The following is a 55,468-nucleotide window of genomic DNA, read 5'->3' on the forward strand; positions in this document are numbered from 1 at the left end:
CGGCAGGACCAGCATCAGACCGGTGATGCCGGCCAGGGCGCCGCCCGCAAACAGCATCAGCACGCTGAGTAGCGGGTGCATGTGCAGGCTACGGCCGATCGTTTGCGGCATGAAGATGAAGTCGTCGAGCAGGCGGACGGCAATGAAGAGGATCACCGCGCCGTAGGCAATGCCGGGCTGGCCGGCGAAGTCGGTGGCGGCGACCATCAGCACCAGGGCACAGCCGGCGATCGAACCGACATAGGGAATCCAGGCCAGCACCGCTGCGACCAGCGCCAGCATCAGCGCATGGTCGAAGCCGATCAGCCAGAGGCCGCCACCGAGGACGACGGTGTCGATGACGGTGAGCTGAATCAGGCCGACGAAATATTGGCGGGCAGTCTGGTCGAGCTGGTCGATCAGGTCGAGGCCGCGTTCGAAGAAGGCGTTGGGAATGGCGCCGACGAGGAAGCGTTTGAAATGCCAGCCGTCGCGCAGCATGAAATAGGTGATGAATGGTGCCAGCAGCACTGACGGCGCCCAGGCAGCGACGCCCATCAGGAAGCCGGGCAGGTGGCGGGCGGCAAAGCCTTCGACCAGGAGGTCGATGTGATGGGTCATGGCCTGGGCGCCGCCGATCCGGGCAAACAGGGTGGAGCGTTGCTCCAGGTGGGCCAGGGTGTCGATGATCAGGCGCAGGCCGCCCTCGACGTAGCGCAAGGCATTGTCGGTCCAGTTGCTGTCGCCGGCCGATAGCCAGGCGACCAGCGCAACACCGGCGAGCAGCATGGTCAGCAGGGCGGCCATGCCGACCAGCAGGGCAGCCAGCGCATGACTGAAGCCGCGCAGGACGAGCAGCGATTTGAGCGGCGTCAGCAGGTAATACATCATCAGCGCCAGCAGCAGCGGCACGATCAGCCACAAGGCCTTCTGCAGCAGCAGGAGCAGCCCGCAGCTGGCGGCGATGATCGCCAGCCAGGCCAGCGGGCCGGGACGGTAGTCAGTCATGGTGCGCTACGTCACTACGCTTGCCGCCATCTTCCAGCATGCCGCGCAGGCGGGCGCCCAACTGGCGGGCGAGCTGCAGGGCCAGTCGGCTGGCGATCCGCGAATGGGCTTCAAGCAGGCGCTCGAAGTCGCCGCGGTACAAGGCGCTCAGCGTACTCTCGGTCTGCGCCCTGGCCTGCGCCGAACGCAGCGACTGGTCGAGCAAGGCCATTTCGCCAAAGAAATTGCCGGGGCCGAGGACGGCAACCGGCGTATCCCAGGCGGTTACGGTACGGATGGCGATATTGCCGAGCCGCACGATGTAGAGTGCCTGGCCGTCGTCGCCCTCGTCGAAGACGATTTCGCCGGCCTGGTATTGCCGGGTATGGAGCATGCTCTCGACGATGCCGAGTTCGCTATTGCTCAGCCCGGCAAAAAGGATGCTGCGGGCCAGCGGATAGAGGTCCGAAGCGGGCGTCTTGCGGCGAATGAATCCGGTCATCGCGGTGCGCTGAAAGGTTTGACGCCGCGGATTATCACATTCTTCGCCCCACTTGGGGGAATGCATCGATTTCGTTGCGTTGGACGGGAAATGGCGGGCAGCGAGGATTCCACAAGGGGAAATTTGTTAACTTTTCTTAACCTCCCTCTGTTAGTATTTTTATCTGCAGGGTAAATCATAAAGCATTGATATTGCACCAGTTCCGGGCATGACGATGCGTTAATCAAATGGCATTGGATGGGTATGTCATATAAATACACGGTGGCCGGGATTCTCCTCGCCTGCGCGTTTTCGGCGCAGGCGGGAGATACATTTCCGATCAGGGAATTTCAGGTCGAGGGAAATTCCCTGTTGTCGGCAGGGGAACTGGAAAGCTTGTTGGCGCCTTATGTCGGCGAACAAGCGGATTTTGGTCAGATCCAGCGGGCGCTGGAAGCACTTGAAATGGCTTACCGGCAACGCGGTTATGCCGCGGTCCAGGTCAGGGCGCCGGAACAGGAACTGACCGCAGGCACGGTCCGCTTCGAGGTGCTTGAACCCCTGGTCGGCCAGGTCCGCTTGCCGGAAACATCCACCCATTTCGACGCAGCCAACCTGCGCCGGGCGCTCCCCGGCCTGCGCGAGGGAAAGGTGCCCAACACCCGGGAAATCTCGCAGCAGGTTGAGCTGAGCAACGAAAATCCCGCCCGGCAGATGGAGGTGATCCTTGGCCTCGGGCAGCAGGAAGGCTTCGTCGATGCCCGCGTCAAGGTCGAGGAAAGCAATCCCTTGCGTTTCTTCGGCAGCCTGGACAATACCGGCACCCGGCAGACCGGCCGCACCCGACTGAGCGTCGGCGTGCAGCATGCCAACCTGTTCAATCTGGATCACGTACTGACGGCGGCGCTGGCGATTTCGCCGGAAAAGGTGCAGCAGGTGGCGGTTGGTTCGCTCAGCTATCGTGTGCCGTTCTACCAGCGGAATGCGGTGGTCGATGTTTTCTACGCCCATTCGGACGTCGATGCGGGTACTCTGAATGCAGGGCTTCCAATCGCCTTCAGTGGTCGAGGAAATATTTTTGGGGCTCGCTACACGCACATTCTCCCAAGAGTTGGGGAGTGGTCATCGCGTGTTTCCGTAGGCTGGGATTATCGAAGCTATGACAACAGTTGCACAATTGGTGGGGTTAGTTGTCCCAAATCAGGTGAAGACATCGTTCTCAAGCCTCTGACGATTGGTTATTCAACGCAGCGGGTAATACCTGGCGACGTCATGGATTTTGGCGTTTCGCTGAGTGCCAATCTTCCCGGCGGGAACAAGGGCGACCGGAAGGCTTTCGAGAAGGCTGGCGGTGGGGACGTTCCTCCAGGCTATTTCATTTTGAGAGGGAACTTTTCAAAATTGCACGCCCTGGCCGGTGACTGGCAGGTACGCGGCGCATTGACCGCACAGTTCAGCGATCAGCCCCTTCTCACTTATGAGCAATTGGGATTTGTCGGTAATCAGGCCGTGCGGGGTTTTCTTGAGCGCGAGGTGACGAGAGACAAAGGTGCGTTCGTCAATCTCGAATTGTTTACCCCTGATCTTTCGCGCAATCCAGATGGGGAAAGTTTGCGTGCATTGGCTTTCGTAGATGCGGGGTATGGTCGGAACAACGGCGTTAACGACAAGCCGAATGGCAAGCAACTCGATAAAACGGTCAGCAGCTTTGGGGTCGGCCTGCGCTTTACCTTGGGCAAGAACCTGAGCGCCAGGTTTGACGTGGCGCGTGTCATCAAGGGGGCCGAGGCGCGCGATGCCGGCGACGTACGTGGCCATTTCAGCCTGATGGCATCGTTCTGAGGAGACGACGATCATGACTCGCAGTTTCAGGTTCAATCTGCTGGCGCTGGCGATCGCTTCCTGCTTCGGTGCCGCCCAGGCCAACCCGACCGGGGGGCAAGTGGTTTCGGGACAGGCAACACTGGTCAATAGCGGCAATGTGCTGACGGTGACCAATTCGGCCAACGCCATCATCAACTGGCAGACCTTTTCGATCGGTCGCAACGAGACGACCCGTTTCGTCCAGCCCTCGGCGAGCAGCGCCGTACTCAACCGGGTGCTCGGCAACAATCCTTCCGAACTGCTCGGCCAGTTGCAGTCGAACGGTCGCGTCTTCCTGATCAACCCGGCCGGCATCCTGGTCGGCAGGGATGCGGTGATCGATGTCGCCGGACTGGTGGCGTCGACGCTGAATCTGAGCGACAGCAACTTCCTCGCCGGCAAGCTGAAGTTCGACCCGACCCCGGGCGCTGCAGCCCTGAACAACGCCGGGACGATTCGCACCGCCGATGGCGGGCAGGTCTATCTGGTCGCGCCCCAGGTCAACAACAGCGGCAGCATCGCTGCAGCCGGTGGCACGGTGCTGCTGGCGGCCGGCGAACGCGTGGAAATTGGCGACACCGCCTTGCCCGGCCTCAAGGTCGAAGTCATTGGCCAAGGCGAGGCGAGCAATGTCGGCGACCTGCTGGCAGCTTCCGGCAAGGTAGGCATCGTCGGCGCCCTGGTGCGCAACAGCGGCAAGGTCGACGTGTCGGCGATCGAGCGTGAAGGCGGGCGCATCTTCCTGCGCGCTGCCCGCAAGGCGACGGTCGATGGCGGCGAGTTGCTGGCTCGTGGTACGCGTGGCGGGCGGATCAGCGTCGAGGGCGAGGAAGTGGATGTTGCCGCCGGTCTGCTCGATGCCTCCGGCAAGCAGGCGGGCGGTCAGGTGCTGGTCGGCGGCGGCTTCCAGGGACGCAATGCCGAAGTTAGGAATGCTACCCGGACACGCTTTGCCAGCGCTGCCGAAATCCGCGCCGATGCCACCGAAAACGGCAAGGGTGGTGAAGTCGTCGTCTGGTCGGACGACACCACGCTGGCCGCCGGGCGGATTTCCGCGCGGGGTGGCGAGCAGGGCGGCGACGGCGGGCTGGTCGAGGTGTCCGGCAAATCGCACCTGGCTTTCCAGGCGCGGGTCGATACCCGCGCTCCGGCCGGCAAGACCGGTACGTTGCTGCTCGACCCGAGCGACGTCACCATCGCCAGCCGCGGCGACCGGGCGGCGCTGGCGGTCGATGGCCAGTTCGACGTCGCCTATGCCGTTGCCGGGGCGAGCGAGAGTTCGGCCTACACGCTGTACTGGGAGGATCTGGTCAGCCAGTTGGCTCAGAACAATGTGGTCGTCGAGACCAGCTCTGGTGCTAGCGGCGCCGGCAACATTGATGTCGTCGACGGCCAGACCTTCGCCAGCGGCAACCAGCTCAGCCTGCTGGCCGAGAACAACCTGACCGTTCAGGCCGGGGCCGACGTCGTGAATACGGGCAATGGCGCTTTCCAGTTCGTCGCCGGCTGGGATCCGGCTTCGGGAACCACCGCCCCGCTCGCCAACAACGCAGCGACTACCGGCACGATGCTGATCAACGGCAGTTTGCAGACGCAAGGTCAGATCAGTCTGAGCTCAAAGGGCGACACGACGCTCAATGGGCTGGTGAAATCGACGGCCGGGCCGGTGGTGCTGACGGTTGGCGGCAATCTGGCGATCAACCTGCCGGCCGGCGCGCCTGAGCAGTATGTCGATGACTCCTATTTTGAATATCGCTTTCCGAGCGGTTACCAGTTCAGTTTTTATGGCACCAGCTACGACAAGGCCTATATTTCGAGCAACGGGCTGATCACCTTCGCCAGTGGTACCGGTGCCTACAGGGATTCGCAGAGCGGATTGGCGGCGTTTCGGATGCCAGTGATCGCTGCAGCGTGGAATGACTGGGAAATCAATGCCTCACAGGGCGAGTCGATTCAGATTACCCGCCCCAGCGGTAACGAGCTTGCCGTCAAGTGGGATGTCGGGCGTTATTACCGTTCCGGCAACAAGGCGCTGTTCGAAACCGTTCTGAACCAGCAGAACGGCAACATCACCTTCAACTACGGGGCAACCACTACCGAAACCGATGCCACCGTCCATCCGAGCTTCGCCGGCGATGTCACCATCGGTCTCGCCCGTGGCGACGGGACGGCGCAGATATCCGGCCTGATGGGGCTGGAGGGGTTCTCGATGCACAACCTGAATTCGACGACCTTCAGTCCGGGCGCCAACGGCTACACGGAAACCATCGCCACTAGTGGCGGCCAACTCGCCAGCAAGGGCGCGGTCATCTATTCGTCGGATATTGGTTTTGCCTTCGGCAATACCAATATTGCGGCCTACACCACGCTGCAGGCCGCAACCCAACTGCTACTGAATGTTGGCGGGAGGATCAGTGGCTTTGGTGGCATCAGCACGCCGTCGCTGGCCATCGATGCCGGCCAGGGGGTGACGCTCGAGGGCGCCTACAACCAGGTTGGCATGCTGACGGCGGATGTTCGCAGCGGCGGCCTTTCCTTCCAGAACCACAATTTCGCGGCGCCGGGCGATTTCGAATTCCGCTCGGCCGATGTCGTTGGTGACATTGCTGCCAGCAATTTCGGCGCCACCGTCATCGGCACCGCGGCGCCCGGCATCCGGGCGAGTGGCGGGATCAATGTGGCGGCAAACAGTCCGCTGACGGTTGGCACATTTGGTGTGACCAGTACCGGTACTGGCAACATTTCGCTGGCGGCGAACAACAACGGTGCGCTGACCCTGACCGGGCCGGTTCGTACCGGCGGCACGATCAACCTGTTTGGCGGCACGGTGACCGGCGCCGATGTTTTCGCCCCTGGCGCCTGCATCAACGGCCAGGCTTGCCAGACCGGCCCGGATCCTGCTGCGGTCAGTCATGCCCAGGACCAGCAACAGACCCTGATCAGCGCGATCGGCAATGGCGCCCCGGCGCTGCCGCCGGCGGTTGGCGGCAGCGCTGCCATCGGCAGTTTCGTGCCGGCCAGCTATTTCAATCCCATGCCCGGGCTGCAACCCGGGCTGACCCTGCCGGGTGGCACGATAGGCGGTGGCAGCAATGAATTTGGCGGCCCCCTCGGTAATACCGGCGATTTCCTTTTCCTGGATGAAAACTATGGTCAGAACGCATTTGCTGCACGGCGCGTTGCGCAGTGCAATTAAGGTACTGTTCGCGCTCTGTCTGACGGTGGGCGCCCAGTGGGTGGCTGCTGCGGAACTGGCGGCGCATGTGACACACCTGGCCGGCACCCTGGTGCTGAAGCCGGTGCAGGGCAATACGCGTTTACTGGCAGTGCGTTCGGAAGTCCATGAAGGGGATACCCTGCAGACGGAAGATCGCTCCTATGCGCGGATCAAGTTCGTCGATGGCGGAGAAATGGTGATCAAACCGAACACGACGGTGATGATCGAGCGTTATCGCTACAAGGCGAACAGCCCGGCCGAGGATTCGTCGGCGGTTTCGCTGATCAAGGGCGGTTTGCGCTCGGTCAGCGGCATGTTGGGCAAACGTAGTCCGGAGAAGGTCATCCTGAAGACCAAGGTGGCGACCATCGGCATCCGCGGGACGCACTACGGCGTACTGGACTGTGCCGAGGAAGAAGGACGCAACAGTTGTGCCGACATCCGTACCGCCGACGGCTCGACGCCGCCGCCTGGGGTTCATGTCGATGTGGTGGACGGTCGCATCCGGGTGACGAACACGGCGGGCGAACAGGAGTTCGAAGCCGGTCAGTTCGGTTACGTGCGTGATGCGGCGAGCGCGCCGGAAGCGGTACCGGCCGAGCGCGGGGTGCGCGTCTCGATGCCGGACAGCATCTGCCGCAACAACACCTCGGGCAATACGGTCGGCACTTCGCGCAATACCGCGGCCTGTTCGATGTGATGCAGCGCGCCGGGAGGTGCCCGCCCGTTCAGGGGTGGCGCCTCCCGATGCTCAGTCCTGTTGCTCGGGAGTGAGGAAGAGTTCAGCGTAGCGTTTGTGCACCTGTTGGCGCACGAAGCTGTCGAAGATGTCCGGGTCGATGTGGCCGCGCTGCTTGAACTTCTCCAGAATGGCCAGCGCTTCGCTGACCTTCATCGGTGTCTTGTAGGGGCGGTCGGAAGCGGTCAGCGCTTCGAAAATGTCGGCAATCGCCAGGATGCGTGCCTGGACGCTGAGTTCGCCGGCGCGCACGCCACGCGGATACCCCTGGCCGTCCATTCGCTCGTGGTGGTTGCCGGCGATCTCCGGCACGTTCGTCAGGTGCTTCGGCCAGGGCAGTTCTTCCAGCATGTTGATGGTGGCGACAATGTGATCGTTGATGATCTGCCGCTCCGGCGCTGTCAGGGTGCCGGCAATGATGGTCAGGTTGATGATCTCGTCTTCATCGAGGAAGGGATGGCTGACCCCGTCGGCACTCGACCAGCGGTACTTTTGGGCGATTTCCTTGATGCGTGCGACGTCGCTGTCGCTCATCCGTTCACTGCCCAGGTTGGAACGCTTTAGCAAGGCCTGGTCGTCAGCGATTTCCGCCAGTTGTTGCGCGTGTTCGGCGGCGGCTGCCGCTGCGTCGGCGCCGCCAGCGATCGCTTCCAGCATGCGGATTCGGGCGTCCCGCCGGACGATCTCGAAGCGGGTATCGATCAGGGCGATGCGGTCGAAGATGGTTTCCAGTTTGCGTGACTTGTCGATCACGTGTACCGGCGTGGTGATCTTGCCGCAATCGTGCATCAGGGCGGCGATGCGCAACTCATGCTGTTCGGTTTCGTTGAGTGTCCAGCCGGCGAGCGGGCCTTCGGTATCGGCGCAGACGGCTTCGGCGATCAGCATGGTCAGTTCCGGGACCCGGACGCAGTGGCTGTTGGTAAAGGCCGATTTCTTGGCGATTGCCGTGTTGATCATGCGGATGGTCGCTTCGAACAGCGATTCCATCTGGTGCATCAACTGCCGGTTGGACAGCGCAACCGCCGCCTGTGACGCCAGTGACTCGACCAGACGCTGGTCGGTTTCGCGGAAAACGGTGGTCTTTCCTGTTTCGGGGTCGATGGCGTTGATCAACTGGAGAACGCCGATCAATTCGTTCTCATGGTTCTTCATCGGCACCGTCAGGAAGGAGCGCGAGCGATAGCCCATGCGGGCGTCGAAAGCCCGCGGGCCGGTGAAGTCGAAATCCTTGACGGCATAAGCGTCGGCGATGTTGACGGTACTGGCGCTGAGGGCGGCGTAGGCGGCGACGATGGCGTCGTTGTTGGAGCCGTCCGGGCGATACAGGGGCAGGTCGGCAAAAATTCCGGAGGCGGGGAGGGGGGCGCTGCCACCATAGGCCAGATCCAGCGAATCGGTACGAACGATTTCGTAGCGCAGGCTGCGGCCGTCTTCGGAAAGCAGGTAAAGCGTTCCGCCGTCGGCGTTGGTGATACATTTTGCCGCCTGGATGATTTTCTCGAGCAGTTTCGGCAGATGTTTTTCACTGCTCAGAGAAATACCTACGTCATACAGGAGTTCCAGTCTGTGGCGGGATTTTTCGAGGTCATTCATGGCATTCTCCGCGCGGTATATTCCAGCCTCCTTGCAGTTATTGTTCTTATTGTTTTCCATGGGGAAACTTCGTGGGTTGATCACGGATTTTTTCCGGCTTGTCGATAAAACAAGCGGATTGAATATGTGAAAGTGTATTGGCGCCTGCAGAATAACAAGCTGCATCAATTACTTGCTGGCGCATTGCGCTTGCATTCAATATAAAAGGCATATCAGCGCTTTCGCTGTTTATTCAAAATCATCAAGAGTGTTTTGTGGGTCGTCGGACACAATTGCGATGCGATGGATTTCGGGTCCAGTGTATCGCGAAGCGGCTCGTGTTAGTGTATCCCCCTGCGATGCTTGCGCAATACCGCGAGCCAGGCCATTTTTCCTGGAAAGCCCGATATCTCGATGAAACGACTGCTACCCCGGCTGATATTCGGAATGCTTTGCACCTTCTGGATTCTCGGGCATGTCGTCCAGTCCTGGCACATTCCGCTGGTCGCGCTGTTCGATCACTATTTCTACGATGTCCGCGTCCGCGCCTTCATGCCTGATACCCGGGACGAGCGGATCATCATCGTCGACATCGACGAGAAAAGCCTCGGTGAACTCGGCCGCTGGCCCTGGAAGCGTAGTGTCCTTTCCGAACTGGTGCGCCGTCTGGCCGATGACTACGCAGCGTCGGTGATCGGTTTCGATATCGTCTTTGCCGAACCAGACGACAGTTCCGGGCTGCCCGTCCTTGATGCCATGGCGCAGGGTCCGCTGCGCGGCAACGCCGATTATCGGCGCGTACTTGCCGGACAACGGGCCGAGTTGGACTATGACCGGATGTTCGCCGAGTCATTGCGCGAACGGCCAGTCGTGCTCGGATTTTATTTTTCCAGTCAGCCAGGGGCCTCTCCCGGCAGCCGATTGCCCCCACCGCTGGCGCTTGAAGGCCGGCCACCGCCCGGGCAGTTTCCGGAGTGGCCGGGGTTCGGAGGCAATCTGTCAGCTTTTCAGGAAGCGGCAGCCAGCGGCGGGCATTTCAATCCGCTGATGGATGGCGACGGCATTACTCGCCGCGTTCCCCTGCTCGGGGGGCATGCGGGTTCATTCCAGCCGACATTGGCGCTGGCGATGGCGATGATGCTGGCCGAGGCAGATAAGGTCAGACTTTTTGCGCCGGCAGCCGGAGCAGCGGTGGAATGGGTCGATATCCTCGGCGGGCAGCAGACCTTGCGCATTCCGGTCGATGCCGATGGCGCGGCGCTGGTGCCGTATCGCGGCCAGGAGGGAAGTTTTGCCTATGTATCGGCAGCCGATGTGATTGCCGGGCGGGCTGATCCGGCGCTGCTCTTCGGCAAGATTGTCCTGGTTGGCACGACCGCGCCCGGACTCAAGGATCTGCGGGCAACGCCGGTGGGCGGCAGCTATCCCGGTGTCGAGATCCACGCCAATCTGCTTGCCGGAGTGCTCGACGGCACGATCAAGGAGAGGCCGGTCTATACGCCGGTTGTTGAGCTGCTGTTGCTGATTGTTGCCGGTGGCGGCCTGGCTGTCGCGCTGCCCTTCCTGAATCCGTTACGGGGGAGCGTGCTGACCCTGGTAGTGCTGGGTGTGTTGCTGGTCGCCAATCTTGCCCTTTGGCAGGGCGGGGTGGTCATGCCTTTCGCTTCAGTGGCGCTGGTCATCCTGCTGACCTACGGTTTCAACGCTGCCTGGGGCTACTTCTGGGAGTCGCGGACGAAACGGCAACTCACCGAGCGCTTTGGCCAGTATGTCCCGCCCGAGCTGGTCGTCGAAATGGCGCGCAATCCGGAGGGCTACAGCATGGCCGGGCGCAATGCCGAGATGACGGTGCTGTTTTCCGATGTGCGCAATTTCACCAACATCTCGGAGGGGCTGGATCCGAAGGAGTTGGCCGCGCTGATGAACGAATATCTCGGGGCGATGACCGAGGTCATCCGGCGCCATCGGGGCACCCTCGACAAGTACATCGGTGACGCGATCATGGCCTTCTGGGGGGCGCCGCTCGCCGACCCGCAGCATGCCCGGCACGCGGTCATCGTCGCGCTCGAGATGCAGCAGGCGGTGGCGGCGCTGGCCGCCCCTTTCCAGGCGCGCGGCTGGCCGGTGCTGAGGATCGGTATCGGCATCAACAGCGGCACGATGACGGTCGGCGACATGGGCTCGCCGGTTCGCCAGTCCTATACGGTGATGGGGGATGCGGTCAACCTCGGGGCGCGTCTCGAAGGCATCACCAAGGAGTACGGGGTCGGTATCGCGGTCGGCGAGCAGACACAGGCGCTGTGCCCGGATATCGTGTTCCGTGAGCTCGACAAGGTGCGGGTCAAAGGCAAGGCAACCGCGGTCTCGATCCATCAGCCCCTGTGTCTGGCCAACGAGCTGGACGAAGAATTGCGCGCCGAGCTTGCCTCCTGGCAGGCGGCGCTCGAGGCTTATCGGCAGCAGCAATGGCGGGAAGCGGCGCGCATACTCGAGCATCTGCTGCAAAAAAAACCGGACGAAGCGCTTTATCGGCTGTATCGGGAACGCGTCGCTCATTTGCTGCTGGCGCCTCCCGGCGATGGTCAATGGGATGGCGTGACCAACTTCAAAACCAAGTAATCCGGCAAAAACTTGCATGGATATTGGATCAAGGGATGCTGCGACGCAGCATGGGGTGCTAGAATCACGCCTTTGATTTTTCTGACTATTCCTATATCCATGTCCGCACGCCCCATCCGCAACATCGCCATCATCGCCCACGTCGACCATGGCAAGACCACGCTGGTTGATCAGCTCCTCCGCCAATCCGGTACTTTTGCCGCCCACCAGCAACTGGTAGAGTGCGTGATGGACTCGAACGACCTGGAAAAGGAACGCGGCATCACCATCCTGTCCAAGAACACTGCCGTCGAATACGAAGGCATCCACATCAACATCGTCGATACCCCGGGCCACGCGGACTTCGGCGGTGAAGTCGAGCGCGTGCTCGGCATGGTCGATGGTGTCGTGCTGCTGGTTGACGCCGCGGAAGGCCCGATGCCGCAGACCCGGTTCGTGACCAAGAAGGCGCTGGCCCAGGGCCTGCGTCCGATCGTCCTGGTCAACAAGGTCGACCGTGACGGTGCCGATCCCGACAACGCCGTCAACCTGACTTTCGACCTGTTCGACAAGCTCGGTGCCACCGACGAGCAACTCGATTTCCCGATCGTCTACGCCTCCGGCCTGAACGGCTGGGCGGCGATGGAACTCGACCAGCCGCGCGAGAACATGAAGCCGCTGTTCGACACCATCCTGCGCCACGTGCCGGCGCCGGACGCCGATGTTGAGGCGCCGCTGCAGCTGCAGATCTCCGCGCTGGATTATTCTTCCTACGTCGGCCGCATCGGCGTCGGCAAGATCATCCGCGGTCGCGTCAAGACCGGCCAGAACGTGATGGTCATGTTCGGCACCGAAGAAGAAGCCGCGGAGCACGATCGCCAGCCGATCAAGGCCAAGATTGGTCAGGTTTTCGGCTACAAGGGCCTGAACAAGGTCGAGATGGACGAAGGCCAGGCCGGCGACATCGTCCAGATCACCGGTATTGAAGACCTGGTGCTCGGTTGCACGGTGACCGATCCGGAAAGCCCGGAAGCGCTGCCGCTGCTGAAGATCGACGAGCCGACCCTGTCCATGCAGTTCATGGTCAACACCAGCCCGCTCGCCGGCACAGAAGGCAAGTTCGTCACCAGCCGCCAGATCCGCGACCGCCTGCACAAGGAACTGCTGACCAACATGGCGCTGCGCGTGCATGACACGCCGAACGGCGACGTCTTCGACGTGGCTGGTCGCGGCGAACTGCACCTCGGCATCCTGCTTGAGAACATGCGTCGTGAAGGCTACGAGCTGGCTGTCGGCCGTCCGCGCGTGGTCAAGAAAATCATCGACGGCGTCGAGTGCGAGCCCTACGAGCAACTCACCGTCGACGTCGAGGAAGATACCCAGGGCGGCGTCATGGAAAGCCTCGGCCTGCGCAAGGGCGAACTGCAGGACATGGTGCCGGACGGTCGCGGTCGCGTCCGTATCGAATACCGCATCCCGGCCCGCGGCCTGATCGGCTTCCAGGGCGAATTCATGAACCTGACCCGCGGTAACGGTCTGATGAGCCACGTCTTCGACGACTACGCGCCGGTCAAGGAAGGCAGCGTCGCCGAGCGCCGCAACGGCGTGCTGATCTCCCAGGACAACGGCGAAGCCGTCGCCTACGCGCTGTGGAAGCTGCAGGATCGCGGTCGCATGTTCGTCAGTCCGGGCGAGAAGCTGTACGAAGGCATGATCATCGGCATCCACAGCCGTGAGAACGATCTGGTTGTGAACCCGATCAAGGGCAAGCAGCTGACCAACGTGCGCGCTTCCGGAACCGACGAAGCCGTGCGCCTGGTGCCGCCAGTCCAGCTCAGCCTGGAAGCTGCGGTGGAGTTCATCGCCGAGGACGAACTGGTTGAACTGACGCCGAAATCGATTCGCCTGCGCAAGCGCTACCTGACCGAAATCGAGCGCAAGCGGTCGTTGCGCGGCCTGTAAGGGCAGCGGCACATGGCATTCTGCCAACCCTGCCGGGCGTTGGTCAGTCGTCACCCGAAGGCGGCCCGCTGGGCCGCCTTCATCATTGGCATGTCGATTTTCTTTACGCTGCTGGGCCTGGTCAGCGAGCCGGTCAACGGGATCGGCTTCTGCAAGATTTATCCCTAGGGATTTTCAACCGCCGGTCATCGACATGAAGCGGACAACCTTCGGGTTCTGCATCTGCTCGGCAAACTCATGACCGAAAGGCTTGATTCCCATGCTGTCGATGATGGCCTGGCGTAAAGCCCTGTCGTCCTGGCCGTTGCGCAGTGCCGGCAGCAGGTTGAGCGCATCGTTCTGGCCGAGGCAGGGATAAAGCTCTCCCTTGGCAGTGACCCGTACACGATTGCAGCTGTCGCAGAAATTGTGACTGTGCGGGGAGATGAAGCCGACCCGGGTATCGCTGCCGGCAACGCGCCAGTAGCGCGCCGGGCCGCCGCTGTTTTCGCTGCTGGGAACGAGGCTGAAATGCTCGCCGAGTCGTGAGCGGGTTTCCTCGGACGAAACATGGGTCTGACTGCGGCCCTGGATGTCTCCGAGTGGCATTTCCTCGATGAATGAAATGTCGAGTCCGTTATCAACAGCGAAGCGGACAAGATCGACGAACTCGTCGTCGTTGATGCCGCGCATCATCACGGTGTTCAGCTTGGTGCGCCGGAATCCGCTCGCCGTCGCAGCGGCGATGCCGCGCAGTACCTTGTCCAGATCGCCGATCCGGGTGATCTTCCGGAAACGTTCGTGGTTCAGACTGTCGAGGCTGATGTTCAGGCGCTTGACGCCGGCCGACTTGAGCGCAGCGGCATGGCTTTCCAGTTGCGAACCGTTGGTCGTCATCACCAGGTTGTCGAGTCCCGGCAGCGCCCCGAGTCGCTCGATCAGCCACATCACGTTCTTCCGCACCAGCGGTTCGCCGCCGGTCAGGCGCAGCTTGCTGACGCCGAGCCCGACGAAGGTCTCGGCAACCTTCAGCGCTTCTTCCAGCGACATCACCTCGCTGCGCGGCAGAAAGGTCATTTCTTCCGCCATGCAATAGGTGCAGCGGAAATCGCAGCGATCGGTGATCGACAGTCGCAGGTAGGTCACATGCCGTCCGTAGCGATCGATGAGGGTGCCGGGCGGATGTTGGGCGGCGGAGATGGTGGATTCCATGCCGCGATTATCAGTGTGGAAATCGCTGTCGGCAAGCGCCAAAGCGCGCGCCGGGAGCTGAAAAAACCGGGCAATATCCAAGGCTTATGCTATTATCGTGGCCGTTGTCCGGGCGTAATAAGACCGGATAACAAAAAGCCCAGCAAAAATGCTGGGCTTTTCGATGAAGCTTGGCTCCCCGACCTGGGCTCGAACCAGGGACCTACGGATTAACAGTCCGGCGCTCTACCGACTGAGCTATCGGGGAAGTGAAGCGCGCATTATAGGAGTCGAAGCATGATGGGTCAAGTCGCCGAGGTCGTTTCTGGATTGAAAGCATGGTCATGAATGTCGGACAGGTCTACGCAAAAACCCCGATCGGCGATGAAGCCGTCCGGCAAAGTACGCGCGTCGTTCAGCGCAATCTGCGGATGGTGTTGGTGCAGGTCGATGGCAAGCTGACGGTTGCCGAACTTTCCGAGAAGATCGGCAATGCCCGTCTGGTCGAAAACGCCATCCGGGAACTGGAGAGTGGCGGCTACATCGTGCCTCTGGAGGGCGCTGCCGCCGCCTGGGAAAGACCGGTGGAAGCGCCGCGCCGCGAACAGGTTTCAGCCATCTCCCAGTTTTCCACGTTTGGCACCAGTAAAAGCCCGTCGGCCAAGGACATGCCGAGCCGTGCCAGCCAGTTTTCGACTTTCGGCAAACCAATCCTGCCGGTGTCGCCGCCAGCGAACGAAGCAAGCATGGTGGCGCCGTCGCCAGATCACCGGGAAAAACCGGCACGTAACCCCATCCCCCTTTCCCGTTGGCTGTATGGCGGGCTGGGCATCGTTTTCTTCGTCATCCTGCTGGTTCTCGTTTATCCCTATGACCGGCATCGCGAGGATATCGCCAAGGTCGCCAGCGAGGTGCTCAAACAACCGGTCAGCGTCGGCAAAGTGTCGCTGCAGTGGCTGCCCCGGCCGCAACTGTTGCTCAGTGGTCTGGAAATCGGCGAGGGGCGGGTTGCCAGCGTTGCGATCGATCAGCCCTGGCAACTACTGTTTGGCGATGTACGGCAGATCGAGCGTCTGACCGCCAATGGAGCGGAGTTGCCGCTGGCGCCACTGCTGACTTCACCCTTGCTGCAACAGACCGGCATGCCCGACCTGCAGCGGATTACGCTCGAGAATCTTTCGGTGAAAGCCAGTCATGGCTTGCTGTTTTCACCGCTGAACGGGCATCTTGAATTTTCCCAGGGCAGCTTCGTGCAGGCTGCTTTGGAGAATCCGGAGCGCAGCCTGCTGCTCAAGGTGACGCCGGCACCGACCGGACTGGCGCTGGCCATGGAAGGGCGCGCCTGGCCCTTGCCCGGGCTGAAGGGTGAATTCTCCGCCATGCAGGCCAAGGGGATATTGACCACCGATCGCCTGCAGGTCAGCGAGATCGAAACGAATTTCCTTGGCGGCCTGTTGCGTGGCCAGTGGGAACTGGCCTGGAGCAATGGACTGGTCATGACGGGGAGTGGACGCTTGGAGCGCATCGATCTGGCGCTGCTTTCTTCGAGCCTGCTGCCGATCACCCGCCTGGAGGGTGAGCTTTCCGGCGAGCTGGCGGTTAGCGGGCGGGGTGATTCGTGGACCGGGCTCTGGCAGGCGGCGAGTGCGCAGATGAAATTCAAGGCCGTGCGCGGCAACCTGCACGGCCTGGACATCGGTGAAGCGGGCCGGCGTGGCGCCGGCGCCACGGTTCGCGCCGGGACAACGCGCTTCGACGCACTGGAGGGCAATCTGCAGCTTGTTCCCGGGAGCATCCAGCTCCGGGATATGCGTCTGGAAGCCGGCGCGATTTCCGCTAGCGGCCAGGTGACGGCAGGACGCGATGGCCTTATCGACGGGCGTCTGATGATGGCGGCACAGACATCGGCGGCAACGATCCGGGTGCCGCTGGCACTTTCCGGGCGTTTGCCGGAGCTGACCTTAACTGCCGGAAGGTGATCCGGAAAAGACAAGCCCCCTTCAGTAAAGGGGGCTTGTCAGAACGATGGCGGGCTAATTGCCCGCCATTTGTTTGGCTCAGCGCGTAACGGCCGCGATGGCCCTGGCAACGTAGTCGATGTTCTTGCTGTTCAGCGCAGCCAGGCAGATGCGGCCGGTCGACACGGCGTAGATGCCGAATTCTTCCTTCATTCGCTCGACCTGGGCGGCGCTCAGGCCGGTGTAGGAGAACATGCCGCGCTGCTGGGCGACGAAGGAAAAGTCCTGGGCACAGCCGGTCGCCTTGATCGCGTCGACCAGGCCGCTGCGCATGGCGCGGATGCGGTCGCGCATGCCGGCCAGTTCGCCTTCCCACTGGGCACGCAGTTCGCCGGAAGCGAGCACTGCGGCAACCAGCGCGCCGCCGTGGGTCGGCGGGTTGGAGTAGTTGGTGCGGATGACGCGCTTGACCTGCGACATGACGCGGGCCGACTCTTCCTTGCTGGCGGTGACCACCGACAGGGCGCCGACGCGCTCGCCGTACAGCGAGAAGTTCTTGGAGAACGAGCTGGAAGCGAAGAACTGCAGGCCGGAAGCCGAGAAGGCGCGGATCGCCACGGCATCGGCGTCGATACCGTCGGCAAAGCCCTGGTAGGCCATGTCGAGGAAGGGCACCAGACCGCGTTCCTTGCAGATGCCGACGACTTCGGCCCACTGGGCGTCGCTCATGTCGGCGCCGGTCGGGTTATGGCAGCAGGCGTGCAGCAGGACGACCGAGCCCGGAGCCATCTTGTTCAGGTCGGCCTTCATTCCGGCAAAGTTCACCCCGCGGGTGGCAGCATCGTAGTAGGCGTAGTCCTCGACGACGAAGCCAGCGGCCTCGAACAGCGCGCGATGGTTTTCCCAGGACGGGTTGCTGATGTAGACCTTGGCGTCCGGGTTCAGGCGCTTCAGGTAGTCGGCGCCGATCTTCAGGGCGCCGGTACCGCCGATGGCCTGGGCGGTGAGCACGCGGCCGGCGGCGAGCAGTTCGGAATCCTTGCCGAAGAGCAGGTTCTGGACGGCGGTGTTGTAGGCGGCCGGGCCTTCGATCGGCTGGTAGCCGCGCGGCGGGGCTGCCTTCAGACGAACCTCTTCGGCAGCCTTGACGGCGGCCAGCAGGGGGATCTTGCCGTTGTCGTCGAAGTACACACCGACGCCAAGGTTGACCTTGGTGTCACGCGCATCGGCGTTGAAAGCTTCGTTAAGACCGAGGATCGGGTCGCGCGGGGCCATTTCCACCGCAGCGAAGATCGAAGAGGACATCAGCGACTCCGTGGAATAATAGAAGGATGAAACAACAATAACGCGCGATGCGAGCATCGCGACGACAAGCGCAGAATTTTATCATGAGCGAATCCAACAGCAGCACGCCCGTCGTCTGTTTCGACGGCAGCCCGTACCGTTTGCACCAACCTTTTCCGCCGGCCGGCGATCAGCCGGAGGCAATCCGCCTGCTGGTCGAGGGGATCGAGGACGGCCTGTCCTTTCAGACCCTGCTCGGCGTCACCGGCTCGGGCAAGACCTACACGATGGCCAACGTCATCGCCCGCACTGGCCGTCCGGCGCTGGTGCTGGCGCCGAACAAGACGCTGGCGGCGCAGTTGTACTCCGAGTTCAAGGAGTTCTTTCCAGAGAACGCCGTCGAGTACTTCGTTTCCTACTACGACTACTACCAGCCGGAAGCTTATGTGCCGTCGCGCGACCTGTTCATCGAAAAGGACAGCTCGATCAACGACCACATCGAGCAGATGCGCCTCTCCGCGACCAAGAGCCTGATCGAGCGGCGCGACGTGGTGATCGTCGCCACCGTGTCGTGCATCTACGGTATTGGCGACCGCGACGAGTACCACAACATGATCCTGACCATGCGCGTCGGCGACCGCATGGACCAGCGCGACATCGTCAAGCGCTTGACCGACATGCAGTACGAGCGCAACGAGATGGACTTCCATCGCGGCACTTTCCGCGTGCGCGGCGACGTCATCGACATCTTCCCCGCCGAACACGCCGAGCATGCAATCCGCGTCTCGCTGTTCGACGACGAGATCGAGAACCTGCAGTTCTTCGATCCGCTGACCGGCCAGCTTTTCCACAAGGCCCTGCGCTTCACCGTCTTCCCGGCGTCGCACTACGTGACGCCGCGGGCCACCGTGGTGCGGGCGATCCAGGCGATCAAGGCGGAACTGCGCGAGCGCATCGAGTTCTTCAACCAGCACCAGAAACTGGTCGAGGCGCAGCGAATCGAGCAGCGCACCCGCTTCGACATCGAGATGCTCGACCAGATCGGCTTCTGCAAGGGCATCGAAAACTACTCGCGGCATTTTTCCGGGCGTCAGGCCGGGGAGGCACCGCCGACGCTGATCGACTACCTCGAACGCGATGCGCTCATGTTCATCGACGAATCGCACGTCACCATCGGCCAGGTCGGTGGCATGTACAAGGGCGACCGCTCGCGCAAGGAAAACCTGGTCGATTACGGCTTCCGTCTGCCTTCCGCGCTCGACAACCGGCCGCTGCAGTTCAACGAGTTCGAAGCACAGATGCGGCAGACGATTTTCGTTTCGGCGACCCCGGCCGACTACGAGCAGCAGCATGCTGGCCAGGTGGTCGAGCAGGTGGTGCGGCCGACCGGTCTGATCGATCCCGAGGTGCTGGTACGCCCGGCGAGCACCCAGGTCGATGACCTGCTTGGCGAAATCAACAAGCGGATCGCTGTCACCGAGCGGGTGCTGGTAACGACGCTGACCAAGCGCATGGCCGAGGATCTTACCGATTTTCTCGCCGACAACGGGATCAAGGTACGCTACCTGCACTCGGATATCGATACCGTCGAGCGCGTGGAAATCATCCGCGACCTGCGCCTCGGCGAGTTCGACGTGCTGGTCGGCATCAATCTGCTACGCGAAGGCCTGGATATTCCCGAGGTATCGCTGGTGGCGATTCTCGATGCCGACAAGGAAGGTTTCCTGCGCTCGGAGCGCTCGCTGATCCAGACGATAGGCCGTGCCGCACGTCATATTCATGGCACAGCGATCCTTTACGCTGATAGGATTACGCAATCCATGCAAAAAGCCATCGCCGAGACGGAGCGGCGGCGGGAAAAGCAGATCGCATTCAATGAGCAGCACGGCATCGTGCCGCGCGGGGTGTCGAAGAAGATCAAGGACATCATCGACGGCGTATACGATGCGGAGTCGGCACAGACCGAACTGAAGGCGGCGCAGCAGCGTGCGGTCTACGAAGCCATGGATGAAAAAACCGTCGCCAGGGAAATCAAGCGGCTCGAAAAGCAGATGCTCGAGTGCGCGAAGAACCTGGAATTCGAAAAAGCGGCGGCTGCGCGCGACGAACTCTTCCGGCTGAGGGAGCGGGTTTTCGGTGCCGCGCAGCACGACCCTGGTGGAGAAAACAAGCAATGAACTTTCGCGTGCTGCTCGTCTGCATGGGCAACATCTGCCGTTCGCCGACCGCGGAGGCGGTGTTGCGGCATTACATCCGGCACTATCGGCTGGGCGACAAGGTTGAGGTCGATTCGGCTGGCACCCACGGCTATCACGTCGGCGAAGCGCCCGACGCCAGAACCCAGCGGGCGGCACTGGCGCGGGGTTACGATCTGTCGCAACTGCGGGCGCGCAAGGTGGCACGCCAGGATCTCGATTATTTCGATCTGATCCTGGCCATGGACCGAACCAACCTCGACAACCTGCAACGGATGGCCAGTCCGGAACAACAGGGCAAAATTCGCTTGTTCATGGATTACGCGAAAAATTTCGAAGATGACGAGGTGCCTGACCCGTACTACGGTCTCGGCTACGGTTTCGACCTGGTGCTCGACATGGTTGAGGATGCGGCTCTGGGTATCGTTGATGAACTGGTGGGCAAGGCTGCGTTGAAAAGATCCTGAGCATGAAAAAGGGCGTCCATGGACGCCCTTTTTTGATCGCGACTGTCTGTTTTCAGACCGGCTTGTCGGTTTCGACCATCACCAGGGCTTCTGCCTGGTTGTTTTCCATCGCCTTCGGCTTGCGCGGACGTCCCAGCTTGACTGGTGCATCGACCGGTGCAACAGTGATGGCCGAGGTGGTCTGAACCATGACCAGGCCGCTTTCGGATAGCGCAGCGTCAAGGTCGGCGGTTACTGGCGCCACGATCGGTGACGGTTCAGCAACAGGCTCGGCCTCGGCTTCGACGACGGTTTGCGCGACGGCGATGGTCTCGGCGGCTGCAACGACCGGTTCGGCTTCGACTACGACAGTTGTCGGTTCGGCAACGACAACCTCGGCGGTCGTTTCAACGACCGGCTCCAGCGTCGCCGGGACAGCTTCCTCAGCAAGCGGGAGAGGTGCGGCAACTGCTTCGACCGCTTCGACCGCTTCCGGCACGACAACGGCGGCTGCCGGAATGACCACTTCGGGCGACGTTGTTGCGTTGTCTTCAGGCATCGCGAGCGCAGCAGAAGCCACCACTTCGCCCGCCGGATTCAGGCCGTTTTCCTGGCTTTCCTGCTCGTTGCGACGCTCACCACGGCCGCGGCCACCACGCCGGCCGCGCCGACGGTTGCCGGCCTGCTGGTCGTCAGCGGGCGAGGCGGCGGATGTCTCCGGGTTGGCGTTACTTTCAACCGCTTCAGCGGGCAGCGGTTGCTCGATGACGGGCTTCGTTTCGTTTTGCGGACGCTCGCGCTTTTCCTTGCGCGGACGACGTTCCTGGCGCGTTTCGCCAGCATTGGTGCTCGTTGCCGCTTCTTCGCGGGGCGGACGTTCGCCGCGTTCCGGACGGCTGGTGCGATCGCCTTCGTCACGGCGGTTGTTGCGGTTATTGCTCCGACGACCGTCGTTGCGATCACGGCGATTGTCGTTGCCAGCCCGGTTTTCGCGGGGCTTGCGCGGCGGTTCGCTCGGTTCGACCGGTGCCGGCGCGGCGGGGGCGCCGACGAAAAGCGACTTGATCCAGCCAAACAGGCCGCCGCTGGCCGGCGCCGGTGCGACGGCCAGCGGTGCTGGCGTTGCGGCCTTTTCGGCGATAACCGGTGCCGGCTGCTCCGGGGAAATCCCCTTGATTGCCGCTTCCTGACGCGGTTTGGCATTTTCGGCATGAGCGCCGGTCTTTTCCGCTTCGTCGGCAGGCAGGTCGACCATCTTGTAGGACGGCTCGCGCAGGTCGTCGTTGTTCAGGTCATCGTGACGCAGACGGGTGATGGTATGGGCCGGCGTTTCCAGATGGATGTTCGGGATCAGCAGGATGGTGACCTTGTGGCGCAGTTCGATCGCCTGGATGTCGGTACGCTTTTCGTTGAGCAGGAAGGTGGCGACATCGACCGGTACCTGGACATGCACGGCGCCGGTGTTTTCCTTCATCGCTTCCTCTTCGAGGATGCGCAGGATGTGCAGCGCGGCCGATTCGGTCGACCGGATGTGGCCGGTGCCGGTACAGCGCGGGCAGGGGATGTAGCTGGTTTCGGCGAGCGCCGGACGCAGGCGCTGGCGCGACAGTTCCATCAGGCCGAAACGACTGATCTTGCCCATCTGGACGCGGGCACGGTCGAAACGCAGGGCGTCGCGCAGACGGTTCTCGACTTCGCGCTGGGCCTTGCTGTTTTCCATGTCGATGAAATCGATGACGATCAGGCCACCGAGGTCGCGCAGACGCAACTGGCGGGCCAGTTCGTCGGCGGCTTCGAGGTTGGTCTTGAGCGCGGTTTCCTCGATGTCGGCGCCCTTGGTGGCGCGACCGGAGTTGACGTCGACGGCGACCAGGGCTTCGGTATGGTCGATGACGATGGCGCCGCCGGACGGCAGGTTGACCTGGCGGGCGAAGGCGGTCTCGATCTGGTGTTCGATCTGGAAGCGCGAGAACAGCGGCACGTCGTCGCTGTAGCGCTTGACGCGGTTGATGTTGCCCGGCATCACGGTGCCCATGAAGGCGCGTGCCTGTTCGTGGACTTCGTCGGTATCGATGAGGATTTCACCGATGTCCGGCTGGAAGTAGTCGCGAATGGCGCGGATGACCAGCGAGCCTTCGAGATAGATCAGGAAGGCACCAGATTGCTGCTGGGCGGCGCCTTCGATGGCGCTCCACAGTTGCAGCAGGTAGTTCAAGTCCCACTGCAGCTCTTCGGCCTGGCGACCGATGGCGGCGGTGCGGGCGATCAGGCTCATGCCGCCGGGGACTTCCAGCTGATCCATGATCTCGCGCAGTTCGGCGCGTTCGTCACCGTCGACGCGACGGGAAACGCCACCGCCACGCGGGTTGTTCGGCATCAGTACAAGGTAGCGACCGGCCAGCGAGACGTAGGTGGTGAGGGCGGCGCCTTTGTTGCCGCGCTCGTCCTTGTCGACCTGGACGATCAGTTCCTGGCCTTCCTTGAGGGCCTCGTTGATCTTGGCCTTGTTGGCCTCGACACCCGGCTGGAAATAGGCGCGGGAAACTTCCTTGAACGGCAGGAAACCGTGGCGGTCGGCACCGTAATCGACGAAGCAGGCTTCGAGCGAAGGTTCGATGCGGGTGATGACGCCTTTGTAGATGTTGCTTTTGCGTTGTTCCTTGGCGGCGGATTCAATGTCGAGATCGATCAGTTTCTGACCATCGACAATGGCGACACGGAGTTCTTCCGCCTGTGTCGCATTGAAGAGCATGCGTTTCATTGTTTTCGGGCTCCAGTGCACCTTCGGCACACCGCAGCGAAACGCCCATGCAGGCAGCGACAGGTTCAGTTATCGGGTTGCGTCATGTGGTGGAGGCAATGGCGATGATGAATGTGCTGATCGTTGGATATCGCGAGTCTTTTTATCAAATGCGCGATCTGGAATTCCTGCCACGGGCGATCCGTGCGTGCTTAAGGCGAACTAATCCATTAACATCACTACTTTTGGTGAGTGAACTTAACCAGGCGTTTTACGCGAATTTGTCCCGGGCAAGTGGCACGGGAGAGACTTCGTGGCCTGCCGCTCGGCAGTCGCGCAAAATGGCGCGAGGCGGGCGGTCTGACGGTTCGACATCCCTTGCAAACAGAGACGTAAAACGCAGGCAGTATATTAGAAAATGAATGGCGCAGGTAACAATTCGGTCACCCATCTCGTGATCGGCGAAGAGGCTGCCGGGCAGCGCCTGGACAACTATCTGGTCCGGCATTGCAAGGGGGTGCCGAAGAGTCATTTGTACCGCATCTTGCGCAGCGGTGAGGTCCGCGTGAACAAGGGGCGGGTCGATGCGACCTATCGCCTGCAGCCTGGTGACAGCCTGCGTTTGCCCCCTTTGCGCCTTGCCGAGCGAGCGGTTGATGAGATCGCCGAGCTTGCCAAGACGCGTGTCGACCTGCCGGTCATCTACGAGGACGAAGCGCTGCTGGTCATTGACAAGCCCGAGGGGATCGCCGTCCATGGCGGCAGTGGCGTCAGCTTCGGTGTCATCGAGGCTTTGCGTCGGCAGCGGCCGCAGGCCAAGTTCCTCGAACTGGCGCATCGCCTCGACCGGGAGACTTCCGGTGTCCTGCTGGTCGGCAAGAAGCGCCTGGCGCTGACCGTGCTGCATGACATGTTTCGCGAACACGGCGCGGGCGCCGACAAGCGTTATCTGGTGCTGGTCCGCGGCCGCTGGATGAACGCCACCCAGCATGTCAAGGCGCCCTTGCTCAAATACCTGACCGAAAGCGGCGAGCGCCGCGTTTCGGTGGATGCCGAGGGCAAGGCCTCGCATACCGTGTTCCGCCTGCTGGCACGCTGGCCAGAGGCCAGTCTGCTCGAAGCGCAACTGAAGACCGGGCGCACGCACCAGATTCGCGTCCATCTCGCGCATCTCGGTTTTCCCATCCTCGGCGACGAGAAGTACGGCGACTTCAATCTCAACAAGCGTCTGCGCCCGGCCGGCTTGAAACGCATGGCCCTACACGCCTGGCGCATGGCCTTCCGGCATCCGCTGAGCGGCGCGCCGCTGACTTGTGTGGCGCCGCTGCCGGACGGCATCCGCAGCTATGTTGCGGCGCTTGATGCGGCGACACAAAGGGAGTTCGCCGCCGACAACCTGCAACAGATTCTGGAGCATCAATGAAATACGAACTCGTGGTTTTCGATTGGGACGGCACCTTGCTTGATTCGGCGGGGGCCATCGTCCGTTCCATTCAGGCCGCCTGCCGCGATCTCGGCCTGCCGGTGCCGGATGATGCGCGGGCCCGGCATGTGATCGGCCTCGGACTGGCCGACGCGATGCGGCACGCGGTGCCGGACCTGGCGCCGGAGAACTACCAGGCGATGGTTGATCGCTACCGTCATCACTACCTCTCCGGCGATCATGAGCTGAGTCTCTTTGCCGGCGTACCGGAGCTGCTGGCTCGCCTGCAGGGCGCTGGACATGTTCTGGCGGTGGCCACCGGCAAGAGCCGGGTCGGCCTGGAGCGGGCGCTCGATCACTCCGGTCTGCGGCCCCATTTCTCGGCGTCGCGTTGTGCCGATGAATGCCACTCCAAACCGCATCCGCAGATGCTCGAGGAACTGATGCTGGAATTCGGCATGGCGCCGGCGGCGACCGTGATGATCGGCGACACCTCGCACGACCTGCTGATGGCGCGCAACGCTGGCGTCGATGCGCTGGCTGTGACTTATGGTGCGCATCCCCACGATCATCTGCTGGAATACGCCCCACGTGCCTGCCTGCACAGCGTGTCCGAACTCGACACATGGCTGCTGGCCAACGGCTGATCTGCGCCGGCAGCGCGCTGATGGATGGTGGCACGGGCGTGCGCTTTACCGTCGAGCGCTACGGTCGGCAGCGACCGGCTTTCGTGATCCGCTACCGAGGCAAGGTGTATGCCTACCTTAACGAATGCGCCCATGTCCCGGTGCAACTCGACTCCCAGCCGGGCGAGTTCTTCGATCATTCCAAGTTATACTTGATCTGCGCCATTCATGGCGCGCTGTATGCACCGGATAGCGGTCGCTGCCTCGGCGGCCGTTGCGAGGGCAGGGGGCTGAAATCCCTGCCGGTGTTCGAGTCCGAGGGTGACGTTTATTTAGTGCTGGAAAACATCGATGGATAATCTCCAACGCCCGGACAGCGATCCCGGCTGGGAGCGCAAGACCCTGGAAAAACTCGCTTTCGCGACGCTTGACGAGCAGAAGGCAAGACGACGCTGGGGCATCTTCTTCAAATTGCTCGGTTTTGGTTACCTGACTTTCATCCTGATTGCGCTGGTCGAATGGGACAGCGCCAAGGTGGCCGACAAGCATGTGGCGATGGTTGATCTGCAGGGCGTCATTGCCGCCAACTCGGAAGCCAACGCGGAGACCCTGATTTCGGCGCTGAAGGCGGCGTTCGATGCGCCGAACTCGCAGGCGGTGGTGTTGCGCATCAACAGCCCCGGTGGCAGCCCGGTGCAGGCCGGCATGGTCAATGACGAGATTCGTCGCCAGCGCGCCAAGTATCCGGACAAGCCGCTTTACGCGGTGGTCGAGGATGTATGCGCCTCCGGCGGTTATTACGTGGCCGCCGCCGCTGATCGCATCTACGTTAACAAGGCCAGCGTCGTCGGTTCGATCGGGGTGCTGATGGACGGTTTCGGCTTCACCGGAACGATGGAAAAGCTCGGTGTCGAGCGCCGCCTGCTGACCGCCGGCGAGAACAAGGGCTTCCTCGATCCCTTTTCGCCGCAGGCTGATGAACACAAGGCGCACGCAAGGAGCCTGCTCGCCAACATTCACGAGCAGTTCATCAGCGTCGTCCGTGAAGGACGCGGCAAGCGCCTGAAAGAGACCCCGGAAATGTTCTCCGGCCTGATGTGGACCGGCGAACAGAGCATTCGCCTGGGACTGGCCGACGACTTCGGCACAGTCGATAGCGTTGCCCGTGATGTCGTCAAGGTTGAGGAGGTACTCGACTACACGGTCAAGGAGAACATCGCCGAGCGTTTCGCCAAGAAACTCGGGGCTGGCGCAGTCAATAGCTTCTGGCGCGGTTTTTCGAGCAGTCTGCCAGCCCCGTCGCTGTACTGATCAGGCCAGTAGCAGGAAGACCGTCGGACGCCGCTCGATATCGGGCGGCGTTTGCTTTTTCCACTCGGTGATCGTTCGCGTACGGACCGATTCGCCGGGCAGGCTGAGATCAGTGGCGACGCACAGGCGGGTATTGCCCTGGCAGGCCAGCAGGATAGCATCGAACATTGCCCGGTTGCGGTAGGGCGTTTCGATGAACAGCTGTGTTTGCTGACGCTTGCGCGACTCCGCCTCGAGATCGCGTAGCGCCTTCAAGCGTTCGCCGTCCTTGGCCGGCAGGTAGCCCTGGAAGGCGAAGCGCTGGCCATTGAGGCCGGAAGCCATCAGGGCCAGCAACAACGACGACGGGCCAATCAACGGGACGACCCGGATGTTTTCGCGCTGCGCCAGTGCTACCAGGTCGGCACCGGGATCGGCCACCGCCGGGCAGCCGGCCTCCGATAGCAGGCCGATGTCGTGACCGGCGCGCAGCGGGGACAGCAGGCGGTCGAGTTCGGCCGGGCGGGTGTGCTCGTTGAGTTCGGCGAGTTGCAGTTCCTGCAGCGGCAGGTCGGTACCGGCGGCTTTCAGGAAGGCGCGGGCGCTTTTGGCTTGTTCGACGACGAAATGGCGGAGCGGGCGCAGGGTTGCCAGCACGCCGGGATGTAGAACCTCTTGCGGCGTGGAGGGGCCAAGGGGGACCGGAATCAGGTAAAGGGTGCCGGTCATCAGAGAATCGCCATCCCTTCCTCGCGCAGCATGTCGCATAGCGCGATCAAGGGCAGGCCGACCAGTGCGTTCGGGTCGTCACCCTGCAGGCTTGAGAGCAGGGCGATTCCCAGTCCTTCGGACTTGGCCGAGCCGGCGCAGTTGTAAGCCGGCTCGCGGCGCAGGTAATTCTCGATTTCCTGGTCGGCAAGCTGGCGAAAACTCACCAGTGTCGGCACGCCGCGCACCTGGCTGCGGCCGCTGCGGCTGTTATAGAGGCAAAGGCCGGTGAAGAAATTGACCGTCTTGCCGGACAGTTCGCGCAGTTGAGCGACCGCGCGTTGATGGTCGCCCGGTTTGCCGTAGATTTTTCCATCGACGGTGGCGACCTGGTCGCTGCCGATGATCAGGGCGTCCGGATAAGTGTCGGCGACGGCTCGGGCTTTCGCTGCCGAGAGACGCAAGGCAAGGGCTTCCGGGGATTCGCCGGGAAATGGGCTTTCGTCGGTTTGCGGGTTGGCGACGACGAAGGGCAGGCCGAGGCGAGCGAGCAATTCGCGGCGATACGGAGAGGTTGAGGCGAGAACGAGGGTTGGCATCATGAAAGTTTTTGTTGGACAAGGTGTTGCGACGACTTCTTGAAGCAACACTTTGTTTTGACTTGGCGAGCCAAAAATAATATCATCCGGCGTTTAAGTCGGAACAGATTCAGATTGAAAAGGATCAACGACGCTTTCGCCTTTGCCCGGGATGCGCGCGTTCTTGAAGGAACGCAGGCGGTTGCTGGCTTGGAACGCCTGCATGACTTGCTGGCAGAAGTGTCGGGTGAGGTCGTTTGGCGCCTGGAAGGTTTCAAGGGCGATCTTGGCGAGCCACTGCTGCATCTGACGGTTGGCGGGAGCATCCCGCTGGCGTGTCAGCGCTGCCTGCAAGCCATTCCTTTCGAACTGGAGGTCGATGCCTTACTGGAACTTGTTCCGGCGAGTGCCGATCTGTCGCAAGACGAGCTGGAAGACGACAGCCGGGATTTTCTCCCGGTGGAGAAGGAACTGGATGTGCTGGAGCTGGTTGAGGACGAAATCCTGTTGTCCCTGCCGGTTGCACCACGACATGAAAAATGTGGCCTGCCTGGTGCGGCCGACGCTGGCGAGCGGATCAATCCGTTTGCTGCGCTGGCCGGGCTTAAAGGCAAGCCGAACTGATTTTTTTGGAGTAAAGAAATGGCCGTTCAACAGAACAAGAAGTCCCCGTCCAAGCGTGGCATGCATCGCGCTCATGATTTTCTGACCACCCCGCCGATCGCCGTCGAGCCGACGACCGGTGAGACGCACCTGCGTCACCACATCTCCCCGACCGGTTTCTACCGCGGCAAGAAAGTCCTCAAGGGCAAGGGCGAGTAATCGTCTCGTAAAGGGCAGGTGGCTCCTTCGGGAGAGCCTGCCTTTTCTTTTGCCATGACAACCCGCATCGCCATTGATTGCATGGGGGGTGACCACGGGCCGTCAGTGACGGTGCCGGCGGCCATCCGTTTTCTTGCAGAGCATCCGGCGGCAAATCTTCTCCTGGTTGGTCGGGAAGAAGTCTTGCGTCCCTTGCTCGGTGCTGCCGCCGGCGATTCCCGCCAGCGCATCGTGCACGCTTCCGAAGTCGTCGGCATGGACGAATCGCCGGCGCTCGCCCTGCGCAACAAGAAGGATTCGTCGATGCGCGTGGCGATCAATCTCGTCAAGTCCGGTGAGGCGGATGCCTGCGTCTCGGCCGGCAACACCGGCGCCCTGATGGCGATCTCGCGCTTCGTCCTGAAAATGCTGCCGGGTATCGACCGGCCGGCCATCTGTGCACCGCTGCCGACGCTGAACGGCCACACGCACATGCTTGACCTCGGCGCCAATGTCGATTGCGGCCCTGAGCATCTGCTGCAGTTCGGCATCATGGGGGCCATGCTGGTCGCCGCGATGGAGCACAAGGAGCGGCCGACGGTCGGCATCCTCAATATCGGCGAAGAGGAAATCAAGGGCAACGAAGTGGTCAAGGCGGCGGCGGAACTGCTGCGCAACTCCGACCTGAACTTCATCGGCAATGTCGAAGGCGACGGCATCTACAAGGGCGAGGCAGACGTCATCGTCTGCGACGGCTTCGTCGGCAACGTCGCCCTGAAAACCTCCGAAGGTCTGGCGCAGATGCTGGCGTCGTCGTTGCGCAGCGAATTCAAGCGCAACTGGCTGACCAAGATCGCCGCCCTGATCGCCATTTCGGTACTCAATAATTTCAAGAAACGTTTCGACCACCGGCGTTACAACGGCGCAATCCTGCTCGGCTTGAAGGGGATTTCGGTGAAAAGCCATGGCTCCGCCGATACGCTGTCATTCGGTAACGCCATTGCCCGCGCCTTCGATGCCGCCGAGAATCGGGCGCTGGAGCGCATCAGCGACAGGCTGGCGCAAACGAATGCGGACCGCATGGTCGCAGTGGAGAATGCCTGAGCATGTACGCACGAGTCATTGGTACCGGCAGTTATCTGCCGGGCAATCCTGTCAGCAACAACGATCTGGCGGCGCGCGGCATCGATACCAGCGACGAATGGATCGCCAGTCGCACTGGCATCCGTAGTCGCCATCTGGCGGAGGCAGGGACAAGCTCGAGTCAGCTCGGCCTGGTCGCCGCTCGCCGGGCCCTCGAAATGGCCGGCGTTGCCGCCGAAGAAATCGATCTGATCATCGTTGCCACGTCGACACCGGACTTCATTTTCCCTAGCACCGCCTGCATCATTCAGGGCCAGCTCGGCAACAAGGGGGCGGCCGCCTTCGACGTGCAGGCGGTCTGTGCCGGCTTCACCTACGCGCTGGGAATTGCCGAGAAATTCATCGCCTCCGGCAGCCATCGCAAGGCGCTGGTGATCGGTGCCGAGGTCTTCTCGCGCATCCTCGACTGGAACGATCGCGGCACCTGCGTCCTGTTCGGCGATGGCGCTGGCGCCGTGGTGCTTGAAGCCTCGGACAGCCCCGGCATCATGGCAAGCGCGTTGCATGCCGACGGCAGCCAGTTCGCCATCCTCAACGTTCCCGGCCAGATTTGCGCTGGCCAGGTGACCGGCGATCCCTTCCTGCGCATGGATGGTCAGGCGGTTTTCAAGTTCGCGGTCAAGGTTCTCGCCGAAGTGGCGGAAGAAGTTTGCGCCAAAGCCGCCATCGCGACCACCGATATCGACTGGTTGGTTCCGCACCAGGCCAACATCCGCATCATCGAGGCCACCGGCAGGAAGCTCGGCATCGACCGCGAGCGGGTCGTCGTCACCGTCGACCGGCACGGCAACACCTCGGCGGCTTCGGTCCCGCTGGCGCTCGACGAGGCGGTCCGCGATGGCCGCATCCAGCGCGGGCAGAGGGTTCTGGTCGAAGGCGTCGGCGGTGGCTTCACCTGGGGCGCCGCCCTGATCGAATTCTGATAACAGGAGACAAGTGATGTCTTTTGCTTTCGTATTTCCCGGCCAGGGCTCGCAGAGCGTTGGCATGATGGCGGCCTACGGCGACGCCGGCGTGGTTCGTGCCACTTTTGACGAGGCTTCGACCGCTCTCGGCGACGACCTGTGGACGATGGTCGCCGAAGGGCCCGCCGAGTTGCTGGCGCAGACCGTGAATACCCAACCGGTCATGCTCACCGCCGGTATTGCCGCCTGGCGTTTGTGGCTGGAGAAGGGCGGTCGCCGTCCGGTCGTACTCGCCGGTCATAGCCTGGGCGAATATTCGGCGCTGGTCGCCGCCGGTGTCATCGAGTTCAAGGACGCGGTGCCGCTGGTCCGCCTGCGCGCCGCGGCGATGCAGGAAGCGGTACCGCTCGGTACCGGCGCGATGGCCGCCGTGCTCGGCCTCGACAATGCCGGTATCGCGGCTGCTTGCGACGAAGCGGCGCAAGGCGAGATCGTCGAACCGGTCAATTTCAATGCCAACGGTCAGACCGTGATCGCCGGCCACAAGGCGGCGGTAGAGCGGGCGATGCTCGCCTGCAAGGCGCGTGGCGCGAAGCTGGCGAAGGCGCTGCCGGTGTCGGCGCCCTTCCATTCATCGCTGATCCGTCCGGCGGCCGACAAGCTGGCCGCTCGCCTGGCCGAACTGGATCTGAAGAAGCCGTCGATTCCGGTGATCAACAACGTCGATGTCGAGGTCGAGAACGATCCGCTGCGCATTCGCGATGCCTTGGTCCGCCAGGCCTACAACCCGGTGCGCTGGGTCGAAACCGTGCAGAAGATGGCGGCGATGGGCGTCACGACGGTCGCCGAGTGTGGTCCCGGCAAGGTCCTGGCCGGTCTCGCCAAGCGCTGTGCCGACGGCATCAGCGGCGTCGCGCTGGCCGACCTGGCCGCGCTCGAAGCCAGTCTGTCCCTGGAGTAAGGCGATGCTGAACGACAAGATTGCCCTCGTCACCGGTGCCACCCGCGGCATCGGTCGTGCCATCGCGCTGGAACTCGGCCGCCAGGGCGCGACCGTGATCGGTACCGCGACCAGCGAGGCCGGTGCCGGCCAGATTTCCGCCTATCTCGGCGCAGCCGGCATCCCGGGGCGCGGCATCGTCCTCAACGTCACCGACAGCGCCGCCAGCGATGCCCTGCTTGCCGACCTGGCCAAGGAATTCGGCGCCATCACCATCCTCGTCAACAACGCCGGCATCACCCGCGACAATCTGGCGATGCGCATGGGCGACGACGAATGGGATGCCGTCATCGACACCAACCTGAAAGCGGTTTTCCGACTGTCGCGCGCCGTCATGCGCGGCATGATGAAGGCGCGTTTCGGCCGCATCGTCAATATTTCCTCGGTCGTCGGCCATTCTGGCAATCCCGGGCAGGCCAACTACTGCGCGGCCAAGGCTGGGGTGGCCGGGTTGACCCGTTCGCTCGCCCGTGAACTGGGCAGCCGCAACATCACGGTCAATTGCGTCGCGCCCGGCTTCATCGCCACCGACATGACGCATGCCTTGACCGAAGAACAGAAGGCGGCCATGCTGGCTTCGATTCCGCTCGGTCGTGCCGGTACGCCGGAAGACGTGGCCGGTGCCGTCGGCTTCCTGGTTTCGCCGGCCGGTGCTTACGTGACCGGCACCACCCTGCATGTCAACGGCGGCATGTTCATGGATTGATTCCCCGAATCCGGGGCTTTTGGTAGAATCTCAACGTTTTTTTTCGTACCCCGAGGGGGAAGGAGTTTTTCGAATGGATAACATCGTAGAGCGCGTCAAGAAGATCGTCGCCGAACAACTGGGTGTGAACGAAGCGGACATCAAGAACGAGTCCTCCTTCGTCGACGATCTGGGCGCGGATTCGCTGGACACCGTCGAGCTGGTCATGGCGCTGGAAGAGGAATTCGAGTGCGAAATTCCGGATGACCAGGCCGAGAAGATCACGACCGTCCAGCAGGCTGTCGATTACATCCTCGCCAACAAGCAGTAAGCCAATTCCGGTTTGACCCCGACAAGGCCGGCCCGCTAGGCCGGCCTTGTTACTTTTGCTTTCGGAGTGCACATCTTGGCACGTCGCAGAGTTGTCATCACCGGCCTGGGGCTGATTTCCCCGGTCGGCAACAGCGTTGAAGAAGGTTGGCAAAACATCCTCGCCGGCCGTAATGGTATTGCGCCGATCACCCGTTTCGACGCCTCCACCTTTCCGGCCCAGTTCGCCGGCGAGGTCAAGAATTTCGACATCACCCAGTACATCTCCGCCAAGGATGCCCGGCGCATGGATACCTTCATCCATTACGGGCTGGCCGCCGGCATCCAGGCGGTACGCGATGCCGGGCTGGATCAGCAGGGGGTTGCCGACCTCGAGCGGGTCGGTGTCGCCATCGGTTCGGGTATCGGCGGTTTGCCGCTGATCGAAGCCACCAAGGACGAATACAATGCCGCCGGTGTGCGCAAGGTGTCGCCTTTCTTCGTGCCGGGTTCGATCATCAACATGATTTCCGGCAACCTGTCGATCGAATTCGGCTTCAAGGGGCCGAACCTGTCGATCGTCACCGCCTGCACCACCGGCACCCATTCGATCGGTGAGGCCGCACGCCTCATCGAATATGGCGATGCCGACGTGATGGTTGCCGGCGGCGCCGAATCGACGGTCTCGCCGCTCGGGGTTGGCGGTTTCTGTGCCGCCCGTGCGCTGTCCACCCGCAACGACGACCCGGCGACGGCCAGCCGTCCCTGGGACAAGGATCGCGACGGCTTCGTGCTGGGCGAGGGAGCCGGTGTCCTGGTGCTCGAGGAATACGAACATGCCAAGGCCCGCGGCGCGAAGATCTACGCCGAACTGGCCGGCTACGGCATGAGCGCTGACGCCCATCACATCACGGCGCCGAACATGGACGGCCCGCGTCGCTCAATGCTCAATGCCTTGAAGAATGCCGGCGTGACGCCAGCCGATGTGCAATACGTCAATGCCCATGGCACCTCGACGCAACTGGGGGACAAGAACGAGTGCGATGCGATCAAGGCGGCCTTCGGTGACGCAGTGAAATCCATCGTCGTCAATTCGACCAAGTCGATGACCGGCCATCTGCTCGGTGGCGCCGGTGGTGTCGAGTCCCTGTTCACCGTGCTGGCGATCCATCATCAGGTGTCGCCGCCGACCATCAACATCTTCAATCAGGATCCGGAATGTGATCTGGATTTCTGCGCCAACGCGGCGCGGCCGATGAAGATCGACGTGGCGCTGAAGAACAACTTCGGCTTTGGCGGTACCAACGGTTCGCTGGTCTTCAAGCGGATCTGAGGCGCTAGTCGCCTGGGCAGGTAACGGTGCAGCTGCCGATCATCATCGGGCTGCACCGTTCTTCATTGTTGCTTGGCGTTTTTCTGGCCGTAGCGATGGCCGCGATGGCGGCCGTCTGGCTGCTGCCGCTAGCGCCGGTCTGGCGCGCTGCTTTTGCTGCCTTGCTCGCACTCTTGCTGCAGCGGATCTGGGGCAGCTTGCGCGCTTCACCAAGCCGTTTGCGCCTGGAGCGCGACGGCAGCGTTTCAGTGGCGCTGACGGCCAGTGATGATTTCCGGCCTGCCTGCTGCCTGCCTGGTGCGACGGTTCATCCCTGGCTCTGCGTTTTCCGGCTGCGCGAAGCAGCAAGCGGGGCGAGACACGTCGTGCTGGTGACGAGTGACAGCATGGCGGCCGACGAATTTCGCCGGCTAAGGGTGTTCCTGCGCTGGCGCGCCGTTTTCAGCTGTTCTCCCAGCGCGCCGGCGTGAGTACGGTGTTGTGTACGCGCCTGGCCAGCTCCGGAAAGTCCCGGGAATAGTGCAGGCCGCGGCTCTCCTTGCGGTGCATTGCACAGCGGATGATAAGCTCCGCCGTCAGGACAAGGTTGCGCAATTCGATCAGGTCATGGCTGACGCGAAAGTGCGAGTAGAACTCGTGGATTTCCTGCTTCAGCAGGCGCACCCGGTGTTCGGCGCGTTGCAGGCGCTTGGTGGTGCGGACAATGCCGACGTAATCCCACATGAAGCGGCGCAACTCGTCCCAGTTGTGCGAGATGACGACTTCCTCGTCGGCGTCGGTGACCCGGCTTTCATCCCATTGCGGCAGGACCGGCAACTGGCGTGGCGTTTGTGCCAGCATGTCGTTGACCGCGGCTTCCGAAAAGACGAGGCATTCAAGCAGGGAGTTCGAGGCCAGCCGGTTGGCACCATGCAGGCCGGTGCAGGAGGCTTCGCCGGCGACATACAGTCCTTCGACGTCGGTACGGCCATTGAGGTCGCAGACGATGCCACCGCAAGTGTAATGGGCAGCCGGGACAACCGGGATCGGCTGACGGGTGATGTCGATGCCAAGTTCCAGGCAACGCGCGTGGATGTTCGGAAAATGCTCGCGGATGAAGGTTTCGCCCTTGTGCGAGATGTCGAGATAGACACAGTCGAGACCGCGCTTCTTCATCTCGAAATCGATGGCGCGGGCGACGATGTCGCGGGGCGCAAGTTCGCAGCGCTCGTCGTGCTCAGGCATGAAGCGGCTGCCGTCCGGTAGCTTGAGCAGACCGCCTTCACCGCGCACTGCCTCGGAAATCAGGAAGGATTTGGCGTTTGGGTGGTAGAGGCAGGTCGGGTGGAACTGGATGAATTCCATGTTGGCAACCCGGCAGCCGGCCCGCCAGGCCATCGCGATGCCGTCGCCGGTCGAGGTGTCGGGATTGGTCGTAAACAGATAGACCTTGCCGGCGCCGCCGGTGGCGATCAACGTGTTGCGGGCGCCCATGGTCAGTACTTCGCCGCTCTGGTTGTCGAGGACATAGGCGCCATAGCAGCGGTTTTCACCGTTGCCGATCTTGCTGCCAGTGATCAGGTCGACCGCGATGTGATCCTCGAATACCGTGATGTTCGGATTGTTGCGAACCTTTTCCGTCAGCGTCTGCTGCACCGCGGCGCCGGTGGCGTCGGCGACGTGGATGACGCGGCGCGCGCTGTGCCCGCCCTCGCGGGTCAGGTGATAGCCGGACTGGTCCTTGGTGAACGGCACGCCTTGCTCGATCAGCCAGTCGATCGCGTGACGGCCGTTCTCGACGACGAAGCGGGTGGCTTTTTCATCGTTGAGCCAGGCGCCGGCGACAAAGGTGTCGCGGATATGTGCCTCGATCGAATCCTGGTTGTCGAGCACCGCAGCAATGCCGCCTTGTGCCCAGCCGGAGGCGGAGTCCTCGAGCTTGCGCTTGCTGATCAGCGCGACCCGGCAATGTCCGGCGAGCCGCAATGCGGCGGATTGGCCGGCCAGGCCACTGCCGATGATGAGCACATCAAAGTTATGCACGATGACTTACTGGGAAAAATGGTCCGGGGCGCAATATAGCACGCAGGAAACGCTTCATGCAGTTACAGAAAATCACACGCGGGCGGGGATGGCGTTTACGGGGCTGCGTTATACTGCGCTCCGACAAGAATACTTCCCGGGGAAAAACGGCCATGAGCGAGCGCGAGGTCGATCAGTTACTGGTCGAACGGGCGCAAGGCGGCGATCAGACTGCCTTCGACCAATTGGTGAGCAAGTACCAGCGCAAGCTGGGGCGCCTGCTGTCGCGTTTCATCCGCGACCCGGCCGAGGTCGAGGACGTGGCGCAGGAGGCCTTCATCAAGGCCTACCGCGCCTTGCCATCGTTCCGCGGCGACAGCGCCTTCTACACCTGGCTGTACCGGATCGGTATCAACACGGCCAAGAACTACCTGGTTTCCCAGGGGCGGCGGGCGCCGACCAGCACCGAATTCGACGCCGATGAGGCCGAAGGCTTCGAGGATGCAGCGCTGCTGCGCGACATCAACACCCCGGAAAGCCTGCTGATGTCGAAGCAGATTGGCGAGACGGTGAATGCGGCGATGGATGCCTTGCCCGAAGAGTTGCGCACGGCGATCGTCCTGCGCGAAATCGAGGGGCTCTCCTACGAGGAAATTGCCAGTCAGATGGATTGTCCGATCGGCACGGTACGCTCGCGCATCTTTCGCGCTCGCGAAGCGGTGGCCGGCAAGCTGCGTCCCTTGCTGGACATCGCGCCAGACCGGCGCTGGTGAACATGTCTGGCGAAGAAAACATTGCCCATGCGGTTGTCCGTTCGCTCGATGCGGACATGGTCGACGTCGAAATTGAACAAGGTTGTGGCCGTTGCCATGAGGAAGGCGGCTGCGGCGGCCAGAACCTGACCCAGATGTTTGCCGCCGGGCCGCGCCACTATCGTCTGCGGAACACGGTCGGTGCTGGCGTTGGCGACCGCGTGGCGATTGCTATCGCGCCGGGCAGCGTGCGCCGCAGCGCCAATTTTGCCTATGGCGTGCCGCTTGCCGCCTTGTTCGTCGGTGCTCTCGCAGGCGGGCAGCTGGCTGGCGATGGCGGCGCCATGCTGGGCGCCGCTGCCGGACTGCTGCTGGCTTTTCTCTATCTTGCCTGGCGCAGGCCTGCGGCATCGCAAGTGGCAGCGCCGCAAATCGTTTCCCGCTTGCCGGCCAATTCGGGGAGTTGCCGTCGATGAAGCGTTTCCTGGCCCTGCTGGCGTGCTGTCTGACAATCGGCTTCGTCCAGGCGCAAAGCCGCTCGCTGCCTGATTTTGCCGACCTTGCCGAAAAGCAGGGGGCTGCGGTGGTCAATATCAGCACCCTGCAGACGCCGCGTGGGCGTTCCGGCACTTCGCCGTTTCCGCTTGACGAGAGCGATCCGGCTTTCGAATTCTTCCGCCGCTTCTTTCCGAAGCTTCCCGGCGCCGCTCCGGCGCCGCGCGAATTCGAAAACCGTTCCCTCGGTTCCGGCTTCATCATCGGCGGCGACGGCCATATCCTGACCAACGCCCACGTCATTGAGGGCGCCGATGAAGTCATCGTCCGCCTCACCGACAAGCGCGAATTCAAGGCCCGCGTCATCGGCGCCGACAAGCGCAGCGATGTCGCGCTGATCAAGATCGAGGCCAGCGGCCTGCCGGTGGTGCGGCTGGGCAATCCGGACAAGCTGCGGGTCGGTGAATGGGTGGTGGCGATCGGTTCGCCTTTCGGTTTCGACAATTCGGTGACTGCTGGCATCGTTTCCGCCAAGGGGCGGGCCTTGCCGCAGGAAAACTACGTTCCCTTCATCCAGACCGACGTGGCGATCAATCCAGGTAATTCCGGTGGCCCGCTGTTCAACCTGGCGGGCGAGGTGATTGGCATCAACTCGCAGATCTACAGCCGTAACGGCGGTTACATGGGCCTGTCCTTCGCCATTCCGATCGATGTGGCGATGGATATCCAGCAGCAACTGCGAGCCGGCGGCAAGGTCAATCGCGGCCGTCTCGGCGTGGTCATTCAGGAGGTCAGCCGCGAACTGGCGGAATCGCTCGGGCTGAGTCGTCCGCAGGGCGCCATCGTCAATGCCGTCGAGGCCGACGGGCCGGCGGCGAAGGCGGGCATTGAGGCCGGGGACGTGATTCTGCGTTTCGACGGCAAACCGATCAACGCTTCCGCCGAACTGCCGCGACTGGTCGCGGCAACCCCGCCGGGAACGCGTTCCATCGTTCAGGTCTGGCGCAAGGGCAAATTGCGCGATTTGCCAGTCGTTATCGGCAAGGTCGCCGATGACGAACCGGCAACGGGCAAGGCCCCTCGCGGCGCCAAGGCGCCGGCGCTGGCGAGCAATCGTCTCGGCCTGGTGCTCAGCGAACTCACTGCCGAACAGCGGCGCGAAGCCGCTATCGATGCTGGCCTGCTGATCGAGGAGGTGCGCGCCCCGGCGGCGCGCGCCGACCTGCAGGCAGGCGACATCATCGTCGCCGTGATCAGTCGCGGCACGACGACCGAGGTCAAGACAGTCGACCAGTTCAACCGCTTGCTCGCCACCTTTGACAAGGGCAGCGCCATAACCCTGTTGATCCGGCGCGGCAACCTGCAGAATTTCGTCACCATCCGGGGCGGCAATGGCCATTGAGCTGACCCTGCTCAGCCGCAGCTACTGCCACCTCTGCCATGACATGGAGGAGGCGCTGGCGCCGCTGCTCGCCGAGTTCGGCGTCAGCGTGCGGGTAGTCGACGTCGATGCCGACCCCGATCTCGAAGCCCGTTACGACGAACTGGTGCCGGTCCTGCTGCATGGGGAAAGCGAGCTATGCCACCACTTCCTGGATGCCGCCAAAACCCGTGAATATTTGAGCGGAATCCGCTAGAATTCACGGTCTTTCGAACCGAGCAGGGCGCCGAGCGCGCCCTTTTTTACTGGCTGCAATGGACCATATCCGCAACTTTTCGATCATCGCCCACATCGACCACGGCAAATCGACCCTGGCCGATCGCATCATCCATCTCTGCGGCGGTCTGTCCGACCGCGAAATGGAGGCTCAGGTGCTCGATTCGATGGATATCGAGCGCGAGCGCGGCATCACCATCAAGGCGCAGACAGCGGCGCTGCAGTACAAGGCGCGCGATGGCAAGGTGTACAACCTGAACCTGATCGATACGCCGGGACACGTCGACTTCTCCTATGAAGTCTCGCGCTCGCTGTCCGCCTGCGAAGGCGCGCTGCTGGTCGTCGATGCCTCGCAGGGTGTCGAGGCGCAGACAGTGGCCAACTGCTACACGGCGATCGAACTCGACGTCGAAGTATTGCCGGTGCTGAACAAGATCGACCTGCCGTCGGCCGATCCGGATACCGCGCGCCAGGAAATCGAGGACGTGATCGGCATCGACGCCACCGACGCAGTGCTCGCTTCAGCCAAGACCGGCCTCGGCGTCGAGGACATCCTCGAAGCCGTGATCGCCCGCGTGCCGCCGCCCAAGGGGGATGTCAGCGCGCCGCTGAAGGCGCTGATCATCGACTCGTGGTTCGACAATTACGTCGGTGTCGTCATGCTGGTGCGGGTCGTCGATGGCGAGATGAAGCCGAAGGACAAGCTCTACTTCATGGCCACCGGCGCCACCCAGTTGTGCGAGCAGGTCGGCGTGTTTACGCCGAAATCGCTGCCGCGTCCTTCGCTGAAAGCTGGCGAGGTCGGCTTCGTGATTTCCGGGATCAAGGAACTGAAAGCCGCCAAGGTCGGCGACACGATCACCCTGGCCGACCGCAAGGCTGCCGAACCGCTGCCCGGTTTCAAGGAAATCAAGCCGCAGGTGTTCGCCGGTCTCTACCCGGTTGAATCGAACCAGTACGATTCGCTGCGCGAAGCGCTGGAAAAGCTCAAGCTCAATGACGCCTCGTTGCAATATGAGCCGGAAGTCTCGCAAGCGCTCGGCTTCGGTTTCCGCTGCGGCTTCCTCGGCCTGCTGCACATGGAAATCGTCCAGGAGCGCCTGGAGCGCGAATTCGACCAGGACCTGATCACCACCGCGCCGACCGTGGTCTATGAGGTCGTGCAGCGCGACGGTTCGGTGATCCAGGTCGAGAATCCGGCCAAGCTGCCGGAAGTCAGCAAGGTCGAGGAGGTGCGCGAGCCGATCATCACCGCCACCATCTTCGTGCCGCAGGATTACCTGGGCAACGTCATCACGTTGTGCAACCAGAAACGTGGCAACCAGGTCGACATGCACTACCACGGCCGCCAGGTGAAGCTGGTTTATGAAATGCCGATGGCCGAAGTGGTCATGGATTTCTTCGACAAGCTGAAGTCCTGCTCCAAGGGCTACGCGTCGCTCGACTACGATTTCAAGGAATATCGCGCCGCCGACGTGGTCAAGCTCGACATCCTGATCAACAGCGAGAAGGTCGATGCGCTGTCGCTGATCGTGCACCGTTCCAACTCGCAATATCGCGGCCGCGAACTGGCCTCCAAGATGCGCGAACTGATTCCCCGCCAGATGTACGACGTCGCCATCCAGGCCGCCATCGGCTCGCACATCATCGCCCGCGAAAACGTCAAGGCGATGCGCAAGGACGTGCTCGCCAAATGCTACGGCGGCGACATCACCCGCAAGAAGAAGCTGCTGGAGAAGCAGAAGGCCGGCAAGAAGCGAATGAAGCAGGTCGGCTCGGTGGAAATCCCGCAAGAAGCCTTCCTTGCCGTGCTGCGCGTCGACAACTGAGATAACGCATGAACTTCGCCCTGATCCTCCTCGTCCTGACTGTCGTCACCGGCATCCTCTACGCGATCGACATCCTCAAGTTCCGCAAGCTGCGCGCCGCCAACGACAAGCAGCCGCTGTGGGTGGAGTGGGGGGGCGATTTCTTCCCGGTGATCCTGATCGTCTTCGTGCTCCGCTCCTTCCTGTTCGAGCCGTTCAAGATTCCCTCGGGCTCGATGATTCCGACACTGCTGGTGGGGGATTTCATCCTCGTCAACAAGTACGCCTATGGCATCCGTCTGCCGGTGATCAATACCAAGGTGATCGACATCGGCGAACCGCAGCGCGGCGACGTGATGGTCTTCCGCTACCCCGAGGATCCTTCGCTCGACTACATCAAGCGTGTCGTCGGGCTGCCTGGCGACACCATCGAGTACCACAACAAGCGGCTGCGCATCAACGGCGAGCCGATAGCGGTGAAGCCCGAAGCTGATTTCCTGCACACCGAGCGCAATTTTTATTCGCAACAGTTCACGGAAAAGCTCGGCGAAGTCGAGCATCGCGTCCTCAACGATGCCGATACACCAGCCTTCATCCCCGGCGTATCGTCCTTTCCCTACCGGGAGAATTGCACTTACAATGCCAGTGGCGTGTCTTGCAAGGTGCCGGAGGGGCATTACTTCATGATGGGCGACAATCGCGATAACAGTCGCGATAGCCGTGCCTGGGGTTTTGTGCCGGAAGAGAACATTGTCGGCAAGGCATTTTTCATCTGGCTGAATTTCAGCGATTTCAGCCGTATCGGTTCGTTCAGGTAAGGTGAGAGTAATGAAACATCAACGCGGCGTGGCATTGACCGGTCTGATCCTGTGGGGCATCGTCCTCATCCTCGTGGCCGTTCTCGGCATGAAGGTCATTCCTTCGGTTATCGAATACTACAAGATTCAGAATGCGATCAAGGCAGTGGTCGAGAAGGCCAAGCCGGAGGCGACCGTACCGGAGTTGCGCGCTTCCTTCGATAAATTCGCCCAGGTCGATCAACTGGCCTTTCCGTCGAAGAATCTCGACATCTTCAAGAACAACCGTGGGCTGGTCGTCATTGAATTTGCCTACGACAAGAAGATTCCCTTGTTTGCCAATGCCAGCCTGCTGATCGAATACAAGGGGACGACCGCCAAGTAGGCATGAGTTTGCAGACCATTGCCGAGCGGATCGGCCATCGCTTTGCCGATCCGGCGCTGTTGCGGACGGCGCTGACCCATCGCAGTTTTGGCACGCCCAATAACGAACGGCTGGAATTCCTCGGTGACGGCATCCTCGACTGCGTCATCGCTGCCGCGCTATATCACCGTTTCCCGGCGCTGCCCGAAGGTGATCTCTCGCGCCTGCGTGCCAATCTGGTGCGCCAGGAAAGCCTGCACCGGCTGGCGCAGCAGCTGGAAATCGGCAAAGCCCTGCGCCTGGGCGAAGGCGAACTGAAAAGCGGCGGCGCGACGCGTCCGTCGATCCTCGCCGATGCGCTGGAAGCGATCTTCGGCGCGATTTACCTCGATGCCGGTTTCGACACCGCGAGCAGCGCGATTTCCCGCCTCTATGCGGCGATGCTCGACGAACTCAAACCCGGGCAGTTCCAGAAGGACGCCAAGACCCGCCTGCAGGAATGGCTGCAGGGCAGGAAGAAGCCGCTACCGCGCTATGTGCTGTTGGAAACCAGCGGCGCCGCCCATGAACAATCCTTCGTCGTTGCCTGCGAAATCGATCAGCCGGCGCTGCGTACCCGCGGTAGCGGCAGCAGTCGCCGCATCGCCGAACAGAACGCCGCCGAAGCGGCCTTGAAAGCCCTTAATCCATGACCGAAATCCGCTCCGGCTACATCGCCATTGTCGGCCGACCCAATGTCGGCAAATCGACGCTGCTCAACCACCTGATCGGCGAGAAGATCAGCATCGTCTCGCGTAAGGCGCAGACCACCCGGCACCGCATCACCGGCATCCTGACCGAAGCCGACGCCCAGTTCGTCTTCGTCGACACGCCGGGCTTCCAGACCAAGTTCTCGAACGCGCTGAACCGGGCAATGAACCGTGGCGTGACGCAGACGCTGAACGACGTCGATCTCGTCCTCTTTGTCATCGAGGCCGGCCGCTACGACGCCAAGGACAAGGCGGTCGTCCGCTTGCTGCCGAAGGACCGACCGGTGATCCTGGTCATCAACAAGACCGATCTCTTGAAGAACCGGGAAGCGCTGCTGCCTTTCCTCGCCGAAGTCTCGGCCGATTTCGATTACACCGCCGTGGTCCCGGTCAGCGCCGCCAAGGGCCGGCAGACGCAGGACTTGCTCAAGGAGGCACGCAAGCACCTGCCGAACGAGGGCCTGATGTTCCCCGAGGACGATCTGACCGACAAGTCGGAGCGTTTCCTCGCCGCCGAATACATTCGCGAGAAGGTTTTCCGCCTGCTCGGCGACGAACTGCCGTACGCCACCGCCGTCGAGATCGAGAAGTTCGAAATCGAGGGCAACCTGCGCCGGATCTTCGCCGCCATCGTCGTCGACCGTGAGAACCACAAGGCGATCGTCATCGGCAAGGGCGGCGAATCCTTGAAGCGCATCGCCAGCGAAGCGCGCCAGGACATGGAGCGGCTGTTCGACGGCAAGGTCTATCTCGAAGTCTGGGTCAAGGTGAAGTCGGGCTGGAACGACGACGAGCGCCTGCTCAAGAGCCTCGGCTACGAGTAAGCACGTTTCGCCATGAGTCTGCGCAGCAAGGTCGACGGCCAGCCCGCCTACGTGCTGCACAGCATGCCGTTTCGCGAGACCAGCCTGATCGTTGAAGTCTTCAGCCGCGATTTCGGACGCATGGCCTTGCTCGCGCGCGGCGCTCGCAGGCCGCGGGCGGCGATCCGCGGCCTGCTGATGGGCTTCCAGCCGCTGGAAATCGGCTGGGCCGGCAAGGGTGAGGTGCTGACGCTGATGAAGGCCGAGTGGGTCGGCGGCCAGCCACTGCTCGGCGGCGAGGCACTGTTCTGCGGCTACTACCTGAACGAACTGCTGATGCACCTGCTGCCGCGCGAGGACGCCCACCAGACGCTGTTCGCCCGCTATGCAGAAACGCTGCAGCGCCTGGCCGCGCACAACGACGCGGCGACCCGCGAAGGCGACCTGCGCAGTTTCGAGAGGGCGCTGCTGCAGGAGCTTGGCTACGGCCTGATGCTCGAGCATGACGCCGCCGGCGAGCCGATTGCCGCCGAGGCGTTCTACACTTACCGGATGGAGCAGGGGCCGGTGCGCCTGGCGCATGCTGAGGCCGACGCCCAGGTGGTGCGCGGCAGCAGCCTGCTCGACCTTGGCGCCGGCGATTTCTCCAAGCCGCGTTCGCGCGGCGAGGCCAAGACGCTGATGCGCACGCTGTTGAGCTATTACCTGGGCGGCCAGGAACTGGAAACCCGCAAGATTTTCAAGGAGTTGCAGGAACTATGATCGAACTCGGCGTCAACATCGACCACATCGCCACCGTCCGCCAGGCCAGGCGCACCTACGAACCCGATCCCGTCTGGGGCGCCGTCGAGGCGCATCTTGGCGGCGCCGACGGCATCACCGTGCATCTGCGCGAGGATCGCCGGCACATCCAGGATGCCGACGTCCGCCGGCTCAAGGAAACGACGCAGATCAAGCTCAACCTGGAAATGGCGGCGACCGACGAGATGGTCGGCATCGCCTGCGCGACCCGGCCGGAAATGGCCATGCTGGTGCCGGAAGGCCGGCACGAGGTGACCACCGAGGGCGGCCTCGACATCGTCGGCCAGGAAGCCCGCCTCAAGGACGTGATCGCCCGGCTGCGCGACGCCGGTATCACCACCAGCGTCTTCATCGACGCCGAGATCCCGCAGATCGAGGCGGCGGCACGGATTGGTGCCAGCGTCTGCGAGATCCACACCGGCCCCTACGCCCATGCCTTCTACGAGAAAGGCCGCGATGCCGAAGCGCCGGCGGTGCTCGCCGAACTGCAGAAAATCCGCGCCGCCGGCCGCGCCATCCGCCAGCTCGGCATGCGCTTCAACGCCGGCCACGCACTCAACTACTACAACGTCCAGCCGGTCGCCCGGCTGGACGGTATCCGCGAACTGCACATCGGCCACGCCATCGTCAGCCGCGCCGTCTTTGTCGGCCTGCGCGAGGCAGTGCGCGAGATGAAGGCGCTGATGGTCGCCGCCGCCGAGCGTCCGGAAGCCGAATGATCATCGGCATCGGCACCGACATCGTCGCCGTCGCTAGGCTGCGCGGCATGTGGGAGCGCCACGGCGACAAGGCGCTGGACAAGCTGTTGGCGCCGGATGAGTTCGACGATTTCGCGCGTGCCGCCGACAAGGGGCGCTTCCTGGCCAAGCGTTTCGCCGCCAAGGAAGCCTTCGCCAAGGCCTTCGGCACGGGCGTGCGACCGCCGGTGCTGCTGCCGGCGATTGCCGTCGGCCACGACGAACTGGGCAAGCCGGTCTTCAACTTTCACGGGCAACTGGCGGAAATCGTCGAAAACCGCCGCTTGACCGCGCACCTCTCGATCAGTGACGAAGCCGAATACGCCGTCGCCTACGTTTTGCTGGAGCAAGCATGAGCGCCAAGCTGCCCGGTCCGCTGATGATCGACATCGCCGGCACCGAACTCACCGACCTTGATCGTGAACGCCTGTGCCATCCGCTGGTCGGCGGCATCATTCTGTTCACGCGCAACTACCGCGACCGCGCCCAACTGACGGCGCTGTGCGACGAAATCCATGCGCTACGCGAGCCGCGCCTGCTGATCGCCGTCGATCACGAAGGGGGCAGGGTGCAGCGCTTCCGCGACGGCTTCACCCGGCTACCGCCGATGCGCGTACTTGGCCAGTTGCACGACAGCGATCCAGCGGCTGCACTGGAGGCCGCCCGCGCCGCCGGTTTCGTCCTCGCCGCCGAGCTGCGCGCCTGCGGCGTCGATTACTCGTTCACGCCGGTGCTCGACCTCGACTACGGCCCGTCGCGGGTCATCGGCGACCGCGCCTTTCACCGCGATCCGGCGGTCGTTGCAGCGCTCGCCGGCGCCCTCGGCGAGGGATTGAAAGCCGGCGGCATGGGCACCTGCGGCAAGCATTTCCCCGGCCACGGCTACGTCATTCCCGACTCGCACGTCGAACTGCCGGTCGACGATCGGCCGCTGGCGGCGATGGCCGACGACCTGCGCCCCTACCGCGAACTGACGCTCGACGCGGTGATGGCGGCGCATGTGATCTACGAGTGCTTTGATTGCAATACTGCCGTATTTTCAAATAAATGGATAACTTATTTGAGAATCAACTTGAGGTTTGAGGGAGTCGTTTTTACCGACGATCTGTCGATGGCCGGTGCCGGTGTCGTCGGCGACATGCTGGCGCGCGTGCAAACCGCCTGGGCCGCTGGCTGCGACATGCTGCTCGTGTGCAACGCGCCAGATGCCGTCGCTCAGGTACTGGACGGCTGGCGGCCGGAAGGCGATACACAACGCGGCAAGCGCGTCGCGCGGCTGCTGCCCGCGGAAACCCGGCGCTATCCCGATCCACATGTCTATCGCGAAGCGCTGCAGGCGCTGGCGCGGCTTGCCTGAGTCAGTCGTCGCCGCCCCGGCGCGCCGCCTTCAGCGCCGAATGCCGACGCTTGGCTTCCTGACGGCGACGGACGGCACCACGGCTCGGTTGGGTGGCGCGGCGTACCTTGACCTCGGCACTCGCCGCGGCGACCAGCATTTCCAGCCGGCGCAGCGCCTCGGCGCGGTTTTTCTCGAGGCTGCGGAATTCCTGCGCCTTGATCACCAGCACGCCGTCCTTGCTGATGCGCCGGTCGTCGAGCGCCAGCAGGCGGGCGCGCACGGCTTCCGGCAGCGACGAGGCGGCGATGTCGAAGCGCAGGTGGACGGCGTTCGACACCTTGTTGACGTTCTGACCGCCAGCGCCCTGGGCGCGGATCGCGGTGAATTCGATTTCTTCGGCAGGAATCGCGGGAATTTTCATGCCCGCCAGTGTAGCGCGCCGACGCGCCGGGAACGCAGCGGCCATTCGCGGACTCCAAGCGGCGTCCGCCAACCCAGGAGATAACGATGAACGACAGCCTCTACGACATTCCGCTCAACACCCTTGACGGCCGCCCGGCCAGCCTGCGCGACCACGCCGGCGAAGTGCTGCTGGTGGTCAACGTCGCCTCGCGCTGCGGCCTGACGCCCCAGTACGAAGGCCTGGAAAAGCTGCACCGGGAACTGGCGGCGCGCGGCTTCCAGGTGCTCGGCTTCCCGTGCAACGATTTCGCCGACCAGGAGCCGGGCACGCCCGAGGAAATCGGTGCCTTCTGCAGCAGCAATTACGGCGTCAGCTTTCCGCTGTTCGCCAAGCTGCAGATCAACAGCGCGCTGCGCCATCCGCTCTACGCGGCGCTGATCGCGGCGGCACCAGCGACCGTCCTCCCGGCTGGCAGCGATTTCCGCGCCAAGCTCGCCGGCTACAACATGCTGCCGGCCAACGAGAGCGACGTGCTGTGGAATTTCGAAAAATTCCTGGTTGACCGTGAGGGTCGCGTCGTCGGCCGCTTCTCGCCCGACACCGCGCCCGACGACGCGGCGCTGCGGGCGGCGATCGAGGCGTTGCTCTGATGCCCGCCAAGCCCGACGTCTGCCTGCCGAGCGGTGACGCCGAGCTGGCGATGCTCGACGTCTATATGCCGATGATGAAATCGGCGGCCATCGTCTCGGCCGGCCAGCTCGGCCTGTTCGAAGCGCTCGCCGGCGGGCCGCTGGGTGCCAGCGAACTGGCCGGGCGGCTGCAGGCGTCGGCGCGCGGCATCGCGACGCTGGCCGATTTTCTGGTCGCCATCGGCTATCTCGAACGCCAGGGCGAGACCTATGCCAACACTGTGCCGACCCAGCGCTGGTTCACCTCGCGCGGCGCCGTCGATTACACGCCGGGCCTGCTGTGGACCGCCGAAGCCTGGCCGATGCTGGGCGAACTCGCCGGCGCGGTACGCCGCGGCGGGCCGCAGACCACGCTGTGGCAGGCGATGCAGGCGCGACCGCAGCTCGGCGAGCGGTTTTCCGCCTACATGGGCGCCTTCGCCCGCGACCTCGGCCCCGACCTGCTGGCGCGTGTGCCGGTAGGCGACGAGCAGCGCCGCCTGCTCGACCTCGGCGGCTCGCACGGCCTGCATTCGATCCGCTTCTGCGAGCGCTACCCGCAACTGAGCGCGCAGATCGTCGATCTGCCCAGCGCGCTGAGCGAGACGCCGGTGACCATCGCCGCCCACGGCCTGGCCGGACGCATCGCGCTGACCCCGGGCGACGTTCTCGATTTCGACTGGGGCCAGGGTTTCGACCTTGTCTTCTACCTCTCGGTCGCGCACAACCAGAACGCCGACGACAACCGCCGCGTCCTCCGGCGCATCCGCGACAGCCTGAAGCCCGGCGGCCTGCTGGTCATCCACGAGTACCTCGACGACCAGCCGCCCGGCGCCTACCACGCCGCCTTCAAGCTGACGCTGCTCTACGAGACCGGGACGCAGATCCACCGCGAAGCGGATTACCGCGACTGGCTGGCCGAAGCGGGCTTTGCCAGCGTCGAACGTATCGACCTCGATCCGCGGGAAAAAGGTTCGCTACTGTTGGCCCGCTGCTGAGGCTGGTTTCAGTCGGCCAGCGCGAAATCCACCGCCGCCTGCGCATGCAATCGCGTGGTGTCGAACAAGGGTAGCGGCGAGTCGTCCGGGCCAATCAGCAGCGAAATTTCCGTGCAGCCGAGAATCACCGCTTCGGCGCCGCGGCAGGCCAGGTCGGCGATGGTCGCCCGGTAAGCGGCCCGCGAAATCGCTTCGATGCGGCCAAGGCACAACTCGTCGTAGATCACACTATGAACGATCTCGCGCTGCTCGGCATCGGGCAGCAGCACGTCGAGCCCGTGCTTTCGCAGGCGCTCGACGTAGAAATCCTGTTCCATCGTGAAGCGCGTGCCGAGCAGGCCGACCCGCATCAGCCCGGCGGCCCGGATTGCCGCCGCGGTCGGGTCGGCGATGTGCAGCAGCGGTAGGTTCACCGCCGTCACAATGGCCGGCGCCACCTTGTGCATGGTGTTGGTGGGGGCATCTCAGAATTCGGAAAAAACCGTACGCTAAGCGAGCAAGTGGCTACCAGAGATGCGATTGTGAAACACTTCGTCATTTATGGTATTGTGCTAATACTGGATTAGGCGTGCAGACTCCAAGCTCACAAAAGGGGGTAGCCATGATCGGCTCGATTGGTTCGTATTCCACAACCCAGGCAGGCGGCGCGGCGGCTTTCAAAGCGGCTTCGGCGACCGAGCGGGTTTCTGACGCTTCAGAAAATCAGGGCGCGTCAGGTACGCGAGGCGGCACACAGACGATTTCCACGCTGGCCCGACAACTGGCCGCAAGCTCCAGCCGCGCCGAAGAACGAGACAAGACGCTCACCCGCTCGGAATTGGCTGACAAGGCGAAAAGCATTCTGAATCACATAGTCGGTGATTCATACTATGCAAATAAAACACTGCACGACAGCGAGATTCCCAATACCAGTGACCCGGAATTACTGTCTAGAGCCAAGCAGGCAACGGCATTCGTTAATGATGCATCTAGAGGCGGCCACTCGATTAAAAACCCATTTTCCGGCCTATCGCGAGAACAGTTGTCAAACATTATTTACGACGAGAGCGGTACGTATACGGTGAATGAGCGTCACGCCGCTTGGCGAGAGTCTTACGATCAGGAAGAAGCGTGGCGAGAGAAAGTGGCAGCCCAAGCCATGGCCGAATACAACAGCACGGGGAAACTGACGAATTTCTTCAGTTCTGTACTTGATCACTTCAAGGAACTGCCTGCTATCGAGCAAGCACAATACCCAAAGGATTATGCCACTGATCTGCAGTCCAAGATTGATCTGGATTTTAACTACCGCACACACCGAGCAGAGGGCAAAGACAAAGACCCCATGAGCTTGATCGAGATGCTATTCGAGCAAAGCACGCAACAAACCAATGAACTTCCCCAAGAGCCGAAAAACACCACTGACTCACCAACCGTAAGGAGTAATCCATGAAATTGTTGCCAAAACTGCTTGCCGCCACCTCCATCTTCGCCGCCACAGCAGCAATTGCTGGGCCGCCCGTAACGGTGACTTTCAAGAACCAAGCTACCGCAGATGCAACTTATACCATTATCACCAGCAACGAGACCAGCACGTATGCGAATGCTTCGCCCAAGCCTGCGACAACCGTTAAGGCAGGGATCAACAATTCGTACACTGTCACCAGCCTGATCAGCCCGGACGTCAACTTTGCGAATGTCCGCTACAAAATCGGCTCCAAGGAGTGCGTATTCGGCACGACCTTCGTCAATGCGCTACAACCCGGCGGCTACAAAATCCCCCAATGGAACAAGACCGCGACGGGTAGCGGCGGGGCGATCTGCACCGCTACCATCACCTCGACCAACTTGACCACCTATGCATGGACGGTCGATTTCGTAATGAAATAGCGATTTGAGTATCCGAATGCCCGGCGATTTTTGCCGGTTTTTTTCGTTATTTATTTACGGTCGTTTCGTTTTCGCACAGGTTCTAGGTTCGAAGGGGCAGTTATGATCGGTTCCATTGGTTCGTACTCCACAGCCCAGATAGGCAACGCGGCGGCGTTCAAGGCGGCTTCGGCAACCGCCCCGATTTCCGACGCTACGGAAAGTCCGGGCACATCGGGCACTCAAGGTGGCTCACAGACGATTTCCACACTGGCCCGACAACTGGCCGCGAGCGCCAGCCGTGCCGAAGAGCGGGATAAGACACTTACCCGTTCGGAATTGGCGGACAAGGCAAAGACCGCTTTGAGCCAGATACAGGGTGATGCTTACTTCACCAACAAGGCCAAACACGACAGTGAAGTGCCTAGGACGAGCGACCCAGAATTATTGGCCAGAGCTAAACAGGCGACGGAGTATGTTAATAGTGCGGCTAGAGGTGGAACCTTAGAGAAAAATCCATTTGCCGGTTTATCACGAGAGCAATTGGCAAACATCGTTTATGACGATAGCGGGACTTATACAGTCAATGAACGAAGAGCGGCATCCTATGAAGCCGATCGTCAAGAAGAAGAATGGCGTGTAAAGGTCACAACCCAAGCCATGGCCGAATACAACAGCACGGGGAAACTGACGAATTTCTTCAGTTCTGTACTTGATCACTTCAAGGAACTGCCTGCTATCGAGCAAGCACAATACCCAAAGGATTATGCCACTGATCTGCAGTCCAAGATTGATCTGGATTTTAACTACCGCACACACCGAGCAGAGGGCAAAGACAAAGACCCCATGAGCTTGATCGAGATGCTATTCGAGCAAAGCACGCAACAAACCAATGAACTTCCCCAAGGGCCGAAAAACACCACTGACTCACCAACCGTAAGGAGTAATCCATGAAATTGTTGCCAAAACTGCTTGCCGCCACCTCCATCTTTGCCGCCACGGCCGCGATTGCGGGGCCACCTGTAACAGTGACCTTCAAGAACCAAGGGACCGCAAACGCGACCTACACCATCGTTACCAGCAACGAATCCAGTACGTATGCGAATGCCTCTCCCAAACCCGCTACGACTGTGCCGGCGGCGGCTAATAACGTCTACACCGTCACCAGCACGCTCAGCCCGGACGTGAACTTTGCAAACGTCCGCTACAAAATCGGCACCAAGGAATGCGTGTTCGGCACAACCTTCGTCAACGCGCTGCAACCCGGCGGTTACAAGATCCCGCAATGGAACAAAACCGCGACGGGCAGCGGTGGGGCAATTTGCACCGCTACCATTACCTCGACCAACTTGACCACCTATGCATGGACGGTCGATTTCGTAATGAAATAAACATTTTGTCCCTCCTCTGAAAATCCCGGTGATTATCGCCGGGCTTTTCCATTATGGCCTATTCATTGTTCTTACATATCCGGGCTTAAGGCCGAATACCTCCACACCTTCTGCGCTGACCCGTCCAGCTTTCACCGCAATCCGCTCCGCTGCAGCGCCCTCCATGTTGCGGTACTCCACGAACAGCTGATTGCCTTCTTTCAGGATCGCCTCGTGGGGTATGACAATAGCAGTGTCATTCTGATAAGTGATGATCGACAACTTGGCACTCATCCCCAACTTGAGGCGCTTCTGTTGCTCGGCGCTCAGCGCCGGCATGGCCACTATCACTTCATAGTTTGCCCCTGAGCCTGGTGAATCTATTGCAACGACTTGGGCGCCCACCGAGGCAACGTTTCCGCTCAGTGTAATGCCATCAAAGCCGTCGCCTGTGATTTCAACTAACTGGCCTTCCTGCACCAAGTTGATGTCAACCTCTTCCACCTTCGCAACAACCTTGAGTTGTTCCAGACTCGCCAGGCCAAAAAGTGGCTGCCCCCGGCTGACGCGAGCGCCGCGCTGTACGGGTTCTGCCGGTGATCTATCGGGTGCAACACCAGGCACGCGCATGATGATTCCAGCAAATGGCGCAACCAGTTCGCGCCGAACCTCCAATGCACGCAACGCCTCGTATCTTGCTGTGGCATTGGCGAGTTCCATTTCAGCAATTTGCCGATCCTCGCCACCTCCCTTTGCCAGTACCAACTTGAACTCTGCCTGCGCCGCAGTCAGATCTAGGCGCTGCGTGTTCGCCTGCTGCTCCAAGGCATCAACTTCCATGCGTGGCACGATGCCGCGTGCCAGTAAAGCACTGGTTTCAGCCAGTTTGCGTTCAGTATCGCCCAAGCTCATTTGGATGGTCGTCATGGCTCGGCGTGCCCGAGCCACTTCCTGACCTTGCGACCAATGCGCCAGGTCATGCACGGCACGCTTCGCTTTCAACAATCCGGCCAGCGCTTCACGTAACTGGATGTCCAATTGGGCGGTATCGAGTTGCAGCAGTACCTGCCCGCGTTCAACCCGATGGCCTTCCTCGATGATCTTTTCCTGGACGTTGCCATCAAACGGTGCCGTAAAGGTGACGAGGGATGCGGGCTCAAGACGCCCCACCAGCCCTAAGCGCAAAACCATGGGTTTTGATTCGATACGTAGCCACTGTGGCTCCGGCGCCTGAATCGACTCGTTGGCCTGGTACGCGACGACGGCGCCCCCCAGGGCCAGCAAGATGGCGCCGGCTAGAAGCCATGTCTTGAGCCGTGACCCAAGCAGGCGGTTTAGTTTAGTCATTGAGTGCAATATCCCAACTCTCCAAAGTCATCCCCAGTTTTTCGTCCAATAATGTCTGCGCATTCAGGTAGGCGATCAGTGCATTTAACTGAGCATTCTCTGCATTGCGCAGATCGGTCTCGAAACTTAGTACCTGGAAATTGCTGGAACGTCCTACTTTCAGCTTGTCGCGCTCGATTTCAAGCTTGCGCAACGACAGTTCTCGGGCACGCTGGGCGATTTCGTATTGACGCCAGCGCGTGCCCACGTCACGCACTGAATCGCCCACATCGCGCTCCGTCAATTGCTTCATTTCGGCGAGCCGGATGGCCTTGTCTTTAACATCGACCTCTGCCCGAATTTCGTTCTGACGCGGCCGCAAATCCCCAATAGGAATATTGAACTGAATCCCCGCGTACTTATCCCATTGCCGATCTAGGTTACTGATCTGGTCGCCAAAAACCTTGTCACGCAATTGGCTCGCCCCTCCGACCAAGGAAACATCCCACAGTCGTTGGTTCTTGGCTACCCGGAGGTTAATCGCCGCCTGTTCGCTCGAAATCAGTTGCATCAAATATTCCGGCTGATTTTCCAGCGCAATACGCAAAGCCTGGGCCACATTGAGGTCGACACGTTTGGCCCCCAAGGCGTCGCTCGCTCTAACCGGTGTATTCAGATCGAAGGCCAGGAGCCGCAGCAGCCCCCGCCGGCTGGCATCAAGGTGATTGGCAGCTTCTTCGACACCAAGCTCCTGAGTGGCTGCATCGGCCTCGGTTTGCACGATTTCGAACTCAGCCATGCGGCCTGCCGCGATCAAGGCTTTGTTCACTTCCATGAGTTGTTGCGAACGCGCCAGTGCATCACGCGCGATGCGCAGTTGCTCCTGGGCGCGCAGCAATTCCCGATAGGCCACCGCGATTTGGGTGACAGTTTGCGAAATGGTAGCTTTCAGACTGAGTCGATTGGCTTGCTCACCCAAACGTGCAAGGCGTACCGGAGCAGTGGTGACTTCTGGCCCGGCATCGCGCAACAGTGGCTGGATGATGGTAAAGGTCAGCCCGTTGCTCTGATAGCGGCCGGAACGATCAGTCTGGTTAATTCGGTTCGTCCATGACAAGCTGACTCGCGTACCCAATTCGGTCAGTAAGGTCGTGGTGGGGCTCACTTCGCTGGTGCGGTAGCGATCGTCTTGATTGCTACCGATGAGGGAACGCCCGGCTAACACCAACTTGGGCGTAAATTGATCTTCGGCTACTCGCAAATCGAATTTCTGTGCGACGCGCTGCAAGAATGCGCTACGAATGGCGCGGTTATCGCGCAGCCCAAGAAATACAGCGTCGGTCAAACTCAGATCGACCATCTGATCATTCAAGGATGCCGATAACTTGCCAGGCATCGTGGCTCGTGATGGCTCCAGCGTATCTGTGGTCCATGCCAAGTTGCACAGACCACTAAGCAAGGCGATGGCGACGAACTTTTGCTTATACATTTCGTAGCGCTTGGACGGGTTGTAGTCGGGCTGCGGAAATAGCTGGATACAGACCGAAAAAAAGCCCAATCAGTAACGAGCTGCCACATCCCAGAAGCAAGGATTCAGGGGCAAATGAGAATTGCCACCCCGAAACGTGCGTAAAAACATAGGCAACGACAAGCCCCAATATGCCCCCCAACACTGCTCCGATAATGGATAGAGTCCCGGCTTCCAGCAAAAACAAGTTACGAATATCGCGTGGGCGAGCCCCCAACGCCATACGAACGCCGATCTCTCGCCGCCGCTCTGAAACGTTCATCAACATGACATTCATTACACCTACCCCGCCTACCAAAAGGGAAATACCCCCCAAGCCAGCGAGTAGATAGGAAAACGTACTGGCCTGGCGCTTGAGTCCGTCAAGCAGGTGTTGCGGTATTTGTACCTCTACCTCGCGGCCATTCGCCCATCTGCTCAGGTAATTGCGTAAAGCCCTTGCCGTAGTGGGGAGTTCGGCCGTGGCGAGCACCTTGCCAACCACACTGCCAATTTCCGGGGTTGGCCGTAAGCGACGCATGCCGTCGATAGGTAGTATCACCGATTCGTCAATAGCCACCGGTATCAACGAACTTGTAGTTAAGCCTTCGGCAATACCGATGACCTGGAACAGATAGTTTTCGATCTGCAACAGGCCGCCGACTTGTAAAGAATTTCCCTTCGCACCGAGGTCGCGTGCGACGCGTGCCCCGACCACGACAAAGGTTTCACGATGATCAAAGTCGGAAAGGAAGCGGCCCTCTTGGATTTTCAGACCCAAGGCAGGGGCCAAGTCAGCGGAGGTGCCAACTAGAGTAGCTTCTGCTATTTGCCCATTTAGGCTTACACGCGCCGAATGTATTGTGATCGGTGCGACATGGGCGATGGCAGGCACGGCTTCTTTCAGTGCGTCCGCGTCCAGGGACAACGGAAGTAGGCGCTTGTTCTGTGGCGAATCTGGAAAAGTGACAATCAAGGTATCGGCGCCCAAGTCCTTGAAGGCACGAATCGATTCATCGGCCGCATTGCGGCCGATATTGAGCAGCGCGA

The 55,468-nt window shown here is 61.7% G+C and carries 55 protein-coding genes and 1 tRNA gene (2 of these 56 only partly in view); 41 read left to right on the plus strand and 15 right to left on the minus strand.

Annotation, left to right across the window (positions count from 1 at the left end; all coding sequences use genetic code 11):
• Together ACE3OV_RS07880 and ACE3OV_RS07885 are read right to left on the minus strand one after the other, a co-directional pair.
• Positions 1 to 987, minus strand: partial view of an AI-2E family transporter gene (locus ACE3OV_RS07880; protein ID WP_374326436.1) — the 5' portion only. 135 nt of this gene lie to the left of the window's left edge; 987 of the gene's 1,122 nt are visible here — the first part of the coding sequence; it begins with the start codon at positions 985 to 987; the stop codon falls past the left edge of the window.
• Positions 980 to 1,468 carry a cyclic nucleotide-binding domain-containing protein gene (locus tag ACE3OV_RS07885; protein ID WP_374326437.1) on the minus strand — a complete coding sequence of 163 codons (489 nt, stop codon included), beginning with the start codon at positions 1,466 to 1,468 and terminating at the stop codon, positions 980 to 982. The genes ACE3OV_RS07880 and ACE3OV_RS07885 overlap by 8 nt, the downstream gene beginning before the upstream one ends.
• A 261-nt stretch (positions 1,469 to 1,729) precedes the next feature.
• Between ACE3OV_RS07885 and ACE3OV_RS07890 the strand changes: the two genes are divergently transcribed.
• Genes ACE3OV_RS07890 through ACE3OV_RS07900 form a run of 3 tightly spaced genes read left to right on the plus strand, consistent with a single transcriptional unit; the run spans position 1,730 to position 7,227 of the window.
• Entirely contained in the window at positions 1,730 to 3,289 is a 1,560-nt protein-coding gene (locus tag ACE3OV_RS07890; RefSeq protein ID WP_374326438.1) for a ShlB/FhaC/HecB family hemolysin secretion/activation protein, read from the plus strand.
• 13 nt (positions 3,290 to 3,302) lie between these two features.
• The gene (locus tag ACE3OV_RS07895) at positions 3,303 to 6,506 is read left to right on the plus strand and encodes a filamentous hemagglutinin N-terminal domain-containing protein (RefSeq protein WP_374326439.1); all 3,204 of its coding nucleotides are present in this window, start codon (positions 3,303 to 3,305) and stop codon (positions 6,504 to 6,506) included.
• A complete protein-coding gene (locus ACE3OV_RS07900; RefSeq protein ID WP_374326440.1) occupies positions 6,460 to 7,227 on the plus strand; it encodes a FecR domain-containing protein in 768 nt (255 codons plus the stop codon). The genes ACE3OV_RS07895 and ACE3OV_RS07900 overlap by 47 nt, the downstream gene beginning before the upstream one ends.
• Before the next feature lie 51 nt (positions 7,228 to 7,278).
• Here the strand turns inward: ACE3OV_RS07900 and ACE3OV_RS07905 are convergent, their stop codons facing one another.
• Positions 7,279 to 8,862, minus strand: a complete 1,584-nt coding sequence (locus tag ACE3OV_RS07905; RefSeq protein WP_374326441.1) for an HD domain-containing phosphohydrolase — start codon at positions 8,860 to 8,862, stop codon at positions 7,279 to 7,281.
• Positions 8,863 to 9,255: 393 nt separating this feature from the next.
• On the opposite strand from ACE3OV_RS07905, the gene ACE3OV_RS07910 reads away from it, so the two are divergent.
• From ACE3OV_RS07910 to ACE3OV_RS07920, 3 genes are all read left to right on the plus strand, one after another.
• A complete protein-coding gene (locus ACE3OV_RS07910) occupies positions 9,256 to 11,460 on the plus strand; it encodes a CHASE2 domain-containing protein (RefSeq protein ID WP_374326442.1) in 2,205 nt (734 codons plus the stop codon).
• A 99-nt stretch (positions 11,461 to 11,559) separates the two neighbouring features.
• Positions 11,560 to 13,401, plus strand: coding sequence for a translational GTPase TypA (typA, locus tag ACE3OV_RS07915; RefSeq protein ID WP_374326443.1), 1,842 nt, complete (start codon positions 11,560 to 11,562; stop codon positions 13,399 to 13,401).
• A 12-nt stretch (positions 13,402 to 13,413) separates the two neighbouring features.
• The gene (locus ACE3OV_RS07920) at positions 13,414 to 13,569 is read left to right on the plus strand and encodes a hypothetical protein (protein ID WP_374326444.1); all 156 of its coding nucleotides are present in this window, start codon (positions 13,414 to 13,416) and stop codon (positions 13,567 to 13,569) included.
• Between the two features lie 6 nt (positions 13,570 to 13,575).
• Here the strand turns inward: ACE3OV_RS07920 and moaA are convergent, their stop codons facing one another.
• Both moaA and ACE3OV_RS07930 read right to left on the minus strand, forming a co-directional pair.
• Entirely contained in the window at positions 13,576 to 14,592 is a 1,017-nt protein-coding gene (gene moaA, locus ACE3OV_RS07925; RefSeq protein ID WP_374326445.1) for a GTP 3',8-cyclase MoaA, read from the minus strand.
• A 171-nt stretch (positions 14,593 to 14,763) separates the two neighbouring features.
• Positions 14,764 to 14,839 (minus strand) — tRNA-Asn (locus ACE3OV_RS07930).
• A 70-nt stretch (positions 14,840 to 14,909) separates the two neighbouring features.
• On the opposite strand from ACE3OV_RS07930, the gene ACE3OV_RS07935 reads away from it, so the two are divergent.
• A complete protein-coding gene (locus tag ACE3OV_RS07935; protein ID WP_374326446.1) occupies positions 14,910 to 16,550 on the plus strand; it encodes an AsmA-like C-terminal region-containing protein in 1,641 nt (546 codons plus the stop codon).
• Positions 16,551 to 16,628: 78 nt separating this feature from the next.
• On the opposite strand, the gene ACE3OV_RS07940 is transcribed toward ACE3OV_RS07935, so the two are convergent.
• Positions 16,629 to 17,834 carry an aromatic amino acid transaminase gene (locus ACE3OV_RS07940; RefSeq protein WP_374326447.1) on the minus strand — a complete coding sequence of 402 codons (1,206 nt, stop codon included), beginning with the start codon at positions 17,832 to 17,834 and terminating at the stop codon, positions 16,629 to 16,631.
• Positions 17,835 to 17,917: 83 nt separating this feature from the next.
• On the opposite strand from ACE3OV_RS07940, the gene uvrB reads away from it, so the two are divergent.
• On the plus strand, positions 17,918 to 19,990 hold the full coding sequence (gene uvrB, locus ACE3OV_RS07945; protein ID WP_374326448.1) for an excinuclease ABC subunit UvrB: 2,073 nt from the start codon (positions 17,918 to 17,920) through the stop codon (positions 19,988 to 19,990).
• Positions 19,987 to 20,475 carry a low molecular weight protein-tyrosine-phosphatase gene (locus ACE3OV_RS07950; protein ID WP_374326449.1) on the plus strand — a complete coding sequence of 163 codons (489 nt, stop codon included), beginning with the start codon at positions 19,987 to 19,989 and terminating at the stop codon, positions 20,473 to 20,475. Before uvrB ends, ACE3OV_RS07950 begins: the two co-directional genes overlap by 4 nt.
• A gap of 52 nt (positions 20,476 to 20,527) precedes the next feature.
• Here the strand turns inward: ACE3OV_RS07950 and ACE3OV_RS07955 are convergent, their stop codons facing one another.
• Positions 20,528 to 23,215: a ribonuclease E/G gene (locus ACE3OV_RS07955; RefSeq protein ID WP_374326450.1), complete on the minus strand. Its 2,688-nt coding sequence runs from the start codon at positions 23,213 to 23,215 to the stop codon at positions 20,528 to 20,530.
• A 397-nt stretch (positions 23,216 to 23,612) separates the two neighbouring features.
• Here ACE3OV_RS07955 and ACE3OV_RS07960 point away from each other — a divergent pair, with 397 nt between their 5' ends.
• From ACE3OV_RS07960 to ACE3OV_RS07975, 4 genes are read left to right on the plus strand one after another with little or no spacing between them, the layout of a single operon-like run.
• On the plus strand, positions 23,613 to 24,617 hold the full coding sequence (locus ACE3OV_RS07960; RefSeq protein WP_374326451.1) for an RluA family pseudouridine synthase: 1,005 nt from the start codon (positions 23,613 to 23,615) through the stop codon (positions 24,615 to 24,617).
• Entirely contained in the window at positions 24,614 to 25,264 is a 651-nt protein-coding gene (locus tag ACE3OV_RS07965) for an HAD family hydrolase (RefSeq protein ID WP_374326452.1), read from the plus strand. Before ACE3OV_RS07960 ends, ACE3OV_RS07965 begins: the two co-directional genes overlap by 4 nt.
• Positions 25,243 to 25,602, plus strand: coding sequence for a Rieske (2Fe-2S) protein (locus ACE3OV_RS07970; protein ID WP_374326453.1), 360 nt, complete (start codon positions 25,243 to 25,245; stop codon positions 25,600 to 25,602). The genes ACE3OV_RS07965 and ACE3OV_RS07970 overlap by 22 nt, the downstream gene beginning before the upstream one ends.
• Positions 25,595 to 26,554: a S49 family peptidase gene (locus ACE3OV_RS07975; protein ID WP_374326454.1), complete on the plus strand. Its 960-nt coding sequence runs from the start codon at positions 25,595 to 25,597 to the stop codon at positions 26,552 to 26,554. The genes ACE3OV_RS07970 and ACE3OV_RS07975 overlap by 8 nt, the downstream gene beginning before the upstream one ends.
• Here the strand turns inward: ACE3OV_RS07975 and ACE3OV_RS07980 are convergent, their stop codons facing one another.
• Complete coding sequence (locus tag ACE3OV_RS07980) at positions 26,555 to 27,262, minus strand: SAM-dependent methyltransferase (RefSeq protein ID WP_374326455.1); 708 nt, start codon at positions 27,260 to 27,262, stop codon at positions 26,555 to 26,557.
• Positions 27,262 to 27,843 carry a nucleoside triphosphate pyrophosphatase gene (locus ACE3OV_RS07985; protein WP_374326456.1) on the minus strand — a complete coding sequence of 194 codons (582 nt, stop codon included), beginning with the start codon at positions 27,841 to 27,843 and terminating at the stop codon, positions 27,262 to 27,264. The genes ACE3OV_RS07980 and ACE3OV_RS07985 overlap by 1 nt, the downstream gene beginning before the upstream one ends.
• 111 nt (positions 27,844 to 27,954) lie before the next feature.
• Between ACE3OV_RS07985 and ACE3OV_RS07990 the strand changes: the two genes are divergently transcribed.
• The 9 genes from ACE3OV_RS07990 (at position 27,955) to ACE3OV_RS08030 (ending at position 34,465) form a co-directional block, all read left to right on the plus strand.
• The gene (locus tag ACE3OV_RS07990; RefSeq protein ID WP_374326457.1) at positions 27,955 to 28,443 is read left to right on the plus strand and encodes a DUF177 domain-containing protein; all 489 of its coding nucleotides are present in this window, start codon (positions 27,955 to 27,957) and stop codon (positions 28,441 to 28,443) included.
• Positions 28,444 to 28,461: 18 nt separating this feature from the next.
• Positions 28,462 to 28,641, plus strand: a complete 180-nt coding sequence (gene rpmF / locus ACE3OV_RS07995) for a 50S ribosomal protein L32 (protein WP_374326458.1) — start codon at positions 28,462 to 28,464, stop codon at positions 28,639 to 28,641.
• 54 nt (positions 28,642 to 28,695) lie between these two features.
• Complete coding sequence (gene plsX, locus ACE3OV_RS08000; RefSeq protein ID WP_374326459.1) at positions 28,696 to 29,724, plus strand: phosphate acyltransferase PlsX; 1,029 nt, start codon at positions 28,696 to 28,698, stop codon at positions 29,722 to 29,724.
• Between the two features lie 2 nt (positions 29,725 to 29,726).
• Positions 29,727 to 30,686, plus strand: coding sequence for a beta-ketoacyl-ACP synthase III (locus tag ACE3OV_RS08005; protein WP_374326460.1), 960 nt, complete (start codon positions 29,727 to 29,729; stop codon positions 30,684 to 30,686).
• Between the two features lie 16 nt (positions 30,687 to 30,702).
• A complete protein-coding gene (gene fabD / locus ACE3OV_RS08010; RefSeq protein WP_374326461.1) occupies positions 30,703 to 31,629 on the plus strand; it encodes an ACP S-malonyltransferase in 927 nt (308 codons plus the stop codon).
• 4 nt (positions 31,630 to 31,633) lie between these two features.
• The gene (gene fabG / locus ACE3OV_RS08015) at positions 31,634 to 32,374 is read left to right on the plus strand and encodes a 3-oxoacyl-ACP reductase FabG (RefSeq protein ID WP_374326462.1); all 741 of its coding nucleotides are present in this window, start codon (positions 31,634 to 31,636) and stop codon (positions 32,372 to 32,374) included.
• A 73-nt stretch (positions 32,375 to 32,447) separates the two neighbouring features.
• Positions 32,448 to 32,684, plus strand: coding sequence for an acyl carrier protein (gene acpP, locus ACE3OV_RS08020; RefSeq protein WP_028995618.1), 237 nt, complete (start codon positions 32,448 to 32,450; stop codon positions 32,682 to 32,684).
• Between the two features lie 75 nt (positions 32,685 to 32,759).
• Positions 32,760 to 33,995, plus strand: coding sequence for a beta-ketoacyl-ACP synthase II (gene fabF, locus ACE3OV_RS08025; protein WP_374326463.1), 1,236 nt, complete (start codon positions 32,760 to 32,762; stop codon positions 33,993 to 33,995).
• 26 nt (positions 33,996 to 34,021) lie between these two features.
• Positions 34,022 to 34,465, plus strand: a complete 444-nt coding sequence (locus ACE3OV_RS08030) for a protein YgfX (protein ID WP_374326464.1) — start codon at positions 34,022 to 34,024, stop codon at positions 34,463 to 34,465.
• Here ACE3OV_RS08030 and nadB read toward each other — a convergent pair.
• Positions 34,437 to 36,020: an L-aspartate oxidase gene (nadB, locus tag ACE3OV_RS08035; RefSeq protein ID WP_374326496.1), complete on the minus strand. Its 1,584-nt coding sequence runs from the start codon at positions 36,018 to 36,020 to the stop codon at positions 34,437 to 34,439. The genes ACE3OV_RS08030 and nadB overlap by 29 nt on opposite strands.
• 149 nt (positions 36,021 to 36,169) lie before the next feature.
• Here nadB and rpoE point away from each other — a divergent pair, with 149 nt between their 5' ends.
• The 13 genes from rpoE to nagZ are packed head-to-tail and all read left to right on the plus strand — an operon-like array spanning position 36,170 to position 46,316.
• Positions 36,170 to 36,769, plus strand: a complete 600-nt coding sequence (gene rpoE / locus ACE3OV_RS08040) for an RNA polymerase sigma factor RpoE (RefSeq protein WP_374326465.1) — start codon at positions 36,170 to 36,172, stop codon at positions 36,767 to 36,769.
• Positions 36,770 to 36,771: 2 nt separating this feature from the next.
• On the plus strand, positions 36,772 to 37,224 hold the full coding sequence (locus ACE3OV_RS08045) for a SoxR reducing system RseC family protein (RefSeq protein WP_374326466.1): 453 nt from the start codon (positions 36,772 to 36,774) through the stop codon (positions 37,222 to 37,224).
• Positions 37,221 to 38,645, plus strand: coding sequence for a DegQ family serine endoprotease (locus tag ACE3OV_RS08050; RefSeq protein WP_374326467.1), 1,425 nt, complete (start codon positions 37,221 to 37,223; stop codon positions 38,643 to 38,645). The genes ACE3OV_RS08045 and ACE3OV_RS08050 overlap by 4 nt, the downstream gene beginning before the upstream one ends.
• Complete coding sequence (locus ACE3OV_RS08055) at positions 38,635 to 38,880, plus strand: glutaredoxin family protein (protein WP_374326468.1); 246 nt, start codon at positions 38,635 to 38,637, stop codon at positions 38,878 to 38,880. The genes ACE3OV_RS08050 and ACE3OV_RS08055 overlap by 11 nt, the downstream gene beginning before the upstream one ends.
• 58 nt (positions 38,881 to 38,938) lie before the next feature.
• Entirely contained in the window at positions 38,939 to 40,729 is a 1,791-nt protein-coding gene (gene lepA, locus ACE3OV_RS08060; RefSeq protein WP_374326469.1) for a translation elongation factor 4, read from the plus strand.
• A gap of 8 nt (positions 40,730 to 40,737) precedes the next feature.
• Complete coding sequence (lepB, locus tag ACE3OV_RS08065) at positions 40,738 to 41,526, plus strand: signal peptidase I (RefSeq protein ID WP_374326470.1); 789 nt, start codon at positions 40,738 to 40,740, stop codon at positions 41,524 to 41,526.
• A gap of 10 nt (positions 41,527 to 41,536) precedes the next feature.
• Positions 41,537 to 41,890 carry a DUF4845 domain-containing protein gene (locus ACE3OV_RS08070; protein ID WP_374326471.1) on the plus strand — a complete coding sequence of 118 codons (354 nt, stop codon included), beginning with the start codon at positions 41,537 to 41,539 and terminating at the stop codon, positions 41,888 to 41,890.
• A 2-nt stretch (positions 41,891 to 41,892) separates the two neighbouring features.
• Positions 41,893 to 42,561 (plus strand): ribonuclease III, encoded by a 669-nt coding sequence (rnc, locus tag ACE3OV_RS08075; RefSeq protein WP_374326472.1) that lies wholly within the window; start codon positions 41,893 to 41,895, stop codon positions 42,559 to 42,561.
• On the plus strand, positions 42,558 to 43,442 hold the full coding sequence (gene era / locus ACE3OV_RS08080) for a GTPase Era (RefSeq protein WP_374326473.1): 885 nt from the start codon (positions 42,558 to 42,560) through the stop codon (positions 43,440 to 43,442). Before rnc ends, era begins: the two co-directional genes overlap by 4 nt.
• A gap of 12 nt (positions 43,443 to 43,454) precedes the next feature.
• Entirely contained in the window at positions 43,455 to 44,183 is a 729-nt protein-coding gene (gene recO / locus ACE3OV_RS08085) for a DNA repair protein RecO (RefSeq protein ID WP_374326474.1), read from the plus strand.
• Positions 44,180 to 44,941, plus strand: coding sequence for a pyridoxine 5'-phosphate synthase (locus ACE3OV_RS08090; RefSeq protein WP_374326475.1), 762 nt, complete (start codon positions 44,180 to 44,182; stop codon positions 44,939 to 44,941). Before recO ends, ACE3OV_RS08090 begins: the two co-directional genes overlap by 4 nt.
• Positions 44,938 to 45,315, plus strand: a complete 378-nt coding sequence (acpS, locus tag ACE3OV_RS08095; protein WP_374326476.1) for a holo-ACP synthase — start codon at positions 44,938 to 44,940, stop codon at positions 45,313 to 45,315. The genes ACE3OV_RS08090 and acpS overlap by 4 nt, the downstream gene beginning before the upstream one ends.
• Positions 45,312 to 46,316: a beta-N-acetylhexosaminidase gene (gene nagZ, locus ACE3OV_RS08100; RefSeq protein ID WP_374326477.1), complete on the plus strand. Its 1,005-nt coding sequence runs from the start codon at positions 45,312 to 45,314 to the stop codon at positions 46,314 to 46,316. The genes acpS and nagZ overlap by 4 nt, the downstream gene beginning before the upstream one ends.
• A 1-nt stretch (position 46,317) precedes the next feature.
• Here the strand turns inward: nagZ and arfB are convergent, their stop codons facing one another.
• Entirely contained in the window at positions 46,318 to 46,719 is a 402-nt protein-coding gene (gene arfB / locus ACE3OV_RS08105; RefSeq protein ID WP_374326497.1) for an alternative ribosome rescue aminoacyl-tRNA hydrolase ArfB, read from the minus strand.
• A gap of 86 nt (positions 46,720 to 46,805) precedes the next feature.
• Here arfB and ACE3OV_RS08110 point away from each other — a divergent pair, with 86 nt between their 5' ends.
• Positions 46,806 to 47,351: a glutathione peroxidase gene (locus tag ACE3OV_RS08110; RefSeq protein ID WP_374326478.1), complete on the plus strand. Its 546-nt coding sequence runs from the start codon at positions 46,806 to 46,808 to the stop codon at positions 47,349 to 47,351.
• On the plus strand, positions 47,351 to 48,367 hold the full coding sequence (locus tag ACE3OV_RS08115; RefSeq protein WP_374326479.1) for a methyltransferase: 1,017 nt from the start codon (positions 47,351 to 47,353) through the stop codon (positions 48,365 to 48,367). The genes ACE3OV_RS08110 and ACE3OV_RS08115 overlap by 1 nt, the downstream gene beginning before the upstream one ends.
• Before the next feature lie 8 nt (positions 48,368 to 48,375).
• Here ACE3OV_RS08115 and ACE3OV_RS08120 read toward each other — a convergent pair whose 3' ends face one another.
• A complete protein-coding gene (locus ACE3OV_RS08120) occupies positions 48,376 to 48,813 on the minus strand; it encodes an aspartate/glutamate racemase family protein (RefSeq protein WP_374326480.1) in 438 nt (145 codons plus the stop codon).
• 155 nt (positions 48,814 to 48,968) lie between these two features.
• Here ACE3OV_RS08120 and ACE3OV_RS08125 point away from each other — a divergent pair, with 155 nt between their 5' ends.
• From ACE3OV_RS08125 to ACE3OV_RS08140, 4 genes are all read left to right on the plus strand, one after another.
• Positions 48,969 to 49,799, plus strand: coding sequence for a hypothetical protein (locus ACE3OV_RS08125; protein ID WP_272804092.1), 831 nt, complete (start codon positions 48,969 to 48,971; stop codon positions 49,797 to 49,799).
• Entirely contained in the window at positions 49,796 to 50,236 is a 441-nt protein-coding gene (locus ACE3OV_RS08130) for a hypothetical protein (RefSeq protein WP_374326481.1), read from the plus strand. Before ACE3OV_RS08125 ends, ACE3OV_RS08130 begins: the two co-directional genes overlap by 4 nt.
• Before the next feature lie 102 nt (positions 50,237 to 50,338).
• Complete coding sequence (locus ACE3OV_RS08135; protein WP_223916842.1) at positions 50,339 to 51,169, plus strand: hypothetical protein; 831 nt, start codon at positions 50,339 to 50,341, stop codon at positions 51,167 to 51,169.
• Complete coding sequence (locus tag ACE3OV_RS08140; protein ID WP_374326482.1) at positions 51,166 to 51,606, plus strand: hypothetical protein; 441 nt, start codon at positions 51,166 to 51,168, stop codon at positions 51,604 to 51,606. The genes ACE3OV_RS08135 and ACE3OV_RS08140 overlap by 4 nt, the downstream gene beginning before the upstream one ends.
• A gap of 51 nt (positions 51,607 to 51,657) precedes the next feature.
• Here the strand turns inward: ACE3OV_RS08140 and ACE3OV_RS08145 are convergent, their stop codons facing one another.
• The 3 genes in view from ACE3OV_RS08145 to ACE3OV_RS08155 are tightly spaced (each overlapping or abutting the next) and all read right to left on the minus strand, a layout consistent with a single transcriptional unit that may run on beyond the window.
• The gene (locus ACE3OV_RS08145) at positions 51,658 to 52,932 is read right to left on the minus strand and encodes an efflux RND transporter periplasmic adaptor subunit (protein ID WP_374326483.1); all 1,275 of its coding nucleotides are present in this window, start codon (positions 52,930 to 52,932) and stop codon (positions 51,658 to 51,660) included.
• Positions 52,925 to 54,400 (minus strand): TolC family protein, encoded by a 1,476-nt coding sequence (locus tag ACE3OV_RS08150; RefSeq protein WP_374326484.1) that lies wholly within the window; start codon positions 54,398 to 54,400, stop codon positions 52,925 to 52,927. Before ACE3OV_RS08150 ends, ACE3OV_RS08145 begins: the two co-directional genes overlap by 8 nt.
• Positions 54,393 to 55,468 carry the 3' portion of an ABC transporter permease gene (locus ACE3OV_RS08155; protein ID WP_374326485.1) on the minus strand. Its footprint extends 136 nt past the window's final position, so the window shows 1,076 of its 1,212 coding nt (coding positions 137-1,212); its start codon lies off the right edge, out of view; the stop codon is at positions 54,393 to 54,395. The genes ACE3OV_RS08150 and ACE3OV_RS08155 overlap by 8 nt, the downstream gene beginning before the upstream one ends.

Source organism: Azonexus sp. (genome assembly GCF_041909095.1).
Classification (GTDB): domain Bacteria; phylum Pseudomonadota; class Gammaproteobacteria; order Burkholderiales; family Rhodocyclaceae; genus Azonexus.

Bases quoted from the DNA above. Each gene is read 5' to 3' on its own strand.
- ACE3OV_RS07960 (WP_374326451.1), top strand. From the start codon at position 23,613: ATGAATGGCGCAGGTAACAATTCGGTCACCCATCTCGTGATCGGCGAA.
- ACE3OV_RS07980 (WP_374326455.1), bottom strand. From the start codon at position 27,262: ATGACCGGCACCCTTTACCTGATTCCGGTCCCCCTTGGCCCCTCCACG.
- ACE3OV_RS08150 (WP_374326484.1), bottom strand. From the start codon at position 54,400: ATGTATAAGCAAAAGTTCGTCGCCATCGCCTTGCTTAGTGGTCTGTGC.
- ACE3OV_RS08110 (WP_374326478.1), top strand. From the start codon at position 46,806: ATGAACGACAGCCTCTACGACATTCCGCTCAACACCCTTGACGGCCGC.
- rnc (WP_374326472.1), top strand. From the start codon at position 41,893: ATGAGTTTGCAGACCATTGCCGAGCGGATCGGCCATCGCTTTGCCGAT.
- nagZ (WP_374326477.1), top strand. From the start codon at position 45,312: ATGAGCGCCAAGCTGCCCGGTCCGCTGATGATCGACATCGCCGGCACC.
- ACE3OV_RS07900 (WP_374326440.1), top strand. From the start codon at position 6,460: ATGGTCAGAACGCATTTGCTGCACGGCGCGTTGCGCAGTGCAATTAAG.
- ACE3OV_RS07935 (WP_374326446.1), top strand. From the start codon at position 14,910: ATGGTCATGAATGTCGGACAGGTCTACGCAAAAACCCCGATCGGCGAT.
- ACE3OV_RS07940 (WP_374326447.1), bottom strand. From the start codon at position 17,834: ATGTCCTCTTCGATCTTCGCTGCGGTGGAAATGGCCCCGCGCGACCCG.
- ACE3OV_RS07905 (WP_374326441.1), bottom strand. From the start codon at position 8,862: ATGAATGACCTCGAAAAATCCCGCCACAGACTGGAACTCCTGTATGAC.
- acpP (WP_028995618.1), top strand. From the start codon at position 32,448: ATGGATAACATCGTAGAGCGCGTCAAGAAGATCGTCGCCGAACAACTG.
- ACE3OV_RS08050 (WP_374326467.1), top strand. From the start codon at position 37,221: ATGAAGCGTTTCCTGGCCCTGCTGGCGTGCTGTCTGACAATCGGCTTC.
- fabD (WP_374326461.1), top strand. From the start codon at position 30,703: ATGTCTTTTGCTTTCGTATTTCCCGGCCAGGGCTCGCAGAGCGTTGGC.
- acpS (WP_374326476.1), top strand. From the start codon at position 44,938: ATGATCATCGGCATCGGCACCGACATCGTCGCCGTCGCTAGGCTGCGC.
- plsX (WP_374326459.1), top strand. From the start codon at position 28,696: ATGACAACCCGCATCGCCATTGATTGCATGGGGGGTGACCACGGGCCG.
- rpoE (WP_374326465.1), top strand. From the start codon at position 36,170: ATGAGCGAGCGCGAGGTCGATCAGTTACTGGTCGAACGGGCGCAAGGC.
- ACE3OV_RS08070 (WP_374326471.1), top strand. From the start codon at position 41,537: ATGAAACATCAACGCGGCGTGGCATTGACCGGTCTGATCCTGTGGGGC.
- ACE3OV_RS07965 (WP_374326452.1), top strand. From the start codon at position 24,614: ATGAAATACGAACTCGTGGTTTTCGATTGGGACGGCACCTTGCTTGAT.
- ACE3OV_RS07920 (WP_374326444.1), top strand. From the start codon at position 13,414: ATGGCATTCTGCCAACCCTGCCGGGCGTTGGTCAGTCGTCACCCGAAG.
- recO (WP_374326474.1), top strand. From the start codon at position 43,455: ATGAGTCTGCGCAGCAAGGTCGACGGCCAGCCCGCCTACGTGCTGCAC.
- ACE3OV_RS08120 (WP_374326480.1), bottom strand. From the start codon at position 48,813: ATGCACAAGGTGGCGCCGGCCATTGTGACGGCGGTGAACCTACCGCTG.
- ACE3OV_RS07985 (WP_374326456.1), bottom strand. From the start codon at position 27,843: ATGATGCCAACCCTCGTTCTCGCCTCAACCTCTCCGTATCGCCGCGAA.
- ACE3OV_RS08115 (WP_374326479.1), top strand. From the start codon at position 47,351: ATGCCCGCCAAGCCCGACGTCTGCCTGCCGAGCGGTGACGCCGAGCTG.
- uvrB (WP_374326448.1), top strand. From the start codon at position 17,918: ATGAGCGAATCCAACAGCAGCACGCCCGTCGTCTGTTTCGACGGCAGC.
- ACE3OV_RS08125 (WP_272804092.1), top strand. From the start codon at position 48,969: ATGATCGGCTCGATTGGTTCGTATTCCACAACCCAGGCAGGCGGCGCG.
- typA (WP_374326443.1), top strand. From the start codon at position 11,560: ATGTCCGCACGCCCCATCCGCAACATCGCCATCATCGCCCACGTCGAC.
- ACE3OV_RS08055 (WP_374326468.1), top strand. From the start codon at position 38,635: ATGGCCATTGAGCTGACCCTGCTCAGCCGCAGCTACTGCCACCTCTGC.
- lepA (WP_374326469.1), top strand. From the start codon at position 38,939: ATGGACCATATCCGCAACTTTTCGATCATCGCCCACATCGACCACGGC.
- rpmF (WP_374326458.1), top strand. From the start codon at position 28,462: ATGGCCGTTCAACAGAACAAGAAGTCCCCGTCCAAGCGTGGCATGCAT.
- ACE3OV_RS07970 (WP_374326453.1), top strand. From the start codon at position 25,243: ATGGCTGCTGGCCAACGGCTGATCTGCGCCGGCAGCGCGCTGATGGAT.
- arfB (WP_374326497.1), bottom strand. From the start codon at position 46,719: ATGAAAATTCCCGCGATTCCTGCCGAAGAAATCGAATTCACCGCGATC.
- ACE3OV_RS08145 (WP_374326483.1), bottom strand. From the start codon at position 52,932: ATGACTAAACTAAACCGCCTGCTTGGGTCACGGCTCAAGACATGGCTT.
- ACE3OV_RS07895 (WP_374326439.1), top strand. From the start codon at position 3,303: ATGACTCGCAGTTTCAGGTTCAATCTGCTGGCGCTGGCGATCGCTTCC.
- ACE3OV_RS07885 (WP_374326437.1), bottom strand. From the start codon at position 1,468: ATGACCGGATTCATTCGCCGCAAGACGCCCGCTTCGGACCTCTATCCG.
- ACE3OV_RS07975 (WP_374326454.1), top strand. From the start codon at position 25,595: ATGGATAATCTCCAACGCCCGGACAGCGATCCCGGCTGGGAGCGCAAG.
- ACE3OV_RS07910 (WP_374326442.1), top strand. From the start codon at position 9,256: ATGAAACGACTGCTACCCCGGCTGATATTCGGAATGCTTTGCACCTTC.
- ACE3OV_RS08135 (WP_223916842.1), top strand. From the start codon at position 50,339: ATGATCGGTTCCATTGGTTCGTACTCCACAGCCCAGATAGGCAACGCG.
- ACE3OV_RS07955 (WP_374326450.1), bottom strand. From the start codon at position 23,215: ATGAAACGCATGCTCTTCAATGCGACACAGGCGGAAGAACTCCGTGTC.
- ACE3OV_RS08140 (WP_374326482.1), top strand. From the start codon at position 51,166: ATGAAATTGTTGCCAAAACTGCTTGCCGCCACCTCCATCTTTGCCGCC.
- moaA (WP_374326445.1), bottom strand. From the start codon at position 14,592: ATGGAATCCACCATCTCCGCCGCCCAACATCCGCCCGGCACCCTCATC.
- lepB (WP_374326470.1), top strand. From the start codon at position 40,738: ATGAACTTCGCCCTGATCCTCCTCGTCCTGACTGTCGTCACCGGCATC.
- ACE3OV_RS08090 (WP_374326475.1), top strand. From the start codon at position 44,180: ATGATCGAACTCGGCGTCAACATCGACCACATCGCCACCGTCCGCCAG.
- era (WP_374326473.1), top strand. From the start codon at position 42,558: ATGACCGAAATCCGCTCCGGCTACATCGCCATTGTCGGCCGACCCAAT.
- ACE3OV_RS08045 (WP_374326466.1), top strand. From the start codon at position 36,772: ATGTCTGGCGAAGAAAACATTGCCCATGCGGTTGTCCGTTCGCTCGAT.
- ACE3OV_RS08005 (WP_374326460.1), top strand. From the start codon at position 29,727: ATGTACGCACGAGTCATTGGTACCGGCAGTTATCTGCCGGGCAATCCT.
- fabG (WP_374326462.1), top strand. From the start codon at position 31,634: ATGCTGAACGACAAGATTGCCCTCGTCACCGGTGCCACCCGCGGCATC.
- ACE3OV_RS08130 (WP_374326481.1), top strand. From the start codon at position 49,796: ATGAAATTGTTGCCAAAACTGCTTGCCGCCACCTCCATCTTCGCCGCC.
- ACE3OV_RS07950 (WP_374326449.1), top strand. From the start codon at position 19,987: ATGAACTTTCGCGTGCTGCTCGTCTGCATGGGCAACATCTGCCGTTCG.